54 protein-coding genes and 1 tRNA gene (1 of these 55 running past the window's edge) are annotated in these 55,667 nt (G+C 68.0%); 33 read left to right on the forward strand and 22 right to left on the reverse strand.

Annotation, left to right across the window (positions count from 1 at the left end):
* Together ABN401_RS08190 and ABN401_RS08195 are read left to right on the forward strand one after the other, a co-directional pair.
* Positions 1-3,189 (forward strand): discoidin domain-containing protein, encoded by a 3,189-nt coding sequence (locus ABN401_RS08190; protein ID WP_432763534.1) that lies wholly within the window; start codon positions 1-3, stop codon positions 3,187-3,189.
* A gap of 38 nt (positions 3,190-3,227) precedes the next feature.
* Entirely contained in the window at positions 3,228-3,659 is a 432-nt protein-coding gene (locus tag ABN401_RS08195; protein WP_349684354.1) for a hypothetical protein, read from the forward strand.
* Positions 3,660-3,663: 4 nt separating this feature from the next.
* Here ABN401_RS08195 and ABN401_RS08200 read toward each other — a convergent pair whose 3' ends face one another.
* On the reverse strand, positions 3,664-5,178 hold the full coding sequence (locus ABN401_RS08200) for a serine hydrolase (RefSeq protein WP_349684355.1): 1,515 nt from the start codon (positions 5,176-5,178) through the stop codon (positions 3,664-3,666).
* 287 nt (positions 5,179-5,465) lie between these two features.
* On the opposite strand from ABN401_RS08200, the gene ABN401_RS08205 reads away from it, so the two are divergent.
* The 3 genes from ABN401_RS08205 to clpA all read left to right on the forward strand — a co-directional run bounded on the left by ABN401_RS08205 (position 5,466) and on the right by clpA (position 8,759).
* Complete coding sequence (locus ABN401_RS08205; RefSeq protein ID WP_349684356.1) at positions 5,466-5,957, forward strand: phasin family protein; 492 nt, start codon at positions 5,466-5,468, stop codon at positions 5,955-5,957.
* Positions 5,958-6,101: 144 nt separating this feature from the next.
* Positions 6,102-6,434: an ATP-dependent Clp protease adapter ClpS gene (gene clpS / locus ABN401_RS08210; protein ID WP_349684357.1), complete on the forward strand. Its 333-nt coding sequence runs from the start codon at positions 6,102-6,104 to the stop codon at positions 6,432-6,434.
* 12 nt (positions 6,435-6,446) lie between these two features.
* The gene (gene clpA, locus ABN401_RS08215) at positions 6,447-8,759 is read left to right on the forward strand and encodes an ATP-dependent Clp protease ATP-binding subunit ClpA (protein WP_349684358.1); all 2,313 of its coding nucleotides are present in this window, start codon (positions 6,447-6,449) and stop codon (positions 8,757-8,759) included.
* Between the two features lie 160 nt (positions 8,760-8,919).
* Here the strand turns inward: clpA and ABN401_RS08220 are convergent, their stop codons facing one another.
* Complete coding sequence (locus ABN401_RS08220) at positions 8,920-9,228, reverse strand: CsbD family protein (RefSeq protein WP_349684359.1); 309 nt, start codon at positions 9,226-9,228, stop codon at positions 8,920-8,922.
* Positions 9,229-9,382: 154 nt separating this feature from the next.
* Between ABN401_RS08220 and ABN401_RS08225 the strand changes: the two genes are divergently transcribed.
* From ABN401_RS08225 to ABN401_RS08240, 4 genes are read left to right on the forward strand one after another with little or no spacing between them, the layout of a single operon-like run.
* Positions 9,383-9,742, forward strand: coding sequence for a phage holin family protein (locus ABN401_RS08225; RefSeq protein WP_349684360.1), 360 nt, complete (start codon positions 9,383-9,385; stop codon positions 9,740-9,742).
* A 33-nt stretch (positions 9,743-9,775) separates the two neighbouring features.
* Positions 9,776-10,057 carry a type II toxin-antitoxin system RelE/ParE family toxin gene (locus ABN401_RS08230; RefSeq protein WP_349684361.1) on the forward strand — a complete coding sequence of 94 codons (282 nt, stop codon included), beginning with the start codon at positions 9,776-9,778 and terminating at the stop codon, positions 10,055-10,057.
* Between the two features lie 7 nt (positions 10,058-10,064).
* Entirely contained in the window at positions 10,065-10,346 is a 282-nt protein-coding gene (locus ABN401_RS08235) for a HigA family addiction module antitoxin (RefSeq protein ID WP_349684362.1), read from the forward strand.
* A complete protein-coding gene (locus ABN401_RS08240) occupies positions 10,346-11,110 on the forward strand; it encodes a DUF8608 domain-containing protein (protein ID WP_490424183.1) in 765 nt (254 codons plus the stop codon). The genes ABN401_RS08235 and ABN401_RS08240 overlap by 1 nt, the downstream gene beginning before the upstream one ends.
* On the opposite strand, the gene cobS is transcribed toward ABN401_RS08240, so the two are convergent.
* The 3 genes from cobS to ABN401_RS08255 form a co-directional block, all read right to left on the reverse strand.
* Entirely contained in the window at positions 11,107-12,114 is a 1,008-nt protein-coding gene (gene cobS, locus ABN401_RS08245) for a cobaltochelatase subunit CobS (RefSeq protein ID WP_349684364.1), read from the reverse strand. The two genes, ABN401_RS08240 and cobS, sit on opposite strands and share 4 nt — an antisense overlap.
* Before the next feature lie 59 nt (positions 12,115-12,173).
* Positions 12,174-12,599, reverse strand: a complete 426-nt coding sequence (locus ABN401_RS08250) for an organic hydroperoxide resistance protein (RefSeq protein ID WP_349684365.1) — start codon at positions 12,597-12,599, stop codon at positions 12,174-12,176.
* A gap of 68 nt (positions 12,600-12,667) precedes the next feature.
* Positions 12,668-13,339 carry a J domain-containing protein gene (locus tag ABN401_RS08255; protein WP_349684366.1) on the reverse strand — a complete coding sequence of 224 codons (672 nt, stop codon included), beginning with the start codon at positions 13,337-13,339 and terminating at the stop codon, positions 12,668-12,670.
* A 46-nt stretch (positions 13,340-13,385) separates the two neighbouring features.
* On the opposite strand from ABN401_RS08255, the gene ABN401_RS08260 reads away from it, so the two are divergent.
* The 7 genes from ABN401_RS08260 to ABN401_RS08290 all read left to right on the forward strand — a co-directional run bounded on the left by ABN401_RS08260 (position 13,386) and on the right by ABN401_RS08290 (position 22,060).
* Positions 13,386-13,685, forward strand: coding sequence for a BolA family protein (locus ABN401_RS08260; RefSeq protein ID WP_349684367.1), 300 nt, complete (start codon positions 13,386-13,388; stop codon positions 13,683-13,685).
* 81 nt (positions 13,686-13,766) lie between these two features.
* A complete protein-coding gene (locus ABN401_RS08265) occupies positions 13,767-15,593 on the forward strand; it encodes an ATP-binding protein (protein WP_349684368.1) in 1,827 nt (608 codons plus the stop codon).
* A 96-nt stretch (positions 15,594-15,689) separates the two neighbouring features.
* A complete protein-coding gene (locus ABN401_RS08270; RefSeq protein ID WP_349684369.1) occupies positions 15,690-16,235 on the forward strand; it encodes an RcnB family protein in 546 nt (181 codons plus the stop codon).
* Positions 16,236-16,360: 125 nt separating this feature from the next.
* Complete coding sequence (locus ABN401_RS08275; protein ID WP_349684370.1) at positions 16,361-18,052, forward strand: cisplatin damage response ATP-dependent DNA ligase; 1,692 nt, start codon at positions 16,361-16,363, stop codon at positions 18,050-18,052.
* A gap of 58 nt (positions 18,053-18,110) precedes the next feature.
* Positions 18,111-19,100 (forward strand): mechanosensitive ion channel family protein, encoded by a 990-nt coding sequence (locus ABN401_RS08280; RefSeq protein WP_349684371.1) that lies wholly within the window; start codon positions 18,111-18,113, stop codon positions 19,098-19,100.
* A 1-nt stretch (position 19,101) separates the two neighbouring features.
* Positions 19,102-20,118, forward strand: a complete 1,017-nt coding sequence (locus tag ABN401_RS08285; protein WP_349684372.1) for a threonine aldolase family protein — start codon at positions 19,102-19,104, stop codon at positions 20,116-20,118.
* A gap of 82 nt (positions 20,119-20,200) precedes the next feature.
* Positions 20,201-22,060, forward strand: a complete 1,860-nt coding sequence (locus ABN401_RS08290; RefSeq protein ID WP_349684373.1) for an ABCB family ABC transporter ATP-binding protein/permease — start codon at positions 20,201-20,203, stop codon at positions 22,058-22,060.
* Between the two features lie 66 nt (positions 22,061-22,126).
* On the opposite strand, the gene ABN401_RS08295 is transcribed toward ABN401_RS08290, so the two are convergent.
* The 5 genes from ABN401_RS08295 to ABN401_RS08315 all read right to left on the reverse strand — a co-directional run bounded on the left by ABN401_RS08295 (position 22,127) and on the right by ABN401_RS08315 (position 26,963).
* The gene (locus ABN401_RS08295; RefSeq protein ID WP_349684374.1) at positions 22,127-23,365 is read right to left on the reverse strand and encodes an eL13 family ribosomal protein; all 1,239 of its coding nucleotides are present in this window, start codon (positions 23,363-23,365) and stop codon (positions 22,127-22,129) included.
* A gap of 132 nt (positions 23,366-23,497) precedes the next feature.
* Positions 23,498-24,274 carry a helix-turn-helix domain-containing protein gene (locus ABN401_RS08300; protein ID WP_349684375.1) on the reverse strand — a complete coding sequence of 259 codons (777 nt, stop codon included), beginning with the start codon at positions 24,272-24,274 and terminating at the stop codon, positions 23,498-23,500.
* Positions 24,275-24,492: 218 nt separating this feature from the next.
* Entirely contained in the window at positions 24,493-25,443 is a 951-nt protein-coding gene (locus tag ABN401_RS08305) for an acetyl-CoA carboxylase carboxyltransferase subunit alpha (protein ID WP_349684376.1), read from the reverse strand.
* A gap of 343 nt (positions 25,444-25,786) precedes the next feature.
* Positions 25,787-26,011, reverse strand: coding sequence for a DUF1902 domain-containing protein (locus ABN401_RS08310; protein ID WP_349684377.1), 225 nt, complete (start codon positions 26,009-26,011; stop codon positions 25,787-25,789).
* 49 nt (positions 26,012-26,060) lie between these two features.
* The gene (locus tag ABN401_RS08315) at positions 26,061-26,963 is read right to left on the reverse strand and encodes a site-specific tyrosine recombinase XerD (protein WP_349684585.1); all 903 of its coding nucleotides are present in this window, start codon (positions 26,961-26,963) and stop codon (positions 26,061-26,063) included.
* Positions 26,964-27,022: 59 nt separating this feature from the next.
* On the opposite strand from ABN401_RS08315, the gene ABN401_RS08320 reads away from it, so the two are divergent.
* From ABN401_RS08320 to ABN401_RS08330, 3 genes are all read left to right on the forward strand, one after another.
* Positions 27,023-27,634 (forward strand): shikimate kinase, encoded by a 612-nt coding sequence (locus ABN401_RS08320; RefSeq protein WP_432763535.1) that lies wholly within the window; start codon positions 27,023-27,025, stop codon positions 27,632-27,634.
* Positions 27,631-28,734 (forward strand): 3-dehydroquinate synthase, encoded by a 1,104-nt coding sequence (gene aroB / locus ABN401_RS08325; RefSeq protein ID WP_349684379.1) that lies wholly within the window; start codon positions 27,631-27,633, stop codon positions 28,732-28,734. Before ABN401_RS08320 ends, aroB begins: the two co-directional genes overlap by 4 nt.
* A gap of 132 nt (positions 28,735-28,866) precedes the next feature.
* The gene (locus tag ABN401_RS08330) at positions 28,867-29,649 is read left to right on the forward strand and encodes a hypothetical protein (protein ID WP_349684380.1); all 783 of its coding nucleotides are present in this window, start codon (positions 28,867-28,869) and stop codon (positions 29,647-29,649) included.
* On the opposite strand, the gene ABN401_RS08335 is transcribed toward ABN401_RS08330, so the two are convergent.
* Together ABN401_RS08335 and ABN401_RS08340 are read right to left on the reverse strand one after the other, a co-directional pair.
* On the reverse strand, positions 29,646-30,380 hold the full coding sequence (locus tag ABN401_RS08335; protein ID WP_432763536.1) for an arginyltransferase: 735 nt from the start codon (positions 30,378-30,380) through the stop codon (positions 29,646-29,648). The two genes, ABN401_RS08330 and ABN401_RS08335, sit on opposite strands and share 4 nt — an antisense overlap.
* Positions 30,381-30,491: 111 nt before the next feature.
* Positions 30,492-31,397 (reverse strand): flagellar motor protein MotB, encoded by a 906-nt coding sequence (locus ABN401_RS08340; RefSeq protein WP_349684381.1) that lies wholly within the window; start codon positions 31,395-31,397, stop codon positions 30,492-30,494.
* 109 nt (positions 31,398-31,506) lie between these two features.
* Between ABN401_RS08340 and ABN401_RS08345 the strand changes: the two genes are divergently transcribed.
* Positions 31,507-31,591: transfer RNA gene (locus ABN401_RS08345), tRNA-Leu, on the forward strand.
* 10 nt (positions 31,592-31,601) lie between these two features.
* On the opposite strand, the gene ABN401_RS08350 is transcribed toward ABN401_RS08345, so the two are convergent.
* Positions 31,602-32,171: an SOS response-associated peptidase gene (locus ABN401_RS08350; RefSeq protein ID WP_349684382.1), complete on the reverse strand. Its 570-nt coding sequence runs from the start codon at positions 32,169-32,171 to the stop codon at positions 31,602-31,604.
* Between the two features lie 78 nt (positions 32,172-32,249).
* The gene (locus tag ABN401_RS08355) at positions 32,250-33,914 is read right to left on the reverse strand and encodes an amino acid permease (RefSeq protein ID WP_349684383.1); all 1,665 of its coding nucleotides are present in this window, start codon (positions 33,912-33,914) and stop codon (positions 32,250-32,252) included.
* A 203-nt stretch (positions 33,915-34,117) separates the two neighbouring features.
* Here ABN401_RS08355 and hrpB point away from each other — a divergent pair, with 203 nt between their 5' ends.
* Positions 34,118-36,547 (forward strand): ATP-dependent helicase HrpB, encoded by a 2,430-nt coding sequence (gene hrpB / locus ABN401_RS08360; protein WP_349684384.1) that lies wholly within the window; start codon positions 34,118-34,120, stop codon positions 36,545-36,547.
* A 3-nt stretch (positions 36,548-36,550) separates the two neighbouring features.
* On the opposite strand, the gene ABN401_RS08365 is transcribed toward hrpB, so the two are convergent.
* The 4 genes from ABN401_RS08365 to ABN401_RS08380 are packed head-to-tail and all read right to left on the reverse strand — an operon-like array spanning position 36,551 to position 40,028.
* The gene (locus ABN401_RS08365; RefSeq protein ID WP_349684385.1) at positions 36,551-36,949 is read right to left on the reverse strand and encodes a host attachment family protein; all 399 of its coding nucleotides are present in this window, start codon (positions 36,947-36,949) and stop codon (positions 36,551-36,553) included.
* 59 nt (positions 36,950-37,008) lie between these two features.
* The gene (locus tag ABN401_RS08370; RefSeq protein ID WP_349684386.1) at positions 37,009-37,815 is read right to left on the reverse strand and encodes a TrmH family RNA methyltransferase; all 807 of its coding nucleotides are present in this window, start codon (positions 37,813-37,815) and stop codon (positions 37,009-37,011) included.
* A complete protein-coding gene (locus ABN401_RS08375) occupies positions 37,812-38,702 on the reverse strand; it encodes a class I SAM-dependent methyltransferase (protein WP_349684586.1) in 891 nt (296 codons plus the stop codon). The genes ABN401_RS08370 and ABN401_RS08375 overlap by 4 nt, the downstream gene beginning before the upstream one ends.
* Positions 38,703-38,720: 18 nt before the next feature.
* Positions 38,721-40,028 (reverse strand): glycosyltransferase family 2 protein, encoded by a 1,308-nt coding sequence (locus ABN401_RS08380; RefSeq protein ID WP_349684387.1) that lies wholly within the window; start codon positions 40,026-40,028, stop codon positions 38,721-38,723.
* A 222-nt stretch (positions 40,029-40,250) separates the two neighbouring features.
* On the opposite strand from ABN401_RS08380, the gene ABN401_RS08385 reads away from it, so the two are divergent.
* The 4 genes from ABN401_RS08385 to ABN401_RS08400 are packed head-to-tail and all read left to right on the forward strand — an operon-like array spanning position 40,251 to position 43,433.
* Positions 40,251-40,892: a TetR/AcrR family transcriptional regulator gene (locus ABN401_RS08385; protein ID WP_349684388.1), complete on the forward strand. Its 642-nt coding sequence runs from the start codon at positions 40,251-40,253 to the stop codon at positions 40,890-40,892.
* Positions 40,889-41,695 (forward strand): ABC transporter substrate-binding protein, encoded by an 807-nt coding sequence (locus ABN401_RS08390; protein ID WP_349684389.1) that lies wholly within the window; start codon positions 40,889-40,891, stop codon positions 41,693-41,695. Before ABN401_RS08385 ends, ABN401_RS08390 begins: the two co-directional genes overlap by 4 nt.
* On the forward strand, positions 41,692-42,672 hold the full coding sequence (locus ABN401_RS08395; RefSeq protein ID WP_349684390.1) for a FecCD family ABC transporter permease: 981 nt from the start codon (positions 41,692-41,694) through the stop codon (positions 42,670-42,672). The genes ABN401_RS08390 and ABN401_RS08395 overlap by 4 nt, the downstream gene beginning before the upstream one ends.
* Complete coding sequence (locus tag ABN401_RS08400) at positions 42,669-43,433, forward strand: ABC transporter ATP-binding protein (RefSeq protein WP_349684391.1); 765 nt, start codon at positions 42,669-42,671, stop codon at positions 43,431-43,433. The genes ABN401_RS08395 and ABN401_RS08400 overlap by 4 nt, the downstream gene beginning before the upstream one ends.
* Here the strand turns inward: ABN401_RS08400 and ABN401_RS08405 are convergent.
* Complete coding sequence (locus ABN401_RS08405) at positions 43,421-45,505, reverse strand: lytic transglycosylase domain-containing protein (RefSeq protein WP_432763537.1); 2,085 nt, start codon at positions 45,503-45,505, stop codon at positions 43,421-43,423. The two genes, ABN401_RS08400 and ABN401_RS08405, sit on opposite strands and share 13 nt — an antisense overlap.
* 96 nt (positions 45,506-45,601) lie before the next feature.
* Between ABN401_RS08405 and dapA the strand changes: the two genes are divergently transcribed.
* Together dapA and smpB are read left to right on the forward strand one after the other, a co-directional pair.
* Positions 45,602-46,483, forward strand: coding sequence for a 4-hydroxy-tetrahydrodipicolinate synthase (gene dapA / locus ABN401_RS08410; protein ID WP_349684393.1), 882 nt, complete (start codon positions 45,602-45,604; stop codon positions 46,481-46,483).
* Positions 46,483-46,980 carry an SsrA-binding protein SmpB gene (gene smpB, locus ABN401_RS08415; protein ID WP_349684394.1) on the forward strand — a complete coding sequence of 166 codons (498 nt, stop codon included), beginning with the start codon at positions 46,483-46,485 and terminating at the stop codon, positions 46,978-46,980. The genes dapA and smpB overlap by 1 nt, the downstream gene beginning before the upstream one ends.
* 388 nt (positions 46,981-47,368) lie before the next feature.
* Here smpB and ABN401_RS08420 read toward each other — a convergent pair whose 3' ends face one another.
* From ABN401_RS08420 to ABN401_RS08430, 3 genes are all read right to left on the reverse strand, one after another.
* Entirely contained in the window at positions 47,369-47,566 is a 198-nt protein-coding gene (locus tag ABN401_RS08420; RefSeq protein ID WP_349684395.1) for a hypothetical protein, read from the reverse strand.
* A 141-nt stretch (positions 47,567-47,707) separates the two neighbouring features.
* On the reverse strand, positions 47,708-48,340 hold the full coding sequence (locus ABN401_RS08425; protein ID WP_349684396.1) for a uracil-DNA glycosylase: 633 nt from the start codon (positions 48,338-48,340) through the stop codon (positions 47,708-47,710).
* Positions 48,341-48,488: 148 nt separating this feature from the next.
* Positions 48,489-49,031, reverse strand: coding sequence for a LabA-like NYN domain-containing protein (locus tag ABN401_RS08430; protein ID WP_349684397.1), 543 nt, complete (start codon positions 49,029-49,031; stop codon positions 48,489-48,491).
* Between ABN401_RS08430 and folK the strand changes: the two genes are divergently transcribed.
* From folK to dnaE, 6 genes are all read left to right on the forward strand, one after another.
* Positions 49,030-49,611, forward strand: a complete 582-nt coding sequence (folK, locus tag ABN401_RS08435) for a 2-amino-4-hydroxy-6-hydroxymethyldihydropteridine diphosphokinase (protein ID WP_349684398.1) — start codon at positions 49,030-49,032, stop codon at positions 49,609-49,611. The genes ABN401_RS08430 and folK overlap by 2 nt on opposite strands.
* 202 nt (positions 49,612-49,813) lie before the next feature.
* Complete coding sequence (gene rpoZ / locus ABN401_RS08440) at positions 49,814-50,173, forward strand: DNA-directed RNA polymerase subunit omega (protein ID WP_349684399.1); 360 nt, start codon at positions 49,814-49,816, stop codon at positions 50,171-50,173.
* Positions 50,174-50,241: 68 nt separating this feature from the next.
* A complete protein-coding gene (locus ABN401_RS08445) occupies positions 50,242-52,455 on the forward strand; it encodes a RelA/SpoT family protein (RefSeq protein ID WP_349684587.1) in 2,214 nt (737 codons plus the stop codon).
* An 87-nt stretch (positions 52,456-52,542) separates the two neighbouring features.
* Positions 52,543-52,632, forward strand: coding sequence for a hypothetical protein (locus tag ABN401_RS16410; RefSeq protein ID WP_490424184.1), 90 nt, complete (start codon positions 52,543-52,545; stop codon positions 52,630-52,632).
* Positions 52,633-52,704: 72 nt separating this feature from the next.
* Positions 52,705-53,094 carry a GIY-YIG nuclease family protein gene (locus tag ABN401_RS08450; protein ID WP_349684400.1) on the forward strand — a complete coding sequence of 130 codons (390 nt, stop codon included), beginning with the start codon at positions 52,705-52,707 and terminating at the stop codon, positions 53,092-53,094.
* Positions 53,081-55,667, forward strand: the 5' portion of a protein-coding gene (dnaE, locus tag ABN401_RS08455; RefSeq protein ID WP_432763538.1) for a DNA polymerase III subunit alpha. 866 nt of this gene lie beyond the right edge of the window; only the first 2,587 of its 3,453 coding nucleotides appear in the window; the start codon lies at positions 53,081-53,083; its stop codon lies off the right edge, out of view. Before ABN401_RS08450 ends, dnaE begins: the two co-directional genes overlap by 14 nt.

The following is a 55,667-nucleotide window of genomic DNA, read 5'->3' on the forward strand; positions in this document are numbered from 1 at the left end:
CTGCTCGCGCTCCTCCTCTTCGCCACCCCCGCCCACGCCCAGTCCACCCGCACGCTGGACGCCTTCGAGGACCTGTCGCCCTGGACCGCCGACGCCTCCACCGACGTTTCCTCGACGGTCCGCCCTGTCGACGGCCCGCGCGGCCAGGCGATGCGGCTGGACTACGATTTCAACGGCCGCTCCGGCTATGCCTTCGCCGCCCGCCCCCTGTCGTTTCAGGCTCCCGAAAACTACGAGATCCGCTTCCGGGTCCGGGGCGAGGGGCCGACCAACACCTTCGAAATCAAGTTCACCGATGCGTCCGGCGAGAACGTCCATTGGCGCCAGTTGACCCGCTATGATTTTCCTGGCGAGTGGACCGAGGTGGTCATCAAGCGGCGCCACATCATCTGGGCCTGGGGGCCGAACCCCGACCGGACCTTCCGGGGCGCCGAGCGGATCGAGTTCGTCGTGGTGGCCGGGGATGGCGGCCGGGGCTTCATCGAGATCGACGACCTGACGCTGCGCACCCTGCCGCCCGAACCCTCGGTCCCGCCGCGCCCGATCGCCGAGGCGTCGAGCGAAGATGGAGACTCAACCGGATCGCTGGCGGTCGATGACGACCCAAGAAGCGCATGGATGACCCGGGGCGCTGGGCAGCAGAGCCTGACGCTGGACCTCGGCTATGAGCGCGAGTTCGGCGGTCTGACTTTGACCTGGGTCGAGGGTCGCGCCGCCTTGCGCTACCGGCTGCTGGCGTCCTCCGATCGTCGCGGGTGGCGAGAACTGGCCCGGGCCGACGGCTCGGACGGTGGGACCGACTGGCTGATGACCACCGAGGCCTCGGCCCGGTGGCTCCGCCTCGAACTGCTGGAACCCCAGCCCGCAACGGCCTCGGGCCAGATGGGCGCGGGCTTCGGCGCGCGCGACGGGGCAAGCGCCGCCTACGGCCTGGCCGATCTGCGCATCGAACCCTTGTCGTTCGGCGAAAGCCGCACCGCCTTCCTGACCGCCATCGCCGACCGCAGCCGACGGGGCCTCTATCCGCGCGGCTTCCGGGGCGAGCAGCCCTACTGGACCCTCGTCGGCGTCGACGGCGGCGGCGAGAGCGGCCTGATCTCCGAGGATGGTGCCATCGAGCTGAAGCGCGGCGGGCCCTCCATCGAGCCTTTCGTGCTGGACAACGGTCGGCTGGTGACCTGGGCCGACGCTCGCATCGAACAAGGGCTGGTCGACGACGACCTGCCGATCCCCACCGCCACCTGGACCCACGACGACTGGACGCTGAAGGTCACGGCGATGGCCGAGGGGTCCCCCGACGCGGCGTCCCTCTACGGCCGCTACGACCTGACCAATACCTCCGCGCGTCCGCGCACCCTGACGCTCGCCCTCATGGCCCGCCCAATGCAGGTCAACGGCCCGATCCAGTTTCTGGCCGTGCCGGGCGGGGCCTCGCCGCTGGATCAGGTGCAATGGAACGGGGCCGAGCTGGTCCTGAACGACGCCTTGCGCGTCCGCGCCCTGGTCCAGCCCGACGAAGCGCGGCTGGCGACTTTCCATGCCGGGGCCGATCCGCAGAGCCTGCTCGCGCGCGGCCCTGACGCGCCCCGCGACGCCATGGTCGAGTCCGACCGCACCAGCCTGATGGCCGGGGCCCTCACCTGGACCGTGACGCTGACACCGGGCGAGACGCGGAGCGTAGGCTGGGTGACGGCGCTCGCCGGCGAACGCCCGGCTCTGCCCGCGACCGGCTCGGTCGAGGCCGCGCTCGACACGGTCCAGGAGCGGGTCGCCGCGACCTGGCGCGAGAAGCTGGACCGGTTCGACCTGATCCTGCCGCCGGAGGCGCAGCGGATCGAGGATACGATGAAGTCGTCGCTGGCCCACATGCTGATGTCGCGCCAGGGGCCGATCCTCCAGCCCGGCACCCGCAGCTACAACCGCTCCTGGATCCGCGACGGAGCCATGATGGCCGAGGGCCTGAACCGCCTCGGCCACGCGGCCCTCAGCCAGGACTACCTCGCCTGGTACGCCCCCTTCGTCTTCGACAACGGCAAGGTGCCGTGTTGCGTGGACGCGCGCGGTGCCGACCCCGTGCCCGAGAACGACAGTCACGGCGAGTTCGTCTTCCTGGCCGCCGAGACCTATCGTTACACCGGAGACGAGACCCAGTTGCGGGCCGTCTGGCCTCAGATCCAGGGCGCGATCCGCTATATGGACGAGCTGCGCGCCACGTCGCGCGCGGCCGAGAACCAGACTGCGGATCGGCGGCATCTGTACGGCCTTCTGCCGCCCTCGATCAGCCACGAGGGCTACTCGGACCGGCCGGCCTATTCGAACTGGGACAACTTCTGGGGACTGCTCGGGTATCGGGACGCGGTCTTCATCGCCCGAACGCTGGGCGACGCGGCGGCCGCCGCGCGGTTCGAGGCCTCGCGCCGGGAGTTCCTGACCGATGTCCTGGCTTCAATCGAGGCGACGGCCGGGCATCACGGCATCGACTGGATCGCGGGGGCGGCGGATCGCGGTGACTTCGACGCCACCTCGACCACTATCGGCCTGTCGCCGGGCGGGCTTCAGGACCAGCTGCCCCAGACGCTGCTGGCGAACACCTTCGACCGATACTGGGCGAACTTTCAGGCCCGGCTGGCCAACCGGGTCGCGTGGCGGGACTATACGCCCTATGAGCTGCGGAACGTCGGTGCCCTGGTGCGGCTCGGCCAGCGTGAGCGGGCGCTGGAAGCGTTGGACTTCTTCTTCGCCGACCGTCGTCCGGTCGCCTGGAACGGCTGGGCCGAGGTGGTGGGCCGCGATCTGCGCGAGCCCCGCTTCATCGGCGACATGCCCCATGCCTGGATCAGCTCGGACTACATCCGTTCGGCGCTGGACCTGTTCGTGTACGAGAGGGCGGGCGACCGCGCGCTCATCCTCGCGGCGGGCCTGCCGATGAGGTGGATCGACACCGCCACCGGGGTCGGCCTGCGTGATATCCGGACGCCCTATGGACCGCTGAGCTACGCCCTGAGACGCAGGGCCGGCGTGACGACTCTGACGCTGGCCCCCGGTGCCGCCCCGCCGGGGGGTTTCGTCCTGCGTTGGCCCGAGGAGGAGGCGCTGCCGACCCGCGTCAGGATAGACGGCCGGACGGGCAGCTGGGCGGGGCGCGATCTGGTCATTCCGGTGGGCGCGCGACGGGTGGAACTGCGTTGACGGTTTCGCGTGATCGGGCGCGGCGCTAGACTCTTGCGATGACCCAGATGCGCCGCCTGATCGACCTGCCCGGAGTGGCTGACCTTGAGGCCAGGGCCCTGATGAGGCCTGGATACGCCGACCCGACCCGTCGGGACGAGTTCCCGGAAGTGGACGCCTGTCTGACCGACCTGTTCGGCCTGTCGGGGGACGAGGCCGAGGCGACGATACGCCCCGAGGATTGGGACGGAATCGAGGATCTGTCGCCACAGGATCAGGCCGACGCCTTCGAGGCGGAAGGCTGGGATGTGCGCGACACCAGGCGCAGACCGCTGCGGATGCTGGGACGGATGGCCGGACCTCTGGCCCTGGCCATGCGAGGCGTCGCCGGCCGCTTGCCGGAAGCCCCGTTCAGGCCTGAGCCCGCCGAAGAGCGAGACGCCTGGGCCTCCGGCCTCGCCGCCGAGGCGGCGCGTTTCCGCAAGCGCTGACGGCTCAGCCGCCGGGGCGCACCACCATGCAAGTGACCCGGCGAGCGTCCAGCGCCTCGCAGGCCGCGCGGGCCGCAGCCTCGGTCATGCCGGTAAAGCGCGAGCGGTGCCAGCCGGCCGCGGAGGCGATGTTGCGTTCGGCGTTCGAGAACTGACTGCGGAACCGGCGATTGACTTCGGTCAGCCATTCGGTGGCGACGGTCTCGTCGCGGAAGGCACCGACCTGGACGCTCCAGCGTTCGGCCGTCGGGCGCGTCGTGGCGGGCTCCGGCGGACGGGACGTCGTGGTCGCGGCGTTTCGGTTCAGCGTCGAACTGCTGGCGACGCCACTGTTCAGGCTGGCCGTCAGATTGGCCGGCCGGGAGGGCGGCGCCGCCGCGCGCTCGACCGGCGCAGGCAGGGGCGTGGCCCGGGTGTAGCCGGCGGGCGGCGTGGCCGCGACCGTCGTCGGCGCAGGCACGGCGGCGGCCGGCAGGGAGGCGTAGGCGATGCCATTCGACCCCTGACCTTCCTCGTCGTCGGCCGTCGGCGCGCCATTCAAGGACGCGTAGGCGACGGGGGCCCCGGTGTCGGGACCGCCGATGCCGAACCCACGCGCCTCGAAGAAGGCCTGGGCGACCTGGATGCGTTCGCCGGCGGCGCGGCGGCGCTCGACCTCGAACCCGGTGTCCATAAGCTCGGCGACGTGGGCGTTGCGGGTCGCGCTGGAGCGGCCCCCCAAAACGATGGCGATCAGGCGACGGCCGTCGCGCACGGCCGAGGCGGCGAGGTTGTAGCCGGAGGCATTGGTGAAGCCGGTCTTGATACCGTCATAACCGTTTCCGGAATGCAGCAGGCCATTGGTGTTGCGATAGCCGCGCCCCTCATAGGCCCAGTCATGCTGGCCGAAGTAGGCATAGTACTGCGGATAGTCGCGCATGGCAGCGCGCGCGAGGATGGCCAGATCGCGGGCCGACGTCAGCTGGCGGCTGTCGGGCAGGCCGTTGGGATTGACGTAGCGAGTCTGTGTCATCCCCAGCTCCTGGGCCTTCAGTGTCGCCATGGCGGCGAAGCGGGCCTGGGATCCACCGATGTGCTCGGCGATCACCACGGCCATGTCGTTGGCGGATCGAACCGCCGTGGCGCGCATGGCGTCGTCCAGCCGGATGGTCTGACCGGCGGCCAGACCCAGCTTCGACGGCGGCTGGGAGGCGGCGAGGGGGGAGACCGTCAGGATGTCATCGACGCTGACCTGGCCACGCTCCAGCGCCTCGAACGCGAGATAAAGGGTCATGACCTTGGTGATGGAGGCGGGATAACGGCGGCTGTCGGCATGGCGGGCGAACAGGACCTCGCCCGTGCCGGCGTCGACGACGATGGCGGCGTAGCGGGTGTTCTCGCCGGACTGGGCCCGGACCTGCGACCATGCGCCCAGACCGGTCGCCGCGATCATCACCAGGATCGCCAGCGCGGCCATCAGGCGGCGCGGCTCTGCCCAGACACTCAGGGTCCGCAGGTTCTGTGACGACTGGCGCTTCATCGGCAACTCGCCTCATCCTCTCGTGACGCGACGGCGGCCCCCCCGGCGCGACGCAGATGTCAGCCTAACATGAGGGCCGCAGGTTTCACGTGGGTTAACCAGAGGTCAACGCGGATTTGAACCACCTAATCCTGATACGCGAGCCGGAAGCCTGGCCGTTGTGCGTTGCAACATAAATCTCTTGACCCTTGTTCGCAGTTGCACCATACACGCCTCGTCGCACCGGAATCGGCGCGAGAAGCATCACGCGGATCAACCGCGATTTCATCTGGTTCAGGAGAACTCCCATGGCCGACACCGCCGAGACCATCAAGAAGACCGTCGATCAGACCGTCGCCAACACCAAGGCCCAGACCGAACAGTTCAAGGCCCAGGCCGAGACCGCCCAGGCCGCCGGTGCCAAGGCCCTGCGCGAAGGCATGGAAAAGACCACCGCCTCGCTCGCCGAGCTGTCGGCCCACTCCAAGTCGAACCTGGAGGCCCTGACCGCCTCTGCCACCGCCGCTCAGAAGGGTGCCGAGGCCCTGTCGGCCCAGGCCCTGTCCTATGGCAAGACCAGCTGGGAACACAGCGTCGCCGCCGCCCAGTCGATCGCCCAGGCCCGTTCGGTCCAGGAGCTGATCGAGCTGCAGACCAACTTCGCCAAGTCGGCGATGGAAACCTACCTCTCGGAAGTCACCAAGATGACCGAGACCCTGACCGGATCGGTCAAGGACAGCTTCAAGCCGATCAACGAGCGCGTCACCGCGACCGTCGAGACCTTCCAGGCCGCCCGCTAAGCCTGACCAGATCGTCGCATGTTGAGGGCCCCGGCGGTGACGCCGGGGCCCTTTTCGCATGTCTCACGTCACCTGTGACTGGACGCGCCTTCAAATCAGGCCATCATTCCCTATCTGATCCATCGAACTCCCACCGGATTACGAATGCCGTCGAGACGACCAGGTGAACAGAACGGCGGCGGCCAGGGTGCCGCCACCATCACCGAGACAAAGCCCAAGCTTCAGAAGCCCTCGCTCTATCGGGTGCTGATCCTGAACGACGACTACACGCCGATGGAATTCGTCGTCTATGTGCTGGAGCGGTTCTTCCAGAAGAGCCGCGAGGACGCGACCCGCATCATGCTGCATGTGCACCAGCATGGCGTCGGGGTCTGCGGCGTCTTCACCTATGAGGTGGCCGAGACCAAGGTCGCCCAGGTGATCGAGACGGCGCGCCGTCACCAGCACCCGCTGCAATGCACGATGGAAAAAGACTGAGAGGATCTCCCCATGCCCTCGTTTTCACGTCCTCTCGAAGAGACCCTGCACCGCGCGGTCTCCTACGCGAATGAGCGCCGTCACGAATATGCGACGCTGGAACACCTGTTGCTGGCCCTGGTCGATGACCAGGACGCCGGCGCGGTCATGAAGGCCTGCAACGTCGATCTGAGCGCGCTGAAGACCGCCCTGACCCTGTATGTCGATACCGATCTGGCCGCGCTCGCCACCTCGGACGGCGAGGACGCCAAGCCGACGGCCGGTTTCCAGCGCGTGATCCAGCGCGCGGTGATCCACGTCCAGAGCTCCGGCCGCGAAGAAGTGTCCGGTGCCAATGTGCTGGTCGCCATCTTCTCGGAGCGGGAGAGCCACGCCGCCTACTTCCTGCAGGAGCAGGACATGACCCGCTACGACGCGGTCAACTTCATCGCCCACGGCATCGCCAAGAAGGCGGGGCAGGGCGAGACGCGCCCGGCCAAGGCCGCGGCCCAGAGCCCTGAGGAGGCCGAGGACGCCGCCGCCGTCAAGTCGGGCGGCGAGGCGCTGGAAGCCTATTGCGTCGACCTCAACGAGAAGTCGCGCAACGGCAAGATCGACCCTCTGATCGGCCGGATGGCCGAGGTCGAACGCTCGATCCAGATCCTGTGCCGCCGGACCAAGAACAATCCCCTGCTGGTGGGCGAACCCGGCGTCGGCAAGACCGCGATCGCCGAGGGGCTGGCGCGCAAGATCGTCAACGGCGAGGTGCCGGACGTGCTGAAGGGCGCGACCATATACTCGCTCGACATGGGCGCTCTGCTGGCCGGCACCCGCTACCGCGGCGACTTCGAGGAGCGGCTGAAGCAGGTCGTCAAGGAGCTCGAGAACCACGACGACGCCATCCTGTTCATCGACGAGATCCACACGGTGATCGGCGCGGGCGCGACCTCGGGCGGGGCGATGGACGCGTCCAATCTGCTCAAGCCCGCCCTGGCGTCCGGCACGCTCCGTTGCATGGGCTCGACGACCTACAAGGAGTACCGCCAGCACTTCGAAAAGGACCGGGCCCTGGTCCGGCGCTTCCAGAAGATCGACGTCAACGAGCCGACGGTCGAGGACACGGTCAAGATCCTGAAGGGGCTGAAGACCGCCTACGAGGGCCACCACAAGCTGCGCTACACCGACGCGGCCATCCGGTCCGCTGTCGAGCTGTCTGCCCGCTACATGACCGACCGCAAACTGCCGGACAAGGCGATCGACGTGATCGACGAGGCCGGGGCCAGCCAGATGCTGCTGGCCGAATCGAAGCGCAAGAAGGTCATCGGCCAGAAGGAGGTCGAGGCCGTCATCGCCAAGATGGCGCGCATTCCGCCGAAGTCGGTCTCCAAATCCGACACAGAGGGCCTGCGTGAGCTTCAGAAGGACCTGAACCGGGCCGTGTTCGGTCAGGACGCGGCGATCGAACAGGTGGCCTCGGCCATGAAGCTGGCCCGCGCCGGCCTGCGGGATCCGCAAAAGCCGATCGGCTCCTTCCTGTTCGCCGGCCCCACGGGTGTCGGCAAGACGGAGGTGGCCAAGCAGCTGGCCTCCACGCTCGGCATCGAGATGCTGCGCTTCGACATGTCGGAATACATGGAGCGCCACACCGTCAGCCGTCTGATCGGGGCCCCTCCGGGCTATGTCGGGCATGACCAAGGCGGGCTTCTGACCGATGCCGTCGACCAGCACCCGCACGCCGTCGTCCTGCTGGACGAGATCGAGAAGGCGCACCCGGATGTCTACAACATCCTGCTCCAGGTGATGGACAACGGGATGCTGACCGACGCGGTGGGCAAGAAGGTCGATTTCCGGAACGTGGTCCTGATCATGACCACAAACGCCGGGGCGGCCGACAACGCTCGGGCCTCCATCGGCTTCGGTCGCGGCAAGGTCGAGGGCGAGGACGAGAAGGCCATCCAGCGCCTGTTCGCGCCCGAGTTCCGCAACCGCCTGGACGCCGTGGTCAGCTTCAAGGCCCTGCAGCCCGAGGTGATCCGTCAGGTGGTGACCAAGTTCGTCCTTCAGCTGGAGGCCCAGTTGGCGGACCGCAACATCACCATCGAACTGACCGACGACGCGGCCGACTGGCTGGCCAAGAACGGCTTCGACGAACTGTACGGCGCGCGCCCCCTGGGCCGGGTCATCCAGGAGAACATCAAGAAGCCGCTGGCCGACGACATCCTGTTCGGACGCCTGACGCGCGGCGGCCACGTCAAGGTGGAGCTCAAGGACGGCAAGATCGCCTTCGACATCACCCCGACCGCCGGCGCGCCGGCGAAGGAAACCGTGGACGGCGAGGCGGTCTGACATCAGCAGACGCCGTCATCCTCGGACTTGATCCGAGGATCGGCAGGTCAACAGCGGATCTGCAAAAAGGGGCGCACCGTCATGGTGCGCCCCTTCTTCGTCTCAGCGATTCAAAGTCCGATCCTCGGATCAAGTCCGAGGATGACGGAGCGCGGAATGGTCAGCCGCGACGGCGGCCGGAGCCGGCGAGGATGAAGGCGAGGCCCGCCAGAATTCCCGTGGTCAACAGGGGCTTGCGACGGGCGAAGTCCAGGCCCGTACGGACCGGCTCGCGCAGATCGGCGGGGGCGCGCTCGGACAGGGTCTCCAGCTTGTCGATGGCGCGGCCATAGGCGTCCAGCGCCTTGCCCTTCACCTCCTCGAACTTGCCTTCGACCTGCAGCTTGGTGTCGCCGGTCAGGTTGCCGATGCCGTTCTTGAGCTTGCCGCTGATGCCGTTGGCGGCACCTTCGATGCGTTGGTCGGTCATGAAATAGGTCCTTCTGCTGATGACGCCGGGGAGGCTTGCGTGAGAAGCGCATATCAACCGCTACGGTTCCGCTAACGCCGGTGGTTGCGGGCGCGTCGCGGCATGTCGATATCAGGCGCGTCGAAGGTGGCGAAAAGTGGAGCGAGACGACCAGATGATCCGGTTCATCCTGCAGGCGGTGGTCACGGCGTTGGGCCTGTGGCTCGCGGCCTACCTCGTGCCGGGCGTGGCCTTCCTGTCGACCGGGTCGCTGATCGCGGCGGCGGTCTTGCTGGGGCTGGTCAACGCCGTCGTGCGGCCGATCCTGGTGTTCGTGACCTTTCCGCTGACGGTGGTGACATTCGGCCTGTTCCTGCTGGTGGTGAACGCGGCGACGATCGGGATCGTGGCGAGCCTGCTCGGCGGGTTCGTGGTCGACGGCCTGTGGCCCGGGGTCGGGGCGGCGATCGTGACGGGACTGGTCAGCTGGATCGCGGGGTCGGCGATCCCGGATGAAGGCAGACGGCGGGATTGAGCCGTATAACGTCATGCGTTATACTCTGGGCCGATGATCCGCAGTTTCCGAGATCGTGAGACCGAGCGTTTCTGGAATGGGTTCGCCGCGCGGCGGTTTCCTCCGGATATTCGACGGTCGGCGCAACGGAAGCTGGAACTGATCGACGCGGCCGGACGGCTCGACGACCTTCGCTTGCCACCGGGCAATCGGCTGGAAGCGTTGTCGGGCGACCGGAAGGGTCAGCATTCGATCCGGATCAATCAGCAGTGGCGGGTCTGTTTCCGCTGGACCGATGGAGGCGTCGAGGATGTCGAGATCTGCGACTACCACTGAAGAATGGATGGACCCGGTGACGCCGGGGGAAATCCTGCTGGAAGAGTTCCTGATCCCGGCGGGGCTCAGCCAGACCGCGCTCGCCAACGCCATCGGCGTGCCCCCGCGCCGGATCAACGAGATCGTACTGGGCAAGCGGGCGGTGACGGCCGACACCGACCTGCGTTTGACCCGCTATTGGGGGATGAGCCAGGGGTTCTTCCTGCGGCTTCAGGTCAGCCATGATCTGCGCGAGCAGAGGCGGAAGATCGGGCCGCAACTGGAGATGATTACGCCGAGGGCGGCGTAGTGGCGGTCCAGCGAGCACTCTGGCGCCCATACTTTGAGGCCTTTCCCCCGTGGCCGTGCCCGACCTGTGGCGGCGTTGGCAAATTGGTCGTGATCAAGGACGCCTTGAAGGTAGAGGAGACCGGTCCGTCGAGGTCGGAGCATGGGCAGGAATACTGGGATCCCGAGCACATTCAAAAGCGATTTTCGGGCTTGTTTCGGTGCAACAACGATAGGTGCGGCGAAGTCGTCTCGGCAACGGGAAATACTGATCTTATTGAAGTCTACTACTACGATGAAAACGGAATTCCAGACTCAGACTATAATGAACGGTATTGGCCTCTTTCTCTGAATCCAGCCCCCCACATATTTGATATACCGGAAAAATGCCCAGAGACTGCCTCCAAAGCTATCACCGCAGGCTTTGCTTTGTTTTGGATTGATCGGGACGCCTGCGGGAGCAAGTGGCGCCTGGCGATAGAAGAGCTTTTGACCGAATTAGGTATCTCGCGATTTAGAAAGCGAGTGAAAGGTAGGCCGCTTCAGACGCGACCTCTTCAGGATCGGATTAATTCGTTTAAGTTGAAAAACCCAGAAGCCGGAGAATGCCTTGAAGCTGTTAAATGGTTAGGCAACCACGGCACGCATGCCGGTTCAGGATTGAAGGATGATGACATCCTAAAGGCGGCGGAAATCTTAGAGCATGCGCTCGATCTGATCTATGTGGATAGACAAGGTCCAATCAAGGCCGCCAGAAAAATCAACAAAAAGAAGGGGCCAGCCTAACCCACCTTCACCCGCGTCGCCGCTTCGGGCAGGTCCTCTCCGAACGCCCGCTGATAGAATTCCGCGATGGTCGGACGTTCCAGCTCGTCGCACTTGTTCAGGAACGTCAGCCGGAAGCTCAGCCCCAGGTCGCCGCCGAAGATGGTCGCGTTCTGGGCCCAGGTGATGACGGTGCGGGGCGACATGACCGTCGAAATGTCGCCGTTCATGAAGGCGTTGCGGGTCATGTCGGCGACGCGGACCATGGCGGCGATCTTCCTGCGGCCCTCGGCGTCGGCCCAGTCGGGCACCTTGGCGGCGACGATCTCGGCCTCCACGTCGTGGTCGAGGTAGTTGAGCGTCGTCACGATCGACCAGCGGTCCATCTGGCCCTGATTGATCTGCTGGGTGCCGTGATACAGGCCACTGGTGTCGCCCAGGCCGATGGTGTTGGTCGTGGCGAACAGGCGGAACCACTTGTTGGGACGGATCACCCGGTTCTGGTCCAGCAGGGTCAGGCGGCCCTGCGCCTCCAGCACGCGCTGGATCACGAACATCACATCGGGGCGGCCGGCGTCGTATTCGTCGAACACCAGGGCGATCGGGCGCTGGATGGCCCAGGGCAGCATGCCCTCGCGGAACTCGGTGATCTGCTTGCCGTCCTTCAGGACGATGGCGTCCTTGCCGACCAGGTCGATGCGGCTGACGTGGCTGTCCAGGTTCACGCGGACCATCGGCCAGTTCAGCTTGGCCGCCACCTGTTCGATGTGGGTCGACTTGCCGGTGCCGTGATAGCCCTGGACCATCACCCGGCGGTCGTGGGCGAAGCCGGCGCAGATGGCCAGCGTCGTCTGGGGGTCGAAACGATAGGCGGTGTCGACCTCGGGCACATGGCTGTCGCCCGGCTCGAAGACCGGGACGATCATGTCGGAATCGATTCCGAAGACCTCGCGCACCGACGCCTTGCGGTGGGGTTCGAACGTCAGCAGCGGGTCGGGGGTCTGGTCGAGCGGGGAAGGAGCCATGGGCTCATCTAGAGGCGCCGCGCGCGCGGCTCAACACGCGCGCGGCGTCCGGGGTGCGGTTATTCCGCCGACAGGGCGACGTCGACGTTGCCGCGCGTGGCGTTGGAGTAGGGGCAGACCTGATGCGCCTTGGCGATCAGGGCGTCGATCGTAGCCTTGTCCAGGCCGTGGTCGGTGATCTTGAGGTCCACAGAGATGTTGTAGCCCTCGCCATGGTCGTTCTTGCCGAAGCCGATGCCGGAGTGGACCTTGGTGTCCGGTCCGACCGGGGTTCCCGCGCCCTGGCTGACCAGTCGCAGCGCGCCGAGGTAGCAGGCGGCATAGCCCACGGCGAACAGTTGCTCCGGATTGGTGCCGGGACCGTCGTCGCCACCCATGGCCGCGGGCACGGACAGGGTGACGTCGATCTTGCCGTCGTCGGTGTGCGACCGGCCCGAGCGACCGCCGCCCGAGGCAACGGCGTGGGCCTTGTAGAGAACGTCCATGGGGGGCTCCTGTGAGGATTGGTCCCCATATCTAGTGCGGCCCGCGCGGCGCGCCAGCGGGCGTCGTGTCAGTTCGCCATCCCGGCCTTCTTCAAGGTCTTGTAGGCCTTGATGACGCGCTGGAGCTTGGCCTCGGCACCCCGGTCGCCCTGGTTCAGGTCGGGGTGGAAGCGTTTCAGCAGCTCGTGATAGCGCGCCTTGACCGCCGCCTTGTCGGTGCGGGCGTCGAGGTCGAGATCGGCGAGGGCCTGACGCTCCAGCTTGCCCAGACGCAGACCCTCTTCTTCCGCCGCCGCCTGTTCGCGCACGCGTCGGCCGAACAGGCCGAAGCTGTCGTGCCAGCCGCCGGCGCCGGTGGTGTTGGCCGTGCCCATCTTGGAGGCGAAGGCGGCGGCTTCCCGCGACATCTTGCCCGCCTTCATTTCCCAGGTCGGACGACCCCCGGTCATGGCCTCGCGCTCCTGGGCGGCGCGAATCTGGCCCTCGGACATGCCGGCGTAGAAGTTCCAGCCCTTGTTGTACTCGCCCGCGTGCGGCTGGCAGAACTCGTAGAACTCGTTCAGCCGCTCGCGCGATTTCGGGGCCCGGGCCGTGGCCGGACGGCTGCAGTCGGGCCAGTGACAGGGTTTCTCGCCCGGCTTCAGGCGCAGGACGTCGGCCTCCGCCGCCTCCTCTTCGGGGCGCGGCGGCTTGATCCGCATATCCTTGAAGCGGGGTTTGTACTGGAACGATGCAGGCATTGATCCCAGTGTAGGGGGGAATTGGTCACCATCAAGGAACACCCGCATGGCCGAAGGCCCTATCGCGTCGATTATCCGGGAAAAACTCACTCAGGGGCTCGCGCCGACCCGGTTGGAGATCGAGGATGACAGCGCGCGCCACGCCGGCCACCACCATGAAGGCGGCATTGACGCCAAGCCCGGCGGAGAGAGTCACTTCAATCTGACCGTGGTGGCCGTTGCGTTCGAGGGGCAATCGCGGGTGTCGCGCCAGCGCGCGGTGAATGCGCTGCTGGCCGATGAACTGGCGGGACCGGTGCACGCCCTGTCGATCAAGGCGCTGACGCCGCAAGAAGCTCCGACCTAGGAAAAAACCAGCGTTCATTTCGTCTTAGAAGGTTCGCCCTAGCGTCGTCATCGGGACTGTTTACACGCGGCCGGGGGACGAATGGTTGGCTCCGACGAGATCGGCAAGGACCTCGGCGCGGGCCAGGGGCGTCAGGCGCAGGCCGGCGACGCCGCCCAGGCCCTGACCGCGATCCTCCAGACGCAGTATCTGCGCTATCTCATCATCGCCAGCTGGGCGCTTGGGCTGCTGGCCACCGTGGGGGCCATCGAGGCCGTGGTGTGGTTCGCGGGGACCGTCGCGGCCGGGGCGGTCCGCGGCTCCTTCGAGCGCCGCATGGCCGGGCGGGTCGACAAGGGGTGGGGCCTGCTGTTCCCGGCCGTCGCCACCGTGACCACGGCGGCCTGGGCGTCGGCGCCGCTTCTGGCCTGGTTCTCGGACCATCCGTTTGGACACTCGCTGGCCGTGGCCCTGCTGATCGGCGGCTATGTGCTGGTCTTCTCCCAGCTGCGGAGCTCGCCCAAGCAGGCGATCGTGATCTCGTCCCCTTACTCGCTGGTGGCCGTCGCCATCCTGGCCAGCGCCTGGGGCACGCCGAACTTCCTGCCCTTCCTGGCCATCATGCCGTTCACGGCGGCCGGTCTGTTCGTGCTCGTCACCATGACCATGCTGCGGGAGGAGCGTATCCGCGCCTTCCAGGAGCATCAGGCGCACCTGATCGAGGAGCTTCAGGCCGCTCGCGACAAGGCCGACGCCGCCAATGAGGCCAAGTCGAGCTTCCTGGGTGTCATCTCGCACGAACTGCGCACCCCGATGAACGGCGTGCTGGGGGCGGCGCAGCTTTTGGGCGCGACCCGGCTGGAGGCGACGCAGCGCGAGTATCTGTCGATCATCCGCAACTCGGGCGACAACCTGCTGAGCCTGCTGAACGACATTCTCGACATGACCAAGATCGAGGCCGGAAAGATGACTTTCGAGGTCATCGACGTCAACCTGGAGGACCTGCATCGCCGGGTCACGGGTCCTTTCGTCGCCCAGGCCGAGGCCAAGGGACTGAATTTCGTCTGCAGCTTCGAGGGCGAAACGCCGGCCGTGGTTCGTGGTGACCCGCTGCGGGTGTGTCAGGTCATCCAGAACCTGCTGTCCAACGCCGTCAAATTCACCGAGGCCGGGACGGTCGATTATCAGGTCCGCAGCCGTCGGATCGGCGATCGCCGCTGCGCCTTCGACTTCTCCGTCACCGACAGCGGGGCCGGCATCGCGCCCGAGGATCTGGAGCGCCTGTTCCAGCCCTTCACCCAGGCCGATGTCTCCTCGACGCGGCGATTCGGCGGGACCGGCCTGGGCCTGACCATCGCGCGACGCATGGCCAATATCATGGGTGGCGACATCACCGTCACATCGACCCCGGGCGTCGGTTCGACCTTCACCCTCTCGGTCGAGGCCGAGGTCGTCGAGTGGCATTCTGTCGTGGCCGCTCAGGCGGTCGATGCAGAGGTCGAGGACGGCCAGGCCTTCTCGGTGCTGGTGGTCGAGGATCATCCCGTCAATCGCATGATCCTGGAGGCCTGGCTGAGCTCGGCCGGACACGCGACGACGGCGGCCGAGAATGGCCAGATCGCCGTCGACCTGGCTGCTGCCCAGGCCTTCGACCTGGTCATCATGGACGTGAACATGCCGGTCATGGACGGGCTGAGCGCCACGCGCCTGATCCGGCAGGCCGGGCTGAACCGGGATACGCCCATCGTGGTGCTGTCGGCGTCCGCCCGCCACGAGGATCACGAGGCCGGTCTGGAGGCCGGGGCTGACGCCTATCTCAACAAACCCATCGATTTCGCTGCCCTGGCGCAACTGATGCAGACGGTCAGCGCCGGGCGCGAGGGCCTTCGGGCCCTGACGGAAGCCGACGAAAGCCGCGCGGCCGCATGAACACCAGATGAGCGGCGTCGTTCAGATGCGGCTCAACCACAGGCTCCTAGGGTGAGGGCAAGTCGGTAGTTTCCGACGCCCCAAGGAGTATCTGCCATGAAGAAGCCCGTTCTCAAGACGCTTGGCACCGCCAGCCTGGTCGCCCTGATCGCCGCCGGCTCCATGGCGACCGCCTCGGCCGCCGACGCCCAGTCGCGCTACGACCGTGGCGACCGTCAGGAGCAGCGTCAGGACCGCCGCGAGGATCGTCGCGACGACCGCCGTGAGGATCGCCGTGACCGCGACAACCGCCATGACCGTCGCGAGTTCCGACAGGACCTGCGCGAGGATCGTCGGGAGTATCGTCAGGACCTGCGCCAGTATCGCCAGCAGGCCCGGGCCTATGAGCGGTGGCAGCGGGCCGAGCGTCGCTACAACGCCGGTCGCTACTATGCGCCCCGCGGCTATCAGGTCCGCACCTGGGGCTATGGCCAGCGCCTGCCCAGCCACTATTCGCGCGGCTATGTCATCAACGACTACGACCGCTACGGCCTGCGCGCTCCGCCCCGTGGATACCACTATGTCCGCAGCGGCAATGACGTGGTTCTCGCCGCCGTCGCCGGTGGCCTGATCTCCGCCGTGATCGCGGGGCTCTTCAACTAAGGGCCTACCGCTCGGCGCGCGGCGCCTCGCCGTTTGAGGCGCATCGCCGACCTGAGACGACGCCCCGGAGGGAGACCTCCGGGGCGTTTTCGCGTTTGGGCCTCGTCATGCCTAGATGAGGTCCGATGCGCGCTTTTGCCGAACTTCTGGACCGCCTGTCGCTGACGGGATCACGGAACGCCAAACTGATCCTGTTGCGGGACTATCTACGCGCAACCCCCGATCCGGATCGGGGCTGGGCCCTCGCGGCCCTGACCGGCGATCTGACCTTCGACGCCGCCAAACCCGCGATGATCCGCAGGGCGGTGGAGGCGCGGGTCGATCCGGTTCTGTTCGGCTGGTCCTATGACTACGTCGGCGACCTGGCCGAAACCGTCGCCCTGATCTGGCCCGCCGATCCGGACTACCGCCCGAACCGCGAACCCGAGCTCGGCGAGGTGGTCGAGGCGCTGAGAACGGCCAAGCGCACCGAGGTCCAGGGCCTGATCGAGGGATGGCTGGACGCGCTCCAGCCCAAGGGGCGTTGGGCGTTGCTGAAGCTGGTCACCGGCGCGTTGCGCGTTGGGCTGTCGGCGCGTCTGGCCAAAACGGCGACCGCCCTGATCCGGCCCGAGCGGGTCTCTGAGCCGCCGGATCCAGCGGGCGAAGAGGCGGTCCTGTCCCTCGATCCCGTGGATGTCTCGGAAATCGAGGAAGTCTGGCACGCCGTCGACCCGCCATATGCCGACCTGTTCGCCTGGCTGGAGGGGCGGGCCGAGCGACCGAACCCCGACGCCCCCGGTCGGTTCCGCCCGGTGATGCTCGCCGTCGCCATCGACGAGGCCGTGGACTTCGATCGACTGCATCCCGCCGACTACGCGGCCGAGTGGAAGTGGGACGGCATCCGGGTGCAGGCCGTGCGCGAGGCCGGCGTCGTGCGAATGTATTCGCGCACAGGTGACGAGATCGCCGCGTCCTTTCCCGACGTCATGGCCGGGCTGACGTTCGAAGGCGCGGTCGACGGGGAACTGGTCGTGCTCAGAGAGGGGCAGATCGCGCCGTTCGGCGACCTCCAGCAGCGGCTGAACCGCAAGACGGTCGATGCCAAGGCCATGGCGGCCTATCCCGCCGCCATCGTCGCCTATGACGCCCTGGCGCTGGACGGGGAGGACCTACGGGGGCTGCCCCTGCGCGAGCGGCGCGCGCGGCTGGAGGCGATGGTCGCGACCCACGGCGGCGACCGACTGACCCTGTCGCCCGTCGTCGACTACCAGGACTGGGCGGCTCTGGGCCGGCTCAGGGCCGATCCGCCGGTGGGGGCGGCGGCCGAGGGGTTGATGCTGAAGCGGTGGGACGCGCCCTATGTCGCCGGTCGGCCCAAGGGGCCGTGGTTCAAGTGGAAGCGCGATCCGCACACCGTCGACTGCGTCCTGATGTACGCCCAGCGCGGCCACGGAAAGCGGTCGAGCTTCTATTCCGACTTCACCTTCGGCGTCTGGACCCCCGAGGGACGCCTGACGCCGGTCGGCAAGGCCTATTTCGGGTTCACCGACGAGGAGCTGAAACAGCTGGACAAGTTCGTCCGCGACCACACCATCGACCGGTTCGGGCCGGTCCGATCGGTCCGGGCCGAGCGCGACTTCGGTCTGGTGCTGGAGATCGCCTTCGAGGGATTGAACCGCTCGCCCCGCCACAAGTCCGGGCTGGCCATGCGGTTTCCCCGGATCAGCCGTATCCGTTGGGACAAGCCGGCCCGCGAGGCCGCGAGCCTCGACGAGGTCATGGATCTGCTGGACGCGATCGAGAGCGGCGGGGGGCGGATCGCGACCGCCGTGTGACAGGTGGAAAATGCGTCGGGAGGGTTCCATTCCGGTGATCCGGCGTTAGACCGCCTGCATGACTTCCACTGAAACCGTCCTGGCCGCCCTCGTGTCGTCGGGCGAGCAAGCCGTCGCGTTCGACGCGGCCATGATCGCCAAGCTGACCCAGATCGCCGGCGACTTCGCGGTCAACCTGTCCATCGCCCTTATCATCCTGGTCGCCACGATCTTCGCGGCGCGCTGGGCGTCGTCGGCGACGCGAAGGGGCCTCGGCCGGGTTCGCGGCTTCCGACACGATCCGACGGTGCTCAGCTTCGCCGTTCAGGTGGTGCGGGTGCTGGTCTTCCTGATCGGCTTCATCGCCGTGCTGCAGCGGCTGGGCGTGCAGACGACCTCGATCATCGCGGTTCTGGGCGCGGCGTCGCTGGCCGTGGGTCTGGCTCTGCAGGGTACGCTGTCCAATGTCGCGGCCGGCGTGATGCTGCTGATCCTGCGGCCTTACCGTGTGGGCGACCTCGTCAACATTGGCGGAAACGTCGGAAAGGTGCAGCGGCTGGACCTGTTCTTCACCCAGCTTTCGGACGTGAACAACGTCAAGATCATGTGCCCCAACGGCAAGGTGTTCGGCGACTTCATCCTGAACCTGTCGGGCCAGCAGACCCGCAGGATCGAGCTGAAGATCGGCGTCGGATATGGCGAAAACCTGACCAAGGCTCGAGAGGTCCTGGTGGCCGCCGCCGCCGGACACGCGGCGGTCCTCAACGATCCCGCGCCCTGGGCGGGCGTCACCAACATGCTGGACAGCGCCATGGAGATCACCCTTACCGCCTGGACCCGGTCCGAGGACTACTGGCAAACGCGCGCCGACGTGTTCCAGGCGGTCAAGGAGGGACTGGACGCCGCCGAGATCGAGATTCCGTTCCCGCACCAGGTCGCCGTGCCCTACGGCGACGACGATCTGGTCCTGCCGTTGGCGGCGGAGGGTGCCGCGCTTCGCCGGGGGCGCGCCGATCCGCGCAGCGCGGGATTCGGCCCCGGGCGAGAGACCGACGAGAGCGAGGCCTGACATGCGTTATGACTTCGGTTCAGACAACACGGCGGGCATGGCGCCGGCGGCGCTGCGGGGGCTTGTCGAGGCCAACGAGGGCTTCGCTCGCGCCTACGGTGCCGACGACGTCACCGCGAAGGCGGCCGACCAGATTCGGCGCAGGCTGGATGCCGACGCTGAGATCCGCTTCCTCTTTTCCGGCACGGCGGCCAACGCCATCGCCCTGTCTATGCTGGCCTGGCCGCACGAGGCGGTTCTGGCTCATCACGCGGCCCACGTCTGCACGGACGAGACGGGCGCGCCCGGCTTCTTCGGCCAGGGGGTCGGTCTGATCGGACTGCCGGGCTTTTCCGGCAAGATCGATCATCGGGCCCTGACCGCGGCGCTGGAGGAGTCCGAAGTCGGCCATCGACAGCCGCCCGCGGCGCTTAGCCTGACCCAGTCGACCGAATACGGCACGGTCTATACGGCCGAAGAGTTGCGACACCTGATCGAGCCGGCGAAGACCAAGGGGTGCGGGGTTCATCTGGACGGCGCGCGCCTGGCCAACGCGGCGGCGGCGGGCTTCGACCTGACCCAGATCGCGCGACTGGGCGTCGATGTCCTGGTCTTCGGCGGGGCCAAGGCCGGGGGGCTGTGCACCGAGGCGATCGTCATGTTCGACAGGTCGCTGGCGCGGCGGATCGACAACCGTCTGAAACAGGCGGGCCAGCAGGCGTCCAAGGCCCGATATCTGGCCGCGCCGTTCCTGGGGATGCTGGAAACCAACGCCTGGGAGGATGGAGCGGCCCACGCCAATCTGATGGCGCGAAGGCTGGCAGAGGGGATCGTCACGCGCTCGCCCTATGTCCTCGCCCACCCCGTGGAGGCCAATGCGGTGTTCCTGCGAATGCCCGCCAAGGCGCATCAGGCGCTGAACGCGGCCGGTTGGGCCTGCTATCGGTTCGATGACGGCTCGGTCCGGTTCGTCTGCTCCTGGGCGACGACCCAGGAGGCGGTCGACGAGATCATAGAGACGATCGCCATCCTGAACTGAGACGCGCCTTTCGCCAGGGGGCGACGCACGCCATATCTGATCCATGGCGAGAGGCGAGCGGTCGGGCAGGCGAGGGGGATCGATGGAGGCGAAGGCGCAGGCGGCGGGAGCCGTCGCGGACCCGCCCCCGGACCCCAAGACCATCCCGGCCCTCATCGACCTGATCCGGCTGGTCGGCCGGTCCCAGGCACCGCAGCTGCGGCTCAGGTTGATCGTGGCGGTGCTGATGACCATCGGCGGCAAGGCGCTGGGCGTGCTGGCACCGCTGGTTCTCGGGGCGGCGGTCAATCATCTGGCGGCCGATCAGCCCCCGGGCGTCGCCATCGGCATGGGGTTCGCGGGCTTCGCAGTCGGCTGGGCCGTGGTCCGGTTCCTGTCCAGCGCGGCCCCTCAGCTGTCGGACGTGGTGTTCGCCCCCGTGCGTCAGGCGGCCCAACGGCGAGCGGCGGCCGAGACCTTCGCCCATGCGCTGAACCTGTCGCTGGATTTCCACCAGACCAAACGGTCCGGGGCCCTGTCGCGGACGGTGGACCGGGGCGCGCGGTCGGTCGACTTCCTGCTGCGCATCCTGGCCTTCAACCTGGTGCCGACGGGCCTGGAGCTGATCCTGGCCGCCGGTGTGCTGGGCGGGGCCTACGACTGGCGATTCGCCGCCGTCGCTGTCGTCGTGGTCATCGTCTACGCCGTGCTGACCTTCTCCATCTCGAACTGGCGGATCGAGCATCGTCGCACGATGAATACCGCCGATACCGAGGCGGCGGGGCAGGCGGTGGATGCCTTGCTGAACTACGAGACCGTCAAGTCCTTCGGCGCCGAGGCGCGAGCGGCGGACGGCTATGACAGGGCCCTCGGCGTCTATGGCGCGGCGGCGATCAAGGCGAACAGTTCACTGGCACTTCTGAACGCGGTCCAGGCCCTGATCATGAACGTCGGCCTCGGCGTCATGGCGGTGATGGCCGGGTTCGAGGCCGCCGCCGGCCGGATGGGGCCGGGCGACGTCACGGCCGCAGTCCTGATCCTGATCTCGCTCTATGCGCCGCTGAACATCCTGGGCTTCGCCTATCGGGAAATCCGCCAGTCCTTCATCGACATGGAAGAGATGCTGAAGGTCACGCGCCAGAGCCCCCTGGTCGCCGACGCCCCCGGTGCGCCCGACCTGCCGCGCTCTCAGGACCATCAGGGCGCGTCACTGGCGTTCGAGGACGTCTCCTATCGCCACGATGCGCGGTCCAGCGGGCTGGAAGACGTGACGTTCGTGGTGCCGCCCGGCACGACCACCGCCCTGGTGGGGCCTTCCGGCTCGGGCAAGTCGACCATCGTCAAGCTGGCCCTGCGCCTGCTCGATCCGCAGAACGGCCGCGTCCTGATCGAGGGGGTCGACGCCCGGTTCGTGACCCAGGCCTCGCTGCGTCAGGCGGTGGCCCTGGTGCCTCAGGACGTGGCCCTGTTCAACGACAGCCTGAGGGTCAACATCGCCTTCGCCCGGCCGGACGCGGACGAGGCCACCATCTGGGCGGCGGCCGAGGCGGCGGAACTGGCCGATTTCATCCGGGGCCTGCCGGACGGCATGGAGACCAAGGTCGGCGAGCGCGGGCTGAAACTTTCGGGCGGCGAGCGCCAGAGGGTCGGCATCGCCCGCGCCCTTCTGGCCGATCCCTCGATCCTGATCCTGGACGAAGCCACCAGCGCGCTCGACAGCCGGACCGAAGCGGCGATCCAGAAGACGCTTCGCAGGGCCAAGGCGGGACGCACCACCCTGGTGGTCGCCCACCGGCTGTCGACCATCGCCGACGCCGATCAGATCCTGGTGCTGAAGGCCGGGCGGATCATCGAGCGGGGGGCGCATCACGAACTGGTCGCGCGCGTGGGCGGTGAGTACGCGGCCCTGTGGCGCAAACAGACGCGCGGCGCCCGTGCGAATGCGGACGCCGCGACAATCTAGACAAAGCGCCGGCCCCGGGGCGGGTGCGGGGGGAGTGGGCTCGCCCCGGGACCGGTCTGACCGACCTCAGCTGGCGCGGCGAACGCGTCGGGGCTGGGCGATGGTCGGGCAGTTGATGACGACGCCCAGCGGTCGGATGCCGGCGACGAAGGGATTGCCCGGGCCCTCGGGCGCGACGGGGGCGGTGGCCACATCTCCCGCCGCGACCAGTCGCGACAGGTCCTGGATCGAGGTGATGCGACGAACCCGATTGGCGGCGATCGCCTGATCGGTCCAGACCACGACGTGGGCGTCCCACATGGGGCTGTAGTTGTTGTCGAGCGAGGGATTGTCGTTGTCCGGATCCAGGGGGAAGACGTTGATCGGATCGATCCCGCCATTCGCGATCGAGGTCGCGAAACCCTGGTTCTGACCCGTCGCCGGATCGAGGATGCCGTTCACCACAGGCGAGAAGCCCAGCAGGGCCGACGGCCGGTCCGGCGTCGACTGCCCAAAGCTGGGCGTGTTGCCGATCCTGGGCGCGAAGACGCCCTTCTCGATCACCGCCGGGACGTCCGCCGAAACATCGGTGACGAGGTGGTAGTAGTACTGCTCGCCACCCTGAAAGCCGTCCAGCAGTTGCAGAACCACGGTGCCGTCTCGCTCGTCCAGGCTGTTGGCGCGGTCGTGACGGCCGGTGGCATTGCCGACGATCTGCATGTTCAGGACGACGCCCGAGGGCATCACCACCATGGACGACCACTCGGCTTCGGCGACGGCCCCCGGCACGGCGCGGGCGGGCGGGAACGGATAGGGCGTGCCCGGCACCAGTTCATAGGTCGGCGAGAAGTCGACCGAGCCGCGGAAGCGAACGACACCGTCCTGGATCGTCACGCGCTGCTCGCCGGGCGTTCCAGCGGCGTGGCGCAGCTTGGGCGCATAGTTGACGCCGAGGCGGTTGGCGGTCTCGAAATCCGAGGCCTCGGTGATGATGTAGTGGACGGCCTCGCCCCGCGGGCCGACGCCCCGGAACAGCGGCAGCGTCACGGTGGCGGCCCCGTAGGTGAAGTCCACGGCGAGGGCGTTCCGCATGAAGACGTTGTCGTCTTCCGAGAAGCGGGCCGCTGTCGCCGGCGAATAGGATGGGCGGCCGTAGTCGCGAGCCGACCGAGCGAGAAGGGCGTCCGCCTCGGCGAGAGCGGCGCGGTTGCCCTGAGCGATCGGCGTCGTGGTGGCGGCGCTGGCACCGACCCCCTCCGCGAGGGCGGGGGAGTTGGTCCCTGCGGCCATGACGGCCAGGGCCATGACGATGGCGGTTTGTTTCATGGAATAGCCCTTTGATTGGCCCCGGCGGGGCGCGGATGGCCCGGAGGCAGGGCCGCCAGGCACCAAGAGCCTTGCCCGGAAGGGCTTGGGGCGTCTTTTCCGGGGCTGCTGGAGCCTTGTCCGGAATTGCTGTCAGGGGCGGCGCGCGGCACGCCACGCGCCCGGCGTCGTGCCGGTCAGCCGGCGAAAAACGGTGGTGAAATGCGCCTGGTCGGCGAAGCCGCAGGCGTGAGCGACCCCGGCGATCCGGGACCCCGGGCGCAGCAGCAATCCCATGGCCCGCTCCACACGCCGTCGCTGCACGAAACGGACGGGGCTCACGCCATGTCGAGCCCGGAAGGCGCGGGTGAAATGGAAGGGCGAAAGGCAGGCGACCCCCGCCAGGTCGGCCAGAGCCATGTCCTCGTCTAGATGCGCGTCGATATACTCGATCACCCGGGTGAAGCGCAGATCCGCCGGCGGGCTGCGGCCCGTCCTGTCCTCGCGCCGTGCATCGGCGGCCGAGAGCAGCGTCGAAAACAGGGTCAAGGCGACGCTGTCCACGAACAGACCGTCGGCTCTCTCCGCCTCGGCCCAGGCGCGCATGGCCAGGAGCTGGAACATCGGATCCTGGAAGGGGCGCTCGTATACCGGAGCAAGTCGTTCCACCAAGGCGGGACTGTCGATCGCGGCGGCCAGGCGATGGGCGGGCGCGGCCAGGATGATCAGCTCGCTCGGCCCGTCAATCCGATAGTCGATGTCCGTCAGGGGCGGCGCCGCGACCGTGTGCGGTCTGTCCGTTGGGATGTCGATCCAACCGTCGCCGAGATTGTAGCGAGCCGGAGAGCGCGCCACCCGTCGGCGGATGCCGATAAGCAGGTCGGGCGTCGAACGGTCGGTCAGGCCGTGCCCGTCTTGTTGAACATGCAAGAGCTGGACCCCCAACGAGCCCGCAGAACGCACTTCGTGCTGGAAGCCAGCATAGGCCGAGCGCCCGTAGAACTCAGTGTACGACGGATGTTCGGCTCGCGCCCGACCCCATCGTTTCCCACAATCCTTCGTTTCGTTACCATCCAGCAAGCGTGTCTCCCCATTCGGGGGACGTCCGGTTCACTCAGGAAGTTACAACTGACCGGCCACGACGCGCGTCAGGCCGTCCGTCCAATGGCGTAGAACCGCTCGGATCGCTGGGCGCGCAACGCGGCCGCCGACAGAGGCAAGAGCGCCTGAAGTTCCTCCGAGACGGCGTCTCCGACCGCCTTGATCGCCGCGTCGGGGTCGGCATGGGCCCCGCCGACGGGTTCGGGGATGACGCGGTCGACGATCTTCATCTCCATCAGATCCGGCCCGGTGATCTTCATGGCCATGGCGGCGTCGCGGGCCCTGCCGCCGTCGCGCCACAGGATTCCCGCCGCGCCCTCGGGCGAGATGACCGAGTAGATTGAGTGCTCCAGCATGAGCACGCGATTGGCCGCCGCGAGGGCGATGGCTCCGCCCGAGCCGCCTTCACCGGTCACCGTCGCGATCATGGGCGTGCCCAGCGTCAGGCCCCGCTCGGTCGAGCGCGCGATCGCCTCGGCCTGGCCCCGTTCCTCGGCGCCCAGTCCCGGATAGGCGCCGGCCGTGTCGACGAAGGTCAGGACCGGAAGGCCGAACCGCTCGGCCAGATCCATCAGGCGAACGGCTTTCCGGTATCCCTCCGGCCGGGCCATGCCGAAGTTGTGGGTCAGGCGCGTGGCCGTGTCGTGGCCCTTCTCGTGACCCATGACCACGACAGCCTGACCGCGGAACCGGGCGAGGCCGCCCAGGATGGCCTGGTCGTCGCCGAACTGTCGGTCACCGTGCAGCTCGGTGAAGTCGGTGAACAGCTCGGTGAGATAGTCCACGAAATGCGGGCGCTCGGGATGGCGGGCGACCTGGGTCTTCTTCCACGGGTCGAGTTCCGCATAGGTCTTCTTGCGAAGCTGATCGGCCTTCTTCCTCAGCCCATCGATCTCGGCCTCGAACGAGCCGGACGTCGCCGACAGTAGGCCGAGCTCCTCGATCTTGGCCTCAAGATCGGCGATCGGCTTCTCGAACTCGAGATAATGGGTGGCCATGAGGCGTCCGGAGGGGCGGGCGACGGCGCCCTGACACAAGGCGGCGGAACCTAGTCGCGGCGGAGGCGGGGAGCAAGCGAGGGATCAGAAGGCCTTGGGCAGGCCAGCTTGTTTCAGGATTTCGTTCGCCATGTGCCGGAGCGGCTTGGACGGAACGGTAACCTGGTGTCCGCTCCCCGGTGTCGCCACTTTTCGTGACTGCCATTACCACCGGGCACGTTGACGAAACCTCCGTCAGTCAGCCGTTGGGTCAGTTCACGGTAGTAGTGGTTTGGCATGTCGAACCTCCGCAGCGGTCAAATCTGCGGGTGATTCTATTCGTGTGGATAAAGCGACAACGCCCTCATGCGGCAACCAGATCGAGCTGCCGGGCCGCCTCGAAGCGGATGACCACCGGTTCGTGAATCCCAAGATTGGTGGCGAGCAAATCCGGCGCGAAATGACGGATCAAGTCCTCAAACTCCTCCAGGGTGTCGGTTTGAAGAACCAAGCCTGGGATGTCGCTTTCGCTACACCAGACGCTGGCTTCGTAATCCCAGAAGGCTTTCACATAGAACTGATGGGCCATAACTTCATTATGCCGTTCAATCGCTCCTGATCCAAGCCCGGTCGTGTTGTCACTCCTCCCGCGCCAGGGGATGGTGGCGGTTCACCAACTGGCTCAAATGGTCGGTGGCGACGTGGGTATAGATCTGGGTCGTGGCGATGTCCGCGTGGCCCAGCAGGGTCTGGACCACGCGCAGGTCGGCCCCGCCCTCCAGCAGATGGGTCGCGAAGGCGTGGCGCAGGACGTGTGGGCTAAGCCGCGCGGGGTCGATGCCGGCGTCGATGGCCGCCTGGTCCAGCAACTGGGCGAAGCGGCGAGGGGTCAGATGCCCCGAGGCGCCGCCGGACGGAAACAGCCAGGGACTGTCCGGGGCCTTCTCGGGGCGCGCGGCGTCGCGGGCGACGAGCCAGGCTTTGACGGCCTCGCGGGCGGTCGAATTCAGCGGCGCGAGCCGTTCCTTGCCGCCCTTGCCACGGACGATCAGATAGGCGGGGTCGCGCCGGACGGCCTCGACACGCAACGCCAGAAGTTCCGAGACGCGCAGACCCGACGCATAGGCCAGTTCGACCAACGCCAGCATCCGAAGCCCTCCGGACCCCTCGCGCGCCGACGAGGCGGTCAGCAGGCGCAGGACCTCCTCCCGGCTGAGCACGCGGGGCAGGGGGCGTCCCTGTTTGGGGGCTTCCAGCCGTCGCGAGGGATCGTCGCGCCGCCAGCCCTCGCCCAGGCAGAAGCGGTAGAACTGGCGCACCGCCGATCGGCGACGCGCGGCGGTGGACGCCGACAGGCCGCGCCTGGCCAGACCGGAGAACCAGGCCTCGATCGCCGTCTCGTCCGCAGCCAACAGCCCGCCCGGGCCGACTGACTGCTCGGCGTCGGCCAGATCGCGGGCATAGGCCGAGAGCGTATGCGGCGAGGCGTCCCGTTCGACGGCCATCATCTCGAGGAAGGCCTCGACCTGGGGCGTCGTCATGGGCGCGCCGGGCGCTGGCGAGACCGCCTGCTTGGTGTAGAGACTGAAGCCGACATGGCTTGCACCATACTCCATCGCCGTCGAGGCCCAGCGTGAGCGGCCGACGCTCCGCCAACTCCGTCGCTCCTGACGCTCGTCCGAGTCGCACCATAGCTCTGGTCGGGTTGATGGGCGTGGGCAAATCGACAGTGGGACGACGGCTGGCGCAGCGCCTGGACCTGCCCTTCATCGACGGCGACGAGGCGATCGAATCGGCGGCCCGGATGACGGTGTCCGACATCTTCAGCCAGCTGGGGGAGGCCGAGTTCCGGGCGGGGGAGGCGCGGGTCATGCGCCGGCTGCTGGATGGCCCCCCGATCGTGCTGGCGACGGGCGGCGGCGCGGTGCTCAATCCCGGCACCCGCGCGCTGATGAGGGAGCGGGCGACCACAGTCTGGTTGCGGGCCGATCTGGCGATCGTGGCCAGCCGGGTCCAGAGACGCGACACGCGGCCGCTGCTCAGAGGCAAGGATCCGCTGCAGGCGCTGTCGGCCATGGCCGAGGTTCGCTACCCCATCTATGCCGAGACCGCCGACCTGACCGTCGATGTCGGCGCGGGTGCCCACGCCCAGGCCGTCGACGCGATCGTGACAGCGTTGACCAAACATTGGGCGCAGGGACAGCCGGCATGAAAACGGTCAAGGTCGGCGGCGGTTCGTTCCGCAACTATGAGGTGGTGGTCGGTCGGGGGCTGATCGCACAGGCCGGCGATCGGATCGCGCCCTTCGTGCGTGGCCGGACGGTCATCGTCAGCGACGAGACGGTGGCGGCCCTGCACGGTCCCGCCCTGGCGGAAGCTCTTGCGCGGGCTGGAATCCGCTCCGAGACGGTGACCGTGCCGCCCGGGGAGGCGTCCAAGTCCTTCGGCGAGCTGGAACGCCTGATGGACCGGCTGCTGGCGACGGGTCTGGACCGCAAGGACGTGATCGTGGCTCTGGGCGGAGGCGTCGTCGGCGATCTCGCGGGTCTGGCGGCGGCGCTCTACATGCGCGGGATCGATTTCGTCCAGGTGCCGACGACACTGCTGGCCCAGGTGGATTCCTCCGTAGGGGGAAAGACGGCGATCGATACGCCGCGAGGCAAGAACCTGGTCGGCGCCTTTCATCAGCCGCGTCTGGTCATCGCCGACATCGATGTGCTGGCGACGCTACCGGAGCGCCAGCTGAGGTCAGGCTGGGCCGAAGTCCTGAAGCACGGGCTGATCTGCGATCCGGCCTTTTTCAACTGGCTGGCGGGGCCCGGAGCCACAGGCGTGGGCGGTGACGCAGCGGCTCTCGAGCACGCCGTCGTCCGCTCGGTCGAGATCAAGGCGGCGATCGTCGGTGAGGACGAGAAGGAAGCGGGCCGGCGGGCCCTGCTGAACCTCGGGCACACCTTCGGTCACGCGATCGAGGCCGAACTCGGCTTCGAGGAGGCGGCCCTGGCCCATGGCGAAGCGGTGGCCCTGGGCTGCTGCATGGCCTTTCGCTACTCGGCACAGCAGGGCGTGTGCGACGCAGCCGATGCCGATCGGGTCGAGGCGGTCGTCGCCGCGTCCAGTCTGCCGACACGCTTGTCCCAGGCGGGCGGCTTCTCGGCCGACGCGCTGCTTGCGCGCATGGCCGGTGACAAGAAGGCGGAAGCGGGCGGCCTGACCTTGATCCTGGCCAACGGCATCGGCTCGACCTTCGTTTCCAGGGCGGAGGACCCCGCGAAGGTCCTGGCCTTCTTGAGGGAGGAGGGCGCGGTGTAACTTTCGAGGGGCTGATGCGGTCTCACAAGAACTGGACCGGACGGGTGCGCGACACCGCCCTCTATGCCATCGTGTCCGAGGACTGGCCGGACGTGCGCGCGCGGCTGGATGCGCGGCTGTCGGAGATGTGACGTGATACAGTGGACACTGAACCGTCGAAGCGTGCTGACCGGCCTCGCCGTCGCTCCCTCGCTCGCGAACGCCGCCCCTTCCCTGGCGCAGGAAGCCGACCTGACCGCGACGGAGATCGTGCAACGCGCCCACGCGGCCGCCGGCGGTCCGGACTGGATGCGTCCCCGCAGCCTGACGCTTCGGGGGCGTGGGTCGTTCTGGCCGCAAGGCACCGACGCCGGGCGGATCGAGGTTCCAGACTACCGGATGTGGCGCGTCTATCCGGCCGCGAGCACCGAGGCTCATGCCGCCAACGGCTGGGTCCGCATCGACGCCACGTTGGCCGACGGATCGACCTATTTCCAGGCCGCCTATGACGGAGAGACCTCCTACAACCAGAACGGCCCGATCCCGGGGGCCCAGGCCAGTCGTGAATGGTCCGAGAATTTCGGCTTCGGCATCATCCGCTTCGCCCTCGACGAGGGGTTCAGCCTGGACCGCCTTCCCGACGATGCCGCCGACGGTCGGGCGATGCATGTGGTGCGGGTCAACGACCCCCAGGGCGGCAAGACCCTGTTCGGCATCGCGGCCGACGATTACGCCATTCTCTGGCTGGGCTTTTCGACGGCGCGTGGCTGGCACGAGCGACGCTATTCCGACTTCTACCGCAACCCGGGGGTCAGCTTCGTCCAGCCGGGCCGGGTTCGCCTGTATTACGACGGGGTCAAGCAGAACGAGATCGTCTGGACCGACTACGCCTTGAACGAGGACCTGCCGCGATCCCTGTTCCAGATCGGAGGCTAGGGCACACGCATCCAGCCGAGGGGACGAAGCACCTCCATAGGACGGAACTGGGCCTTGTAGTCCATCTTGGGCGAGCCCTCGACCCAATAGCCCAGATAGACATAGGGCAGTCGGACGGCCTCGGCCTGGCGCACATGATCCAGGATGGCGAAGACGCCCAGCGACCGTTTGTCGATGTCCGGGTCGAAGAAGGAATAGACCATCGACAACCCGTCCGACAGCAGGTCGGCCAGGGTCACGGCGACCAGGTCGCCGGGTCCTTCGTCAGTGGACGGCAGACGATACTCGATCAGGTGGGTGCGGACGGCCGTATCCTCGACCATGGCGATGTAGTCCAGCCAGGTCATGTCGGTCATGCCCCCGCCCGGATGACGAGTGCCCAGATAGCGTTTCAGCAGAGCGAACTGCTCCTGCGTCGCCTCCGCCTCGACCAGGTCTCGCGACAGATCGGCGTTTCGCGCCATGATCCGCCGCTGGGTTCGGGACAGGCGAACGTCCTCGACCGGCAGACGAACGGAGACGCAGGCGTCGCAGCCCTCGCAGGCCGGGCGATAGGCGATGTTCTGGCTGCGCCGAAAGCCCGCGTGTGTCAGCTCGTCGTTGACATGGGCCCCATCGGAGAACGGCAGGTTGGCGAACACCTTCCGCTCGGTCATGCCGGACAGATAGGGGCAGGGCGCGACGGCCGTCATGAAGAAGCGAAGCTGGCGTGTCGGAACGTGCTGCGTCACGTCACACCGTCCGCATTCGAATACATCGCCAGTTGGGCCGTCGCTGATCCATGACTTGATTTGGCGTCATTCGCGACCGTGCCGCAAGACGGTTCTCGCAGAACCCGAACCTCACAGGCTCGTATCGGTGGGCAGGACCGGAGCCTCGCGCAACAGCACGATGGCGATCCGACGGTTGCCGGCCAGGGACGGGTCATCCGGGTAAAGAGGATCAGAGCCCGCCTTGCCCGCGACGGAATAGACCCGATCGGGATCGATGCCGGCCCCTTGCAGAATCTGGCGTGAGGCATCGGCCCGCTGGGCCGAAAGAGGCCAGTCGCCGGGACTGGAGGCGCGGCCCGATCCTGCGACCGCAGACGTATGGCCGGAAATGGCGATGCGGTTGGGCAGGCGGTTGATGACGCCGGAGATGGCTCGCAACAGGACCTGGGCGCGAGCGTTGGGGCGCGCCGAGTTCTGATCGAACATCGAGCGGCCCTCCTGATCGACCAGCTGGATGCGCAGGCCCTCGGGCGTCTGGTCGATGATCAGCTGCTTCGACAGTTCGGCCAGCTCGGGCAGGCGCTGCATGGCCTGGCGCAGCGATTCGGCGGCGGAGGCGAACTCGGCGGCTTCGCGCGCGGCGATCTCCTCGCGCAGTTCAGACTCGGACGCCGCCGCCAGATTGGCGCTGGGGCCTGCCTCCTCGGGCGCGTCCTGGGGCGCTTCAGGAGCCTGCTGTTCCAGGACGGACATCGATCCCGCGCTCTTGGCGCCGTCCTCGCCGAGCGAGGTGCCCCCCAGGATGCCGCCAGATCCCGAGGTGGTCTGGCTGACGCTGGCGGGGGCGAAGTATTCCGCGATGCCGCGCTTCTGTTCCGGATCGGTCGTGTTGATCAGCCACATCAGCAGGAAGAAGGCCATCATCGCCGTGACGAAGTCGGCATAGGCCACCTTCCACGCGCCACCATGGTGGCCGCCGCCGGAGACCTTCTTGACCTTCTTGATGAGGATCGGACGATCGCTCATGGACGACATGGACTGAACCCCGGCGACGAATGCCGGACCATGGCGCGATCAGGGTTAAGGCGACCTTTCTCGCACGGCGGTTGCCGTCGCTCTGCGGAACCCCTAAACCGCCCGCCACGCGGATGTGGCGGAACTGGTAGACGCACCAGATTTAGGTTCTGGCATCGCAAGGTGTGGAGGTTCGAGTCCTCTCATCCGCACCAAATCCGGGCCCTAGGAGCTCGGTGTCTGAAAGACCTTGAGCGTGCCGGCCGCCGACGGCGCCAGCCTGATGCCCTGGGTCAGCCACGCCCCCCAGTCCGTGGGCGAAACGATCGCGGGCTGGCGGGCATGGATGGGCTGCACGTCCGATCCGGCGTCCACGGTCAGCAGGGTGAACCGTTCACCGACGGGCGTCGGGCGCACCAGGCCGGCGAACAGGACGAAGTCTTGATCGATCGGTTGGAGCGTCCACTTCGTCTTGGGGTATCGGGTCCCCGTATACTCATGGAACCAGCTGGCCGGGATCAGGGCGCGTCCCTGGTCGAAGCGGCGACCCTCGGTGCGCATGTTGATCAGCAGCGGCCGCTTCGGGGCCGACGGCGGCAGGCCCCATCGAGCCATGGTCAGGGTCGCGGTACCGTCCGCGCCGGCCCGGATCACCGGGGCCGGATCCGTGGGGCGCACCATGTCCGTGGGTTCCGCGTTCGGCGTGCCTTCGGGAAACACCAGCGAAATGCGGAACTGGTGAAAGGCCTGCACCAGGGCCGAGGGCGGGATCTTCATCGCATAGGCGTTGCACATAGGCCGTTCCATGCCGGGGAGAATTGAAACGGGCCCGGGATCGCTCCCGGGCCCGATCAATGGACCGTCCTTCGCGGATCAGTCCTTCTGGTTGTCGACGCCCCGGCCCATGGCTTCGGCCGGCGAGGAGATGGTGGTCTCCTCGGTGATGTCGATGCCCTTGGCCAGCTTGGAGTTCCAGAAACCGTAGATGGCGTAGATGACCGCGCCGACCGCCGCGTAGATGGCCAGGATGGTCAGCGGCAGCGGGTTGCCGTTCTGGAAGTTCGCGATCATCGGCGCGAAGTTGAAGCCGGCGAGCGCCAGGCAGGCGATGATGCCCGCGACCGCCGTGGCGATGCCGCCCGGAACCCGGAACGGACGCGGCATGTCCGGGTGCTTGATGCGCAGCATGATCACCGACAGGCACACGATCGAGAAGGCCGTGGCCGTGCCGAGCGACACGAGATCGCCGAGGATCGAGATGGGCAGGAACGAAGCCGCCACCGCGATCATGATGCCGAGCAGGATCGTACCGATCCAGGGCGTGCGGAAGTTGGGGTGGATGATGGAGAAGGCGCGGGGCAGCAGGCCATCGCGGGCCATGGTGTAGAAGATGCGCGTCTGACCGTAGCAGAGCACCAGCATGACGGACGACAAGCCGGTGATGGCGCCGATCTTGATCAGGAAGGCGATCAGGTTCAGCTGGCCGCCCGGCGCTGCCGCCAGCGGCACATCTGCCCATTCCAGACCCATGCGGTCGATCGCAACGGCGACCGGCGCGGGGCTGGCCAGCTCCAGATAGGGCACCACGCCGGTCATCACGGCCGCGACGGCCATGTAGATCAGGGTGCAGACGAACAGGGCACCCAGGATGCCGACGGGGACGTCCTTGGACGGGTTCTTGGCCTCAGCGGCGGCGGTCGAAACCGCTTCGAAGCCGACGTAGGCGAAGAAGATGATGGCCGCGCCGCGGAAGATGCCGCCGGTGCCAAACTGGTCCCAGGTGCCGCCCTCGGGGGTCGGCGGGATGAAGGGCACCCAGTTGGCCGGGTTCACATAGCCGATGCCCACCGCGATGAAGGTCAGCAGAACGATGATCTTGATAACCACGATGGCGTTGTTGATGTTGGCCGATTCCGACACACCCAGGACCAGCAGGGCGCAGACCGAGGCGATGCCGATGGCGGCCACCAGGTTGAAGGTGCCCGTCAGCGGGAAGGAGCTGCCACCCTCGCCGATCACGGCCTGCACCAGCGGCGTGGCCCACTGGGGGCCCTCTCCGCCGGGATAGGCTATGGTCGGGAACAGGCTTCCGGATATGCCGAAGTCGGTCAGAATCGAGACCACATAGCCGGACCAGCCGACCGCGACGGTCGAGGCCGCGACGCCGTATTCCAGCACCAGCAGCCAGCCCATGATCCAGGCGAACACCTCGCCCAGAGTGCCATAGGCGTAGGTGTAGGCCGATCCGGAGACCGGCATGGTCGAGGCCAGTTCGGCGTAGCACAGGCCCGCCAGGCCGCAGGCGACGCCCGCGACCACGAAGGACAGCATGATTGCCGGGCCCGTGTGGGCGGCGGCGACCTGTCCGGTCAGGACGAAGATGCCCGCGCCGATAATGGCGCCGATGCCCAGCGACATGAGGTTGAGTGGCCCGAGGGTCCGCTTCAGCTCGCTCTTGGCGGCTTCCTTCTGGATCTGGGTCACGGATTTCTTGAGGAACAGTCGGTTCCCCTTGGGCCTAAGGCCATCTGCGGACATACGTCACGCCCCCTCGATGCAAACAAAACACGGCGATCCCTCCCCGGGGCCGCCTTCCGGGCCGGACGCTAGCGAGACGCGCCGCCACTGGCAACGCGGTTTCCGATCCGTGAAGGCCCGGAGACGCTTTCGTGACCGGGATCGTGGCTCTCCAGGCGCAGAATCGCTGGACCGGAGCGAGCGGGACGCTAACGGAAGCAGTCATGTTGCCCATTCACGCCGTCCTGGACGATCTGATTGCCGCTGTGCGCCAGAACCCTGCGGTGGTGCTCGCGGCACCCCCCGGAGCCGGCAAGACCACGGTCGTGCCGCTGGCCCTGCTGCAGGCCGATGGGCTGATCCAGGGGCGCATCCTGGTGCTGGAACCAAGGCGGCTGGCGGCGCGCGCGGCGGCCGAGCGGATGGCGGCCATGCTGGGGGAGACCCCCGGCCAGACCGTCGGCTACCGAACTCGTCTGGCCAGCAGGATCGGTCCCGGCACGCGGATCGAGGTCATCACGGAAGGTGTCTTCACCCGCCTGATCCTCGACGATCCGGCGCTCGAAGGGGTCAGCGCGGTCCTGTTCGACGAGTTCCACGAACGCAGTCTGGACGCTGACCTCGGTCTGGCCCTTGCGCGCGACAGCCAAGCACTGCTGCGAGAGGACCTGAAGCTGATCGTGATGTCGGCAACCCTGGACATGGAGGGCGTGTCGCGGCTGCTGGGCGGCGCGCCTGTCGTCCAGGCAGAGGGGCGAGCCTATCCGGTCGAGACAATCTACGTCGGGCGGAATCCGGTGGAGCGGCTGGAGGAGGCGATGGCCAGAGCCTGCCTGGCCGCGCTGAGAGACGAGACCGGTTCGATCCTCGGCTTCCTGCCCGGTCAGGGGGAGATTCACCGGGTCGCCGGGCTGGTCCGGGACCGCCTGAGGGATGCCAACGTCGATGTGGTCCCGCTGTACGGTGCGCTCGACAAGGCCGAGCAGGACCGCGCGATCGAGCGTTCTCCGGCAGGGAGGCGAAAACTGGTTCTGGCCACCTCGGTCGCCGAGACCAGTCTGACGATCGAGGGTGTGCGCGTGGTGATCGACGCAGGCCTGTCCAGAGTGCCGCGATTCGAACCGTCCAGCGGGCTGACGCGGCTGGTCACCGTTCGCGTCAGCCGGTCTTCGGCGGAACAGCGCCGGGGCCGGGCGGGGCGAACCGAGCCGGGCGTTTGCTACCGCCTATGGGACGAGGAGGCGACACGGGGTCTGGTTGCTCATCAGCGACCGGAGATCCTGGAGGCCGACCTGACGGGCCTGGCCCTCGATCTGGCGCGATGGGGCGCGCGTTCTGCCGACGGACTCGCACTGCTCGATCCGCCGCCGGCGGGAGCGTTCGTGGAGGCGAGGGGCGTGCTGACCCGGCTCGGCGCTCTGGATGACGCCGGTGGCCTGACCGCCCACGGCCGCCACCTCGCTGGTCTGCCGTTGGCACCTCGGCTGGCGCATCTGGTGGCCCGGGCGGCGCATGGCGGCGACGGGATGCTGGGCGCGAAGATTGCCGCGATCCTGAGCGAACCGGGCCTCGGCGGCCGCGACGTCGATCTGGGCGAACGACTGCGTGGCCTTGACCGCGACCGCTCATCCCGCGCCGCCGACGCACGCAAGCTTGTCGAGCGGTGGGCGAGGGCGGGTGGACGGTCGGCGAAAGCGTCGGACGAGATCACGCCGGGGACCCTGATCGCGGCCGCCTTTCCTGAACGAGTCGCCAAGGCTCGGGGCAAGCCCGGGGAGTATCTTCTGGCCTCCGGGCGCGGCGCGTTCCTCGATCCGACCGACCCTCTGGCAGCCGAGCCCTGGCTGGCCGTCGCCGACCTGGGCGGAGGGGAGGCGAGGGATAGCATCCGGCTTGCGGCCACTCTGGACCCCGCGACGCTGGAACCGATGATGACGACGGAGCGCCGCCTGAGCCGCGAGCCTTCGGGCAGGAGGGTGATGCGCGAGGCACGCCGGCTGGGCGCGATCGTCGTCGAGGACCGGGTGGTGGGCACGCCCGATCGAGGCGAGCTTGTCGCCCTGCTGAGAGCCGAGGTCGTCGAAATCGGGCTGGACGGGCTGCGCTGGGGCGAGAGGGCGGCAGGCCTGCGCGCGCGCCTGGCCTTCCTTCATGCGATCGACCCGAGTTGGCCAGACGTCTCCGATCCGGCCCTGATCGCCCAGGCCGAGCGCTGGTTGTGGCCTTTGCTCGACGGGGTCCAGTCGCTGGACCGGATCGACGACCATGCGCTCGAACAGGCGCTCCGCTGTCTGATCCCGTGGGATCGCCAAAGACTGCTAGAGGACCTGGCCCCGGCCAGGCTCATTACCCCGCTGGGGTCGGCTGCGATCGACTACACGGCCGAGGGCGGCCCGCGGGTGGAGATCAGGGTGCAGGAGCTGTTCGGCGTCACGACCCATCCGATGATCGCGGGGGGGCGCGTTCCACTGACCCTGGCCCTTCTGTCTCCCGCGCGTCGGCCCATACAGGTGACCGCTGACCTTCCCGGTTTCTGGAAGGGGTCCTGGGCAGCGGTCCGGGCCGAGATGCGAGGGCGCTACCCCCGCCATCCCTGGCCCGAGAACCCGGCCGAGGCCGAGGCGACCACCCGGGCGAAGCCACGCGGGACCTGAGGCTCAGGCCTTTTCGATCGCGGCGGCGATGGCGTCGGTGGAGTGGCCGGTCAGGTCCTTGGCGATCTCTCCGACCAGCTTGCCCTCGGTCTCCTTGTGCCAGCCCTTGCGCAGTTGCCCCAGGGTCTTGGGGGCCGCGATGACCAGCAGATTGTCCATCTTGTTGGTCAGAACCCATTTGTTCAGCACATCCGCCACGCCCATGGCGAAGCCGTCTTCGGCTTGGGTGTCGTTGTCGGGGTTGGCCTCGCTGGAAATCCGGCCGGCGGCTCCTGACGCGCGATCCTCGATGGCGGGGGCGGGTCTGGCGCTAAGCGTGACTTCCTGCTGGCCGATGTTCTCGAACAGCGCCAGCTTCTCGCCATCGACCACAGCCACGAGCGTGCCTTTGGGAAGTTTCATCTGGTCTCTCCGATCGTTAGGGGAGCAGACCTAACGAACCCGGCCGGTGGCGGTTGCCGTCACCTCGCGAGGGCGTCTGTCACGGCATAGGCCATGACGCCCGTCGCCACCGCCAGATTGAGGCTGTCGGCGCGTCCGCGCATGGGGATCTTCACATTGACGTCGCACGCTGCCGCCAGGGCGTCGGTCAGCCCGGCCTGCTCATTGCCCATCAGGATCAGCGTCGGCGGAGCGTAGGCCGCCTCGCGATAGCCGCTCGTGGCGTCCAGGCGGGTGCCAACCACGGACCCGGGCCATGTCTCGCGCCAGGCCAGGAAGTCGGCAGTCGTGGCGCGCGCGATCGCGACGGCGAAGACCGAGCCCATGGTCGCCCTGACAGCCTCGACCGAGAAGGGATCGACACAGTCGCCGATCAGGATCACGCCGCCGCACCCGGCGCTGTCTACCGTGCGAATGATGGTGCCCAGGTTCCCGGGGTCGCGCACCTGTTCCAGCGCGATCCAGCAAGGGGCGGCTTCCGGCCGGATGCCCGCCAGGGGTGTAAAGGCCTGCTCGAACACGCCCAGCACCGTCTGCGGATTCTCGCGGCGGCTGATCTTTTCGAGGATCGGGTGGGTCACGGTCACCACCTCGCCGCCGGCCTGCCAGGTCTCCGCCTTCGCGCGGTCCAGCAGCGGGTGGGGCCGCGCCTCCATGCCGACCAGCAGTGTCTTGGGCGTCCGACCCTGATCCAGGGCCTCGCCGATGAACTTCAGCCCTTCGGCCAGGAACAGGCCTGTGGCCTCGCGCTCCTTGCGCATGTGCAGGGCGCGGACGGCCTTGACCGTCTCGTTCGTCAGGGAGGTGATCAGGCGGCCATCGGTCATGCCGACCACCGCGCGAAGAAGCTGAGGCCGATGGCGCGGGCGTCCGGGCCGTCTTCGGACAAGGCCAGTTCGCCCCAGTCGATGTGTCCGCCGCGTGTCGCCGTGGCCTCCTTCATCAGGTGGGCCAGAGACAGCCCCGAAATGCGCGCCGCATAGGCGTTCAGCAGCAGGAAGTCGGCGTCCTCGGCCAGCAGGGCCGCGCAGTCCTTGAGCAGGACCGGCATATCCTCGAACAGCCGCCATACCTCGCCGGTCGGTCCGCGCCCGTATTTCGGCGGGTCCAGGATGATGCCGTGATACTTCGATCCCCGGCGAACCTCGCGGGCGACGTATTTGCGCGCGTCCTCCACGATCCAGCGGATCGGACGGTTCGACAGGCCCGAAAGCTCGGCGTTCTCGCGGGCCCAGGCGACCGACTTCTTGGACGCATCGACGTGGGTGACTTCGGCGCCCGCCGCCGCGCAGGCAAGGCTGGCCACGCCCGTGTAGCCGAACAGGTTCAGGATACGCGGCCGTTCCAGTCGGCGGATCCGACCGTTTAGCCAGTCCCAGTTGGCCGCCTGCTCGGGAAAGAAGGCCAGGTGCCGGAACGGGGTGAAGCGGCCGGTGAAGCGGACGTCGCGCCAGGCCAGCGGAAAGGTCTCGACCGGCTTGCCTCTGAAACGCCAGCGCCCGGCCTCGTCCTCGTCGTCAGGGTCGAAGGTGGCGTCCGCCTGATCGAAGGCCTGCGGATCGCGCGGGCTCCACCAGCATTGGGGCTCGGGTCGGACCACGGTGTGGAGACCATAGCGTTCGAGTTTGCGCCCCGCCCCACTGTCCAGCAGGGCGTAATCGGGCCAGGCGCGGGTGACCAGGGTTTCGGGGGCTGGCGACAGGACGGGCGGCATCGACGAGGCCATAGGCTGTCAGGCGGCCTCGCGTCCAGCGGGGGCGGAGGCGGCCGCGACCTCGGCGGTCGGATCGGCGAAATGGACCGTCTTGTCCCAGGCGAAGGGCTCGCGCACCAACCGCCAGACCGCGTGCAGAAAGGCCAGGGTCAGCAGGGACCAGTAGGCCGGGGCCGACAGCAGGTCGCCGAGCGTGTAAGGCAGGCTGGCCCGACGACAGCCGATCGCGGCGTTCACCGAGGCGGCGATGGCGCCCGTCGCCAGCACGGTCATGGCGAAGAGCGGGGTCTCCGGTACCAGGCCGGCCGCCAGGGCGATGGCGAGCGTCGCGATCAACCAGGCCAGCGACAGGGCATGGACCGCCGCCGCGGCGATGGCGGCACCCAGCGTCATGGTCAGGGAAAGGCCGCCTCTCCAGCCCAGCCCGCGAACGTCCCGGGTGTGTACGCCCCAGGTCTGCATGAAGCCCTTCAGCCATCGGGTCCGCTGAGGAAGCCAGTGCTCCAGCCCCCCGGGTGGCGGCTCGTAGGTCGGACGGCTCATGACGCCCAGCCGCCCTCCCGCGCGCCAGAGCCGGAAGCCGAGATCGGCGTCTTCGGTGACATTGTGAGCGTCCCACCCGCCGACGGCGCGCAGGGCGTCGACGCGGAAATGGTTGCTGGTTCCCCCCATCGGGAAGGGCAGGCCCAGCCGTGCGAGCCCGGGCAGGGTCACTTCAAACAGGGAGGCGTACTCGATGGCGAACTGGCGATCGAGGAAGGGGCTGTCGCTACGCAGAGGGGTGCGGATCCGTAGCGGAGCCTGAAGGGCCCACAGGTCCCCCTCCTGGTCATTCGCGAACCTGGCGGCTGCCTCGCGCAGTTGCAGAGGATCCGGATCGTCCTCGGCGTCATAGACAGTCAACAGCTCGCCCCGGGCCTGCGCGAGGCCGACATTCAGGGCGCGGGGCTTCGTCCGGGGCTGGCCGGCCGGAGCCACCAGGACGCTCAGCCAGGGCGGGAAACAAAGGTCATGGGCCGCCGACAGGGTCTCGTGGTCATCGACTTCCAGGATCAGGAACCCCTCCAGCCGATCCTCGGGATAATCGATCTGCGACAGGCGCTCGACGAGCTGGGGCAGGACCTCCGCCTCGTCGAACAGGGCGACCAGAACCGTGTAGCGGGGCAGGTCGGAGCTCGGCAGAGGGCGGTCGATCCCGGGAAGACTGGCGGCCAGCAGCATGGCGCGCCAGCCCGCCGACAGCAGGAACCCGATCTGGATCGCGAAAATGATCAGGACCAGCGTCAGGTCCGCATCCGCCCACCAGGCCGCTGCGAGGCCGAACACGATCAGCAGCCCCAGACCTAGTTGACCCGCGGTCAGGCTCAGTCGCGCGGCGCGTTCGGGGAACGCGACCGGGTCGCGGTCCCTTGCTTTCTCTGGCCTCCCCACCGCGAACGGCTAACCCGTGCGGTCGGGCCGGGCAAGCGGTTGGCGTCGGTCCGCGATCGGGTCTATGCACGGGCGTTCCCGTCGCGCCCCGGCGCAGAGTCTGTCTGGAGCGGCCGCTTGTCCGTCGTATCGCCCATGCCTCGCGAAGCCGCCAAACGCTCCGCACGAAAGCCCAAGGGCGAGGGCCATGCGCGACGGGCGGAAATCCTGGACGCCGCCGAGCGAATCTTCGTCGAGGTGGGATACGAAGGCGCGACCATCCGCCGGATCGCCGATGAGGTCGGGCTGTCCTCGACGGCGCTCTACATGCACTTCTCCGAGAAGAGCGAGATTCTGCACGAAATCTGCAGCGGAGCCTTCAGACGCCTGACCGAAGCCAACGCCGTCGTCATCGCCGCCGATGCCGCCCCGGAGGTTCGGCTGCGGCGATTGCTCGAGGCCTACGTCGATTTCGGCTTCGCCAATCCGAACGCCTACCGGCTGATCTATCTGACCCGACCCGTCGAGGCGCGCGAGGCCGAGAGCGCGGCCCAGGGTCCGGGGGCGGAACTCTATCGATCGTTCGAGGCCGTGGTGGCCTCGGTCCAGGCCGAGGGGCGGCTGAACGGCGAGGTGCGGGTCGTGGCGCAGGCGCTCTGGGCCGGGGCCCACGGCATCGTCTCGTTGATGATCACCAAGCCCTATTTCGACTGGGTGGATCGATCGACGCTGACGCGCGCCCTGATGGACGCCCTGTTCGTCGGGTTCCTGAAGCCTTGAAGACGAGGACATGGGCCCTGGCGGCGGCGGTCTGGACGCTGACCGCGCCGAACGCGATGGCGCAGGCACCGACGCGGATCCTGTCGCTGGACCAGTGCGCGGACCAGTATGTGCTTGCGCTCGCGCCGGACGCGGACCTGTATCTGTCTCCCCGCGCGGATGATCCGGACTCCTGGATGCGAGCAGCGGCGATCGGTCGACCACGCGTCCGGCCGACGCTGGAGGCGGCCCTGGCCGTCCGGCCCGAGGTCGTCGTCCGGACCTGGGGCGGCGACCCCCGACTGCTGTGGGCGCTGGAAAGCCGAGGGGTGCGTATTCTCCAGATCGGCGACGCCAAGGAGATGGCCGACGTGCAGCGCAATACCCAGGCCGCGGCCGATGCCCTCGGCCGGCCGGACGCGGGTCGCAGGCTGGTTCACAGGATGGAGCGGACGCTCTCCCTGTCGGCGCCGAGCGGCGAAGAGCGAGGCTCTGCGCTCTACATGACGGCGGGAGGGTTCACTGCCGGGACCGGCACATTGATCGACGCCATCCTGCGGGCCGCCGGCTACGCCAACACGGCCGGGATCGTCGGCTTCGGGCCCATCAGCGTCGAACGGATCGCGGTCGCGCCGCCCCGACGGTTCGTCCTCGGCTTCTTCGACCAGCTGCGCGCGGACTGGCGCGGGGTCGGCCGCCATCCCGTCGTGCGCAGGGCTTCGGCTGGGCGGGTGGTCGCCGATCTGCCGGGCGCGGCCATTACCTGCCCGGCCTGGTTCGCGGCGGACGCGGCCCGGATGATCGCGACCGGCACCGCGCGATGACGCGTCTCACTCTCGGGCTGCTGGTCGGTCTCATCGCCGCCGTTCTGTTCGCGGTCGCTCTCGGTGAGACCGGGTTGACGGGGTCCCAGTATCTGGCCGCCCTCGGCAATCCCGCCTCGGACGGGGGTGTCGTCCTCTGGCAGATCCGGGCACCGAGGGCGATCTGCGCCTTCGTGGTCGGCGCGGCCCTGGGGCTGTCGGGGGCCCTGTTGCAGGGACTGTTGCGGAACCCTCTGGCCGATCCCGGCGTGCTGGGCGTCTCGGCGACGGCGGCGCTGGGGGCGGCCCTGGCGATCGTGGCCGGGGCGGCGGCGTTGCCCGGGGCCGTCGAGCTGGCCGCGCTGGCGGGGGCCGGGATCGCGGGTGTGCTGTTGACCCTGGTCGCGTCGCGCCTGTCTTCGCCTGAAGGGCTGATCCTGTTCGGTGTGGCCCTGTCGAGCCTCGCCGGAGCGGTGACGGCTCTGGTGTTCAATCTGTCGCAGTCGCCGATCGCCACCGCCGAGGTCATGTCCTGGCTGCTGGGCTCGGTGCAGAACCGTAGCTGGATCGACGTGGCCTGGGTCACGCCGGCCCTGCTGATGGCCTGGGGGCTGGCGACGCTGTCCAGCCGGGGCTTGCGGCTGCTGACCCTGGGCGAGGAGGTCGCGGCGACGTCCGGCCTCTCCCTGGGGCGGCTTCGCGGCGTCGTGGTCGTGGCGGCGGCCGTGGCGACCGGATCGGCGGTGGCGGTCGCCGGCGTGATCGGCTTCGTCGGGCTGGCGGCGCCGCACCTCGTGCGCGGGCTGGTGCGAGGCGATCCTGGCCGACTGCTGCTTCCGTCGGCTCTGGCGGGCGGACTGATGCTGGTGGTGGCCGACCTGATGGCGCGGCTGATCCCGACCGATCAGGAGCTGAAGCTGGGCGTCTTCACGGCCCTGGTCGGCGCGCCGTTGTTCGCCCTGATCGCCTGGCGCGCGGCGCGGGAGTGGCGGTCGTGAGCCTGGCCGAACTGTCCAATGCCCGGGCCCGGATCGGCGGCCGCGAGGTCCTGTCCGGCGTCGATGTCCGCCTCGAGGCCGGGGAGCTGGTCGCCGTGGTCGGGCGCAACGGCGCCGGCAAGACCAGCGTGCTGCGCGCCATGCTGGGCCTTCTCCCGCTGACCGGAGGCGTGGCCTGGCTGGCGGGGGACGATCTGGCCCGTCTGCCGGAGAGAGAGCGTTTGGCGCGCGCCGCCTATCTGCCGCAGGAGCGGCGGATCGCCTGGAACATGGCGGCAGTCGATATCGTGGCGCTGGCCATGCCGTTGTTGCCCGACGCGGAGGCGAAAGACCGCGCCGCCCGCGTCCTCGACGACCTCGAAGGCGGCCATCTGGCCGATCGCGGCGTGGCCGACATGTCGGGCGGAGAGCGGGCCAGGGTCCTGCTGGCGCGAGCGCTGAACGCGCCCGGACAGGCGCTGCTGCTGGACGAGCCCGTCGCGGGGCTGGATCCGGACGCCCAACTGTTCGTTCTCGACCGGCTGCGCCGCGAGGCGGACCGGGGGCGTGGCGTGATGCTGAGCCTGCACGACCTGACGCTGGCGGCGCGGGTCGCGGACCGCATCGTCGTGATGGCCGACGGGCGTGTCGTGGCGGACGCGCGGCCTGCTACCGCCTTGGCGCCAGAGATCCTGCGAGACGCCTTCGGACTGAACGGCGTCTGGATCCAGACCGAGGCCGGTCCGACGCTGGCGATGGGCCGTCGATCTCAGGGCGCGTAGGGACGGGGTCCGTTCGAGCCCCGCGCGATGTCCCGGGACGTCGTCAGGGGGGCCGAGCCGCCGTTCAGGCGCGCCTTGTAGACCGCCATGTTCTCCATCACCCGCATCATATAGTTGCGCGTCTCCGTGAAGGGGGCGCACTCGATGAAGTCGACCGGATCGACCCCGCCGGCCGCAGCCCCGCCGCGTGGGTCGCCACAGCGGGATACCCACTGAGGCCCCCGCGCCGGGCCGGCGTTGTAGCCGACGGTGGTCAGCAGCATCGAGCCGGAGAACTGGTTCATCAGCTCGCCCAGGTGATAGCTGCCCAAGGTCATGTTGTAGTCCGGATCCCACAGCCGTTCGGCCGAATAGGGCATGCCCAGGCGCCGGGCGACGCCCTGGGCCGTCGAGGGGAGGAACTGCATCATGCCGCGCGCGTCGGCTGACGACCGGGCACGGGGATCGAAGCTGGACTCCTGGCGGGTGATGGCCAGGCTGAAGGCGACGGGCGCTGCCCCCGGCACCTCGGGCGGGATGCGGATCGGATACTGCCGCTCGGGCATCAGATAGCCGCGCTGACTGGCCGCGCGGCCGACCATCATGGCCGCGAAACCGTCGCCGTAGCCGCGCGTCATATCCATCAGGAGCGCCAGATCGGTGGCGCCGGGCAGGACGTCGTCGGCGTGATAGGCGAAGACGCGGTACAGGCTCATCTCGCCGGTCTCGCCCAGGATGCGCGTCGCCCGGACCAGCTCATTGGCCTCGAAGCGGGCGCGGTCGGCGTCGGTGATCGTGGGGTCGGCGGGCAGGGTCAGGGTGGTGACGCCCGCCTTCTCGGCCGCCAGTTGCCCGTAGAAGGTCTGGATGTGTCGCCCGCCGGCCTGATAGAAATTCTGGGCGGAGGCATTGTCTCCTTGAGCCTCGGCGGCCCGGCCCAGCCAGTAGAGGGCCCGGCCCTGGGTGATCGGGGTCTGGGACGACTGGCGCAGGGTCTCGAAATGCTGGGCAGCCCTGGCCGGATCGTTCAGCTTGGTCAGGGCGACCCAGCCGGCGAAGAATTCGGCATCGACCTTGCGCTCTCCCCCCGGGAAGCCATGGCCGGCCATGGAATTGTAAGCGGCGCGCCAATTGCGGCGCTCCAGGGCGTCGAGGAAGTAGTTGCGACGCTCGGACCACAGGCTGTTCTGGCCCTCGGCGTGAGACGGGGCCGGGGGCAGGTCGGCGAGGACGGCGAAGCCCTCGGACTGGCGATCGGCGGCGCGCAGGATGCGGGCCCGCTCGAAGGCGACGGCCGGGTCGGCCGCCTGGGCCGGCGTCAGATTGGCCACCACGGCGTCGGCGCTATAGGCCGTGCGCAGCGCCATGGCGGCGTTGGCGACGGTCTGGCGCTCGGGCGAGACGAGGCTGACCATGGCGCGGGTCGCCGGACCGTGCGGCCCCAGCAGCAGCATGTTCAGCCGCGCCTCGTGATCGGCCTGGGTCAGCCAGCCGCCCCAGCGACCCAGGATGCGGGTCTGGGTGTCGGCTTCGAAGCTGCGGGTGCGCCACCAGTCGCCGATCAGGGCCCGGGCCTCGTTGACGCGACCGCGCTGTTCCCAGGCGTCGGCGAGGGCGATCGCGCCCTCCACAGTGACCGGCGGGCGCTCGCCGAAGAAGGCCAGGGCGGCGTCGGGGCCGACGGCGGCGCGGTCCAGGGCCTGTTCACCGGCGCTGAGGCGAGACTCAGCGCGCGGCCAGCCATCCAGGGCGCGAATGTCCCGGGACAGTTCCGCGTAGGACAGCTGTTCGGCGGAGGTGTCGATCAGGGCCCATTCGACCAGTTTCCTCGCGGTGGGATCGCCGATCGAGGCGATGGCGTTGCGAGTGCCCACCACGTCGCGGGCGCGGGCGGCGGCCAGGCCCTGACGGAACAGGGCGGTATCGGCGTCGCTGAGGATGCGCGCCTGATAGCCGGCGGTCGGAACGACGGTGCCGGACTGCTGATAGGGCGTGCCCTGGCGGTTCAGGTCCGCGGTCGATTGGGGAATCGGCGCGAGGGCGGCGATGAGCGCCGCCAGGCTGGTCGCAAGTATCAAGTGTCCGATCCCCATATGTGACGGTTGCGGGTTCGACCCCGGCAACCTACCCTCTCGCGCTCTTCAAGCGGCGAATGCCGCCCATCCCCCACGCAAGGTTCGACTGTTCCAATGACCGCCCCCTTGTTCAAGGGCGTGATCACCGCCCTGATCACACCTCTTCGTGACGGAAACGTGGACGATGACGCATTCGCCGCCCTGCTGGAGCGCCAGATCGCCGCCGGCGTGCACGGCGTCGTCCCCGTCGGCACGACCGGAGAGAGCGCCACCCTGACGACAGAGGAGCACAAGGCCCTGGTCGCACGCTGCGTCGAACTGGCGCGCGGACGGGTCAGGGTGATCGCGGGGGCAGGAGCCTCGGCGACGGGAAAGGCCATCGAACTGGTCCGCCACGCCAAGACCGTGGGGGCGGACGGAGCCCTGGTGGTCACCCCCTATTACAACCGGCCCTCGCAGGCCGGGCTGAGGGCGCATTTCGAGGCGATCGCGGAGGCCGTCCAGCTTCCGGTGCTGCTGTACAACGTGCCGAGCCGGACGGGCGTCGATCTGGCGGACCAGACGGTGGCCGAGCTGGCGGCCCATCCGAACATCGTCGGCATCAAGGACGCGACCGGCGACCTGGGTCGCGTCAGCTGGATGCGGGCCCAGATCAGCGGGCAGTTCGACCTGATCTCCGGCGATGACGCCAGCTTCCTGGGCTATTGCGCGCACGGCGGGGTCGGGGTGATTTCGGTCACGTCGAACGTCGCGCCCGAAGCCATGGTGGCCTTGTGGAACGCGATCCAGGCGGGCGACCTGGCGCTGGCCCGATCGTGGCAGGATCGGCTGATCGGGCTGCACAAGGGTCTGTTCGCAGACGCTTCGCCGTCTCCGGCCAAATACGCCCTGTCCCGGCTGGGGCTGTGCGGCGAGGAGGTGCGTCTGCCGCTGGTGCCCACGCGGGCGGACGCTCGGCCCCTGATCGACGCGGCGATGGCGGCGGCGGGCCTCTGATGGCACCGGCCCCCAAGAAATCCGGGGAGAAGGCCCCGATCACCAAGGCGAAGACCATCGCCGAGAACCGGCGTGCCCGGTTCGATTACTTCCTCGAGGACAATCTCGAGGCCGGGATCATGCTGCTGGGCACCGAGATCAAGGCTCTTAGGATGGGGCGGGCCAATATCGCCGAGAGCTATGCGGCGGTGGAGGGGCGCGAGATCGTGCTGATCAACGCCGACATCCCGCCCTATGCCCAGGCCAACCGCTTCAACCACGAGCCGCGTCGGCCCCGAAAGCTGCTGCTGCACCGAAAGCAGATCGATCGGCTGATCGGGGCGGTCCAGAAGGACGGCCAGACCATCATTCCGATCCGGCTGTATCTGAACGACGACGGCAAGGCCAAGCTGGAGATCGCGCTGGCCAAGGGCAAGAAATTGCACGACAAACGCGAGGCCTCGGCCGACCGCGACTGGGCCCGCGACAAGGCCCGGCTGATGCGGGACAAGGGCTGAGGCCGCCGGATTTCAGACTTTGAAAAACGCGTGCGAACCGTCTGAATAGTGCGAAATCGGCGGTGCTGACGCGAGATCAGGAGACGCGAGATCAGGACGGGCGCTTTCGGTCGTATACACCGTTGGCTCAACCCCCCCCCCGTCATCCTCGGACTTGATCCGAGGATCGGACGCAGGCCGGGCTCGCTCGGAGACGAGGGGCGAGATCGCGGGTTGTGTAGACTTTCGAGTCGCGGACAGTCCGATCCTCGGATCAAGTCCGAGGATGACGGAGTGGGGTGGTCGAAGTCCAACCCGCTCTCACCGTGCTTCAAGATGTCAAAGACCGCTTTAGCGGCAGTCTAGACGACGCCTACGTCAGTTCTGGACGTAGGGGAGCGGCGCTCGCTCAGAATTTGGCGAGCGGCTGCGCGTCGATGACGTTGGGCAGGCTGGGGGCCGACATCGAGGAGCCGTAGAGGCCGAGCGAGGGGCGGAACATCCCCTCCAGCGCCATGATGCCGAGCGTCAGCACGCCGGCGGTCAGGAGCACGATCAGCGCGATCCGGCGCTCGTTGGCGGTGAACAGACTGGGTTTCTTACGCATGGCAGCCCCTCCCGGCTGAACCCTGAAAACGCGAGCGTGGTGGACACGTTCCGTCTTGGTTTCCCTATCACGGCTGCGCTCTGATTCGTGTGTCCGGGGCACCACACTCGCCTGTCAGGCGAGGTTATCGGCCGTTGACCATCAGGGCTCGATCAGGGCCCGGGCGCGCTGAAAGATCGCCTCGAACATCTCGGGCGTCAGGCGGCCGGTGTTCGTGTTGAGGCGTGAGCAGTGATAGCTGTTCAGCAGGGTCCAGGGGCCGACGGAGGCCTCGACCCCATGGCCGGCCGGGGCGGCCGAGGCGGGCAGTCCCAGGGCCTTCAGCACGTTCTTTCGCGAAATATCGCCCAGCGTCACGATCACCTTCAGCCGGGGCAGGGCGGCGAGGCGGTCGATCAGGAAGGGGCGGCAGGTCGCCTCCTCGATCGGCAGGGGCTTGTTGGCGGGCGGGGCGCAGCGCACGGCGTTGGTGATCATGCAGTCCACCAGCGTCAGACCGTCGTCGGGGCGGGCCTCGTACCGGCCGGTGGCGAAGCCCGTCTTCAGCAGGGTCTCGTACAGGATCACGCCCGCCCCATCCCCGGTGAAGGGGCGGCCGGTGCGGTTGGCACCGGTGCGGCCGGGGGCCAGGCCGACGATCAATAGGCGCGCGTCCGGATCGCCGAACGAGGGGGCCGGGCCGTTCCACCAGTCGGGATGCTGGGCCGCGTTCTCGGCGCGGTAGGCGACGAGGCGGGGGCAGAGCGGGCAGTCGCGGGGCGGTTCCGGGTTCATCTGAACCCTCCGCTCATCCCGGCGAAAGCCGGGACCCAGTTCTGTTGTAAGGCAGGGTGTCGGGGATCGGGAACGAGCCCGATCTTGCAAAGCCATCGCCCAAAGCACTGGGTCCCCGCTTTCGCGGGGATGAGCGGAAAGAGAATGATCACGGACGCTCCCCCCTCGGCCGTCCGTAGTCGATCATCAGATCCGCCAGTTCGACGAAGTCATCCGCCTGGCGACGCAGCTCGTCGGCGATCTGGGGCGGCTGGCTGCGCAGGGTGGAGACCACGGTCACTCGGGTGCCGTGGGCCTGGACCGCCTGGACCAGGCGGCGGAAGTCGCCGTCGCCCGAGAACAGAATGGCGTGGTCGATGCGGGGGGCGAGCTCCAGCATGTCGACCGCGATCTCGATGTCCATATTGCCCTTCATCCGGCTGTGCCCCTGGGCGTCGGTGAAGCGTTTGACCGGCTTGGTGACGACCGAAAAGCCGTTGTAGCCCAGCCAGTCGACGAGGGGCCGCACCGCCGAGAACTCTTCGCCCTCGACGACGGCCGTGTAATAATAGGCGCGAACCAGGACGGCTTTCTCCCGGAACCCCTCGAGCATGCGCTTGAAGTCGAGGTCGGCGTTCAGGGCCTTGGTCGCCGAATGAAGATTGGCCCCGTCGATGAACAGGGCGAGGCGATCGGTCGGGTAAAGCGTCATGGAAATCTCTGCAGAGAATACGGGTCGTCCGGTCAGCGTCGAAATAGACGGCGACCTCGATCTGGACGCGGCCGTCTTCGTCGCCATCGGCTGCAATGACAAGGGGGTGTGGGCCGACTGCGCCGAGGCGCTGGAGGCGGCCCTGGCGCGGTTCCGGTCCGAGGGCGTCGACGTGGTGGCGCGGTCGTCGTGGTGGCGGTCCCAGGCTTGGCCCGACCCGACGGATCCGCCTTTCCTGAACGGGGTGGTGCGGGTGCGGACGGCGCACGATCCCCATGCCCTGATGGCGGCCCTGGGCCGGATCGAAGAGGCCTTCGGGCGGCGACGGGGGCCGAGGAACGCGCCCCGGACGCTGGACCTGGACCTGATCGCCTATGGGCGCGAGCACGGGGACTGCGGCGGCCTGATCCTGCCGCACCCCCGGGCGGCGGAGCGGCTGTTCGTCATGGGGCCGCTGGCGGAGATCGCGCCGGGGTGGCGGCATCCGGTGCTGGGAGAGACGGCGGAGGCGCTGCAGAGGCTGGCCGAGGTGGGCGCGGATGCGAGGCCCCTCTCCACACTCCGTCATCCGCGGGCTTGACCCGAGGATCGGACGTCGAGCGGCCTGTGCGACCGGTCATTCGCACGAGCGGGCGGTCAATCCGATCCTCGGGTCAAGCCCGAGGATGACGGCGGGGAGGGGGAAGGGCTTTCTTTCGCCGCCCCAAATCCGCCCGTGTGGCGTTGCACAACAGGCTCTCTATCTGTATGCAGCGCGGTTCTCTCCGCCTCGAAGGATTCCCATGGCTCGCGTCACCGTCGAAGATTGCATCGAGAAGGTCCCGAACCGGTTCGGCCTGGTCCTGCTGGCCGGCAACCGTGCCCGCGCCATCGCCAACGGCGCGCCCCTGACCATCGATCGCGACAACGACAAGAACCCCGTCGTCGCCCTGCGCGAGATCGCCGAGGAAACCGTCAAGCCGGACGAGCTGACCGAAACGGTCGTCGTGGCCCTCCAGCGCGTCGATGAGCGCACGGAAGCCGAGGACGAGGCGGAGATCGTCGGTCTGCTGGCCGAGCCGCAGCACATGAACATGGCCGAGGCCGAGCTGATCCGCGCGCTGCAGAGCGACCGCGACGGCGGGCAGGAGGAGCGGTACTGACGGCCGAACCCGCCAACGGTATCACCATCCTCCCGGCGCGGTCCGGCAAGACCCCGCCGCCGACCCTCATCGCCAATGATCTTGCATCGCCGTCGGACGCCGTTCCGGCGGCGAAGCGCATTACGGTCCTGCGCCAGTTCGAGCTGATCGAGGCGGTCAAGGCCTATGATCCCACCGCCGACGAGGCCCTGCTGAACCGGGCCTATGTCTACGCGATGAAGATGCACGGCTCGCAGCTGCGGGCCTCGGGCGACCCCTATTTCGCCCACCCGATCCAGGTCGCGGGCATCCTGACCGACTACAAGCTGGACACGGCGACCATCGTCACCGCCCTGCTGCACGACGTGGTCGAGGACACCTCGGCGACGCGGGACGACATCGCCTCCATGTTCGGCGAGGAGGTCGCGGTCCTGGTCGAGGGCGTGACCAAGCTGAGCCGGCTGGAGCTGCAGGCCGAGCACACGCGCCAGGCCGAGAACCTGCGAAAGTTCATCCTGGCCATCAGCCGCGACGTGCGGGTGCTGCTGGTCAAGCTGGCGGACCGTCTGCACAACATGCGGACGCTGAAATACGTCAAGCCCGAGAAGCGCGAGCGGATCAGCCGCGAGACGCTGGAGGTCTATGCGCCGCTGGGCCGGTCGATCGGCATCCACTCCATCGCCTCGGAGCTGGAGGAGCTGGCGTTCGAGCATCTGAACCCGACCGCCCGCACCGCGATCGAGCGGCGGCTGGAGGCGTTGAAGCTGGAGCACGGCAAGGCGACCGAGGGGGTCTCGACCGAGATTCAGCAGGTCCTGTCCGAGGCCGGGATCAAGGCCCGCGTCTATGGTCGTCAGAAGACGCCCTATTCGATCTGGAGGAAGCTGCAGAGGAAGTCGGTGGGCTTTTCCTCCCTGTCCGACATCTATGGCTTCCGCGTCCTGGTCGAGGCCGAGGACGATTGCTACCGCGCGCTCGGCGTCATCCACCGCGCCTGGCCGATGGTGCCCGAGCGGTTCAAGGACTTCATCTCCACGCCCAAGTCGAACAACTATCGCAGCCTGCACACCACGGTGGTGGGCCCGGGTGGCCTGCGGATCGAGATGCAGATACGCACCGAAGCCATGGACCGCGTCGCCGAGGACGGGGTCGCGGCGCACTGGGCCTACAAGAACACCTCCTACGGCTTCGACCAGGAGGCGATGGAGCGGGAAGGGGGCCGCGACCCCCTGCAGAACCTGCGGCATCTGGTGCAGGTCATCGAGCACGGTGAGGGCGGCGAGGACTGGGTAGAGCACGCCAAGCTGGAGATGTACCTGGATCAGGTGTTCGTCTTCACGCCCAAGGGCCGGCTGATCACCCTGCCCCAGGGGGGCATGCCGCTGGACTTCGCCTATGCCGTCCACACCGAGGTGGGCGATACGGCCGTGGGGGCCAAGATCAACGGCGAGCTCAAGCCGATGCGCACCCGGCTGCAGAACGGCGACGTGGTCGAGATCATCCGGGGCAAGAAGCGCGAGGCGCCGGCCGACTGGCGCTCGCTGACGGTCACAGGGCGGGCGCGCTCAGCGATCCGGCGCCACATCCGTTCATCGGAGCGCGACGAGTTCCAGAAGCTGGGCAAGTCGACCCTGGAGCAGACGCTTGGGCGGGCGGGTAAAACACTGTCCGATGTCAAGCTGACCCCGGCGCTGGAGACCCTGGCCCTGGCGACCGAGGACGACCTGTTCGACGCCATCGGGCGCGGGCGGCTGTCGGCCAACAAGGTCGCCGAGACCCTGTTCCCCGGGCTGAAGGGCACGCTGGTCACCGGGTCCGACAAGAAGAAGATCGCCGACGACAAGGCGCGGCTGTTCGTGCGCGGCGGCGGGCTGACGCCGGGCGTCTCGATCCATTTCGGCGAATGCTGCACCCCGGTGCCGGGCGACCGGATCGTCGGCATCCTGGAGCCCGAACAGGGCCTGACCGTCCACGTCATCGACTGCCAGCGCCTGGCCGATTTCGCCGACGACGACAGCGTCTGGAACGACCTGCAATGGACGCCCCAGGCTGAGCAGGGGGCCGTCGGCATGGCCCGATTCCGGGCCACCATCCAGAACGCGCCGGGCGTGCTGGGCCAGGTGGCGACGGTGATCGGCGAGGCGGGCGGCAACATCCTGAACCTGAAGATGGCCCACCGTCAGTCGGACTTCTTCGACGTCGATCTGGACGTGGAGGTGGCCGACGCCAAGCACGCGACGACGATCATGGCCGCGCTGAGGGCCAACCCGGCTGTGGATACGGTGGAGCGGTCGCGGGGGTAAGTCGGCCGCACCTGTCGGCAAAGCTGTTGACGAGAACAAATCCGCAACATAGAACATTCCCGGAACATGCAATCTGGGGATAAGGCGATGACCAAGGTGGTTCGAGAGACGCTGTCGCTTGCATCGTGCGGCGGCTTTGTCTGGATGGTGTGGCAGGTCGCCCTGCTGGCGAGATGAGTCGCTGATCCACCCCCCTTCCGCTCATCCCCGCGAAAGCGGGGACCCAGTGAGAGCCGCGAACCAACACCGATGAGCTTCTTCACCTACATCGTGGCGAGCGGGCGGAACGGGACGATCTATGCGGGCTCGACCGAGGACCTGAGGGTCCGCGTGCATCAGCATAAGGACAAGGCGTTCGACGGGTTTGCGGCGCGGTACGGCTTGGATCGGCTGGTCTGGTACGAAATCCATGACAGCCGCGATGCGGCCTTCGCGCGGGAGCGGCGGATCAAGAAGTGGCTCCGGGTGTGGAAGCTGGAGCTGATCGAGTCCGTGAACCCCGCGTGGGATGATCTGATGGACGCGTTTCGGCTCGGAGACCTCCTCGATGCCAAGGACTGGGTCCCCGCTTCCGCGGGGATGAGCGGAGAGGAAGGGGCCGAGGGCGGGGCCAAAAGAAATGAGGATGGCGATGTCTGAGCCATCCCAGGGCTTCGTCCATCTTCGCGTCCGCTCGGCCTATTCGCTGCTGGAGGGCGCGATCAAGGCGGGGAAGGTCGGCAAGCTGGCGGCCGATCACGGCATGCCGGCGGTCGGGGTGGCGGACCGGGCCAATCTGTTCGGGGCGCTGGAGTTCTCCGAGGCCGCCAAGGGGGCGGGGGTGCAACCGCTGATCGCCTGCGCCCTGCCGGTTACCGGCATCGGCGGACGCCGGTCGGAGCGGTGGTCCAAGATCCCGACGGTGGTCCTGATCTGCCAGACCGAGGCGGGATGGCGGAACCTGTGCGCCCTGTCGTCCATGGCCTATCTGGAGGCCGGGGACGAGGAACCCAATGTGCCCTGGGAGGCCGTCGCCGCCCGGTCCGAGGGGCTGATCCTGCTGTCCGGCGGGCCCGACGGGCCGGTCGACCCTCTGTTCGTCCAGTCCAAGCCAAAGGACGCGGCCGAGGCGCTGGCCGAGATGGCGCGGGTGTTCGGCGACCGTTTCTATGTCGAGCTGCAACGCCACGGCCTGCCGGACGAGGTGGCGGCTGAGCGGGGGCTGGTCGAATGGGCCTATGCCAACGATGCGGCGCTGGTGGCGACCAACGACGTCCACTACGCCAAGCGCGAGCAGGCGCGGTCGCACGACGCCCTGCTGTGCATCGCCGACGGGGCCTTCACCGGCCAGGAAGACCGCCGCCGCATTACGGACCAGCACTATTTCCGCACGGCGGCCGAGATGCGGGCCCTGTTCGCCGACCTGCCCGAGGCCTGCGACGCGACCATCGAGATCGCGCGGCGTTGCGCCTTTCTGGTCAAGACCCACCCGCCGATCCTGCCGCGCTTCGACGCCGGGGATGGGCGCACCGAGCCCGAGGAACTGCTGCATCAGGCGCGCGAGGGGCTGAAGGCGCGGCTGAAGCAGGTCACCCCCGCCGTGCCCGAGGCCGAATACTGGACCCGGCTGGAGTGGGAAGTCGGGATCATCGTCCAGATGGGCTTCCCCGGCTATTTCCTGATCGTGTCGGACTTCATCAAATGGGCGAAGGCGCACGGCATTCCGGTCGGGCCGGGCCGGGGGTCGGGGGCAGGCTCGCTGGTGGCCTGGGCCCTGACCATCACGGACCTCGACCCCTTGCGGTTCGGCCTCCTGTTCGAGCGGTTCCTGAACCCTGAGCGGGTCTCCATGCCCGACTTCGACATCGACTTCTGTCAGGAGCGACGCGAGGAGGTGATCGGCTATGTCCAGGAGCGGTACGGCCGCGACCGGGTGGCCCAGATCATCACCTTCGGCACGCTGCAGGCCCGCGCGGTGCTGCGCGACGTCGGCCGGGTGTTGCAGATGCCGCTGGGGCAGGTCGATCGTCTGGCCAAGATGGTGCCGAACAATCCGGCCAACCCCACGACCCTGGCCCAGGCCATCGAGATCGAGCCCCGCCTGAAGGAGGCGCGAGACAACGACCGGGCGGTGGCGACCCTGCTGGAGACCGCGCTGGAGCTGGAGGGGCTGTACCGCAACGCCTCGACCCACGCGGCGGGCATCGTCATCGGCGACCGGCCCCTGGTCGAGCTGACGCCCCTGTACCAAGACCCGCGCTCGGACATCCCCGCGACCCAGTTCAACATGAAATGGGTCGAGCCGGCGGGGCTGGTGAAGTTCGACTTCCTGGGGCTGAAGACCCTGACGGTGCTGGACCGGGCGCACGGATACCTGTCGCGACGCGGGGCGGCCGTCGATTTCAACCTGCTGCCGCTGGAGGACGCGGCCACCTATGAGCTGATGGCGTCGGGCCAGACGGTCGGGGTGTTCCAGCTGGAATCCCAGGGCATGCGCGACACCCTGAGGAAGATGCGATGCGGCTCCATCGAGGAAATCACGGCGCTGATCTCGCTGTATCGGCCCGGGCCGATGGAGATGATCGACACCTACATCGATAGGAAGTTCGGCCGAGCCGAGGTCGACTACCTGCACCCCAGCCTGAAGGAGACGCTGTCGGAGACCTACGGCGTCATCATCTACCAGGAGCAGGTGATGAAGATCGCCCAGATCCTGGCGGGCTACAGCCTGGGCGAGGCCGACCTTCTTCGCCGGGCCATGGGCAAGAAGAAGAAGGAGGAGATGGACGTCCAGAAGGCGCGCTTCATCAAGGGCGCCTCGGATCAGTCCGTGCCGGAGGCCCAGTCGGGCGGCATCTTCGACCTGGTGGCCAAGTTCGCCGGCTACGGCTTCAACAAGTCCCACGCCGCCGCCTATGCGCTGATTTCGTATCAGACCGGCTGGCTGAAGGCGAACCATCCGGTCGAGTTCTTCGCCGCCTCGATGTCGCTGGATCTGTCCAATACCGACAAGCTGGCGGTCTTCTATCAGGACGCGCGAAAGTTCGGCGTGCCGGTGAGGGCGCCCGACGTGAACGCCTCCTCGGCCGACTTCGACGTGAGCTGGGAGGGCGAGACGGGCGCGGTGCTCTATGCGCTGGGCGCCGTCCGCAACGTAGGCCTCGAGGCCATGAAACACGTCGTCGAGGTGCGCGAGACCGGGGGCCGGTTCGCCGACATCTTCGACTTCCTGG

Source organism: Brevundimonas aurifodinae, from assembly GCF_040195595.1.
Taxonomy (GTDB): Bacteria; Pseudomonadota; Alphaproteobacteria; order Caulobacterales; family Caulobacteraceae; genus Brevundimonas; species Brevundimonas aurifodinae.

What these genes read in the sequence shown, in the direction of transcription:
- cobS (WP_349684364.1), bottom strand. Translation starts at nt 12,114, where the DNA reads ATGGCTCCTTCCCCGCTCGACCAGACCCCCGACCCGCTGCTGACGTTC.
- ABN401_RS08370 (WP_349684386.1), bottom strand. Translation starts at nt 37,815, where the DNA reads ATGACCGATGGCCGCCTGATCACCTCCCTGACGAACGAGACGGTCAAG.
- ABN401_RS08450 (WP_349684400.1), top strand. Translation starts at nt 52,705, where the DNA reads ATGAGCTTCTTCACCTACATCGTGGCGAGCGGGCGGAACGGGACGATC.
- ABN401_RS08375 (WP_349684586.1), bottom strand. Translation starts at nt 38,702, where the DNA reads ATGCCGCCCGTCCTGTCGCCAGCCCCCGAAACCCTGGTCACCCGCGCC.
- hrpB (WP_349684384.1), top strand. Translation starts at nt 34,118, where the DNA reads ATGTTGCCCATTCACGCCGTCCTGGACGATCTGATTGCCGCTGTGCGC.
- ABN401_RS08265 (WP_349684368.1), top strand. Translation starts at nt 13,767, where the DNA reads ATGGTTGGCTCCGACGAGATCGGCAAGGACCTCGGCGCGGGCCAGGGG.
- ABN401_RS08310 (WP_349684377.1), bottom strand. Translation starts at nt 26,011, where the DNA reads ATGGCCCATCAGTTCTATGTGAAAGCCTTCTGGGATTACGAAGCCAGC.
- ABN401_RS08365 (WP_349684385.1), bottom strand. Translation starts at nt 36,949, where the DNA reads ATGAAACTTCCCAAAGGCACGCTCGTGGCTGTGGTCGATGGCGAGAAG.
- ABN401_RS08430 (WP_349684397.1), bottom strand. Translation starts at nt 49,031, where the DNA reads ATGACGCTTTACCCGACCGATCGCCTCGCCCTGTTCATCGACGGGGCC.
- ABN401_RS08405 (WP_432763537.1), bottom strand. Translation starts at nt 45,505, where the DNA reads ATGGGGATCGGACACTTGATACTTGCGACCAGCCTGGCGGCGCTCATC.
- folK (WP_349684398.1), top strand. Translation starts at nt 49,030, where the DNA reads ATGGAAATCTCTGCAGAGAATACGGGTCGTCCGGTCAGCGTCGAAATA.
- ABN401_RS08255 (WP_349684366.1), bottom strand. Translation starts at nt 13,339, where the DNA reads ATGCCTGCATCGTTCCAGTACAAACCCCGCTTCAAGGATATGCGGATC.
- rpoZ (WP_349684399.1), top strand. Translation starts at nt 49,814, where the DNA reads ATGGCTCGCGTCACCGTCGAAGATTGCATCGAGAAGGTCCCGAACCGG.
- ABN401_RS16410 (WP_490424184.1), top strand. Translation starts at nt 52,543, where the DNA reads ATGACCAAGGTGGTTCGAGAGACGCTGTCGCTTGCATCGTGCGGCGGC.
- ABN401_RS08220 (WP_349684359.1), bottom strand. Translation starts at nt 9,228, where the DNA reads ATGACCGACCAACGCATCGAAGGTGCCGCCAACGGCATCAGCGGCAAG.
- ABN401_RS08305 (WP_349684376.1), bottom strand. Translation starts at nt 25,443, where the DNA reads ATGGCCACCCATTATCTCGAGTTCGAGAAGCCGATCGCCGATCTTGAG.
- ABN401_RS08270 (WP_349684369.1), top strand. Translation starts at nt 15,690, where the DNA reads ATGAAGAAGCCCGTTCTCAAGACGCTTGGCACCGCCAGCCTGGTCGCC.
- ABN401_RS08395 (WP_349684390.1), top strand. Translation starts at nt 41,692, where the DNA reads ATGACGCGTCTCACTCTCGGGCTGCTGGTCGGTCTCATCGCCGCCGTT.
- ABN401_RS08285 (WP_349684372.1), top strand. Translation starts at nt 19,102, where the DNA reads ATGCGTTATGACTTCGGTTCAGACAACACGGCGGGCATGGCGCCGGCG.
- ABN401_RS08275 (WP_349684370.1), top strand. Translation starts at nt 16,361, where the DNA reads ATGCGCGCTTTTGCCGAACTTCTGGACCGCCTGTCGCTGACGGGATCA.
- dapA (WP_349684393.1), top strand. Translation starts at nt 45,602, where the DNA reads ATGACCGCCCCCTTGTTCAAGGGCGTGATCACCGCCCTGATCACACCT.
- ABN401_RS08290 (WP_349684373.1), top strand. Translation starts at nt 20,201, where the DNA reads ATGGAGGCGAAGGCGCAGGCGGCGGGAGCCGTCGCGGACCCGCCCCCG.
- ABN401_RS08280 (WP_349684371.1), top strand. Translation starts at nt 18,111, where the DNA reads ATGACTTCCACTGAAACCGTCCTGGCCGCCCTCGTGTCGTCGGGCGAG.
- ABN401_RS08295 (WP_349684374.1), bottom strand. Translation starts at nt 23,365, where the DNA reads ATGAAACAAACCGCCATCGTCATGGCCCTGGCCGTCATGGCCGCAGGG.
- ABN401_RS08200 (WP_349684355.1), bottom strand. Translation starts at nt 5,178, where the DNA reads ATGAAGCGCCAGTCGTCACAGAACCTGCGGACCCTGAGTGTCTGGGCA.
- ABN401_RS08260 (WP_349684367.1), top strand. Translation starts at nt 13,386, where the DNA reads ATGGCCGAAGGCCCTATCGCGTCGATTATCCGGGAAAAACTCACTCAG.
- ABN401_RS08420 (WP_349684395.1), bottom strand. Translation starts at nt 47,566, where the DNA reads ATGCGTAAGAAACCCAGTCTGTTCACCGCCAACGAGCGCCGGATCGCG.
- ABN401_RS08425 (WP_349684396.1), bottom strand. Translation starts at nt 48,340, where the DNA reads ATGAACCCGGAACCGCCCCGCGACTGCCCGCTCTGCCCCCGCCTCGTC.
- aroB (WP_349684379.1), top strand. Translation starts at nt 27,631, where the DNA reads ATGAAAACGGTCAAGGTCGGCGGCGGTTCGTTCCGCAACTATGAGGTG.
- ABN401_RS08225 (WP_349684360.1), top strand. Translation starts at nt 9,383, where the DNA reads ATGATCCGGTTCATCCTGCAGGCGGTGGTCACGGCGTTGGGCCTGTGG.
- ABN401_RS08195 (WP_349684354.1), top strand. Translation starts at nt 3,228, where the DNA reads ATGACCCAGATGCGCCGCCTGATCGACCTGCCCGGAGTGGCTGACCTT.
- ABN401_RS08355 (WP_349684383.1), bottom strand. Translation starts at nt 33,914, where the DNA reads ATGTCCGCAGATGGCCTTAGGCCCAAGGGGAACCGACTGTTCCTCAAG.
- clpA (WP_349684358.1), top strand. Translation starts at nt 6,447, where the DNA reads ATGCCCTCGTTTTCACGTCCTCTCGAAGAGACCCTGCACCGCGCGGTC.
- ABN401_RS08350 (WP_349684382.1), bottom strand. Translation starts at nt 32,171, where the DNA reads ATGTGCAACGCCTATGCGATGAAGATCCCGCCCTCGGCCCTGGTGCAG.
- smpB (WP_349684394.1), top strand. Translation starts at nt 46,483, where the DNA reads ATGGCACCGGCCCCCAAGAAATCCGGGGAGAAGGCCCCGATCACCAAG.
- ABN401_RS08235 (WP_349684362.1), top strand. Translation starts at nt 10,065, where the DNA reads ATGGACCCGGTGACGCCGGGGGAAATCCTGCTGGAAGAGTTCCTGATC.
- ABN401_RS08230 (WP_349684361.1), top strand. Translation starts at nt 9,776, where the DNA reads ATGATCCGCAGTTTCCGAGATCGTGAGACCGAGCGTTTCTGGAATGGG.
- ABN401_RS08340 (WP_349684381.1), bottom strand. Translation starts at nt 31,397, where the DNA reads ATGTCGTCCATGAGCGATCGTCCGATCCTCATCAAGAAGGTCAAGAAG.
- ABN401_RS08205 (WP_349684356.1), top strand. Translation starts at nt 5,466, where the DNA reads ATGGCCGACACCGCCGAGACCATCAAGAAGACCGTCGATCAGACCGTC.
- ABN401_RS08250 (WP_349684365.1), bottom strand. Translation starts at nt 12,599, where the DNA reads ATGGACGTTCTCTACAAGGCCCACGCCGTTGCCTCGGGCGGCGGTCGC.
- ABN401_RS08315 (WP_349684585.1), bottom strand. Translation starts at nt 26,963, where the DNA reads ATGACGACGCCCCAGGTCGAGGCCTTCCTCGAGATGATGGCCGTCGAA.
- clpS (WP_349684357.1), top strand. Translation starts at nt 6,102, where the DNA reads ATGCCGTCGAGACGACCAGGTGAACAGAACGGCGGCGGCCAGGGTGCC.